A 57671-nucleotide genomic window follows, 5' to 3' on the forward strand; every position below is an offset into this window, starting at 1 on the left:
CAACGCATTTTGTTTTTGCTGCAGAGGCAAGGATAGCTTCCTCATCCAACGGCTTAATGGTGTGGATATTGATTACTTCCGCGCTAATGCCCGCTTTTTCCAATTCCTCACCCGCTTGAATGGCTTCCCATACCAAGTGGCCTGTAGCAATAATCGTAACATCTGTACCTTCGTTTAACATTACAGCCTTGCCGATCTCGAATTTCTGATCTGCAGGCGTAAAGTTAGGAACAACAGGACGGCCAAAGCGTAAGTAAGCCGGTCCTTCATGGTCTACTAACGCAATAGTAGCAGCTTTTGTTTGGTTGAAGTCACATGGATTGATTACCGTCATGCCCGGAAGCATTTTCATCAAACCGATATCTTCAAGAATTTGGTGGGTAGCACCATCTTCTCCTAAGGTTAAGCCAGCGTGTGAAGCACAGATCTTTACATTCTTGCCCGAGTAGGCAATCGATTGGCGGATCTGGTCATATACACGGCCGGTAGAGAAGTTCGCAAACGTTCCGGTAAACGGAATCTTACCACCGATAGTTAATCCTGCAGCAATACCCATCATATTCGCTTCTGCGATTCCAATTTGGAAGAAACGCTCTGGGTAAGCTTTTATAAAGTCGTTCATTTTTAATGAACCGATCAAGTCAGCACATAGCGCAACAACATTCTCGTTTTGTTTCCCTGCTTCTAATAAGCCGGCACCAAATCCTGAGCGCGTATCTTTTGATTCTGTAAATGTATATTTTTTCATGTTGTGAAGTCTAAGCAGGTTGGGGATTGCTCCCGGTTCCTCAGCCAAGGTCTTTAATTCTTAATAATCGCCTATTGTTCTTGGAATTTGGTTCAAGGCACTTTCCAATTGCTCATCGTTTGGAGCAACACCATGCCATTTATGCGATCCCATCATGAAGTCTACACCATTACCCATTTCGGTATGCAATAGAATCATAACAGGTTTTCCTTTGCCCGTACGCGATTTAGCTTCATCTAAACCAGCAACTACAGAAGCCATATCGTTTCCTTTAGCTACTTCCAACACGTCCCAACCAAACGCTTCCCATTTAGCACGTAAATTGCCTAAAGAAAGCACATCCTCGGTTGAACCATCAATCTGCGCATTGTTATAATCCACTGCAGCGATAATGTTGTCCATTTTGTTATGAGGGGCATACATAGCAGCTTCCCATACCTGTCCTTCTTGCAATTCTCCGTCACCCATAAGCACATAAACCAGGTTGTTATCCTTGTTTAATTTTTTTGCTTGGGCCGCACCAATCGCTACCGATAAGCCCTGGCCTAAAGATCCAGAAGCTACACGAATGCCTGGAAGGCCTTCATGGGTCGTAGGGTGCCCTTGTAGGCGGGAGTCAATTTTACGGAAGGTCGCTAATTCGCTTACTGGAAAATAACCAGCTCTTGCCAAGGTGCTGTAAAATACAGGAGAAATGTGTCCATTTGATAAGAAGAATAAATCTTCACCCTCCCCATTCATATTGAATGAAGGATCGTGTTTCATCGCGTGGAAGTACAATGCTACAAAGTAATCTGTACAACCCAAAGAGCCCCCTGGGTGTCCCGATTGACAAGCATGCACCATACGAACAATGTCTCTTCTTACTTGCGAAGCAACGTGTTCAAGTTTGTTTATGTCTGCACTCATCTTAAAGTATAATGTTTCGATTATTTTGCCGATAAAGTTAATGATTTTTAATGTACTAAGGCCTAAAAGATGCAATTATTTGCGGATTAATAGCCGGATCCTAGCCCTTCTTATTGCGAATTTGGGAATTCAACAAAATGCAACACTAAATTAGGTTAGTTCTACAGTGAAATTTACCTTTGCGCCCAAAGCTTCAAATACTTTTAAGATGGTATCAAGCCTTGCATTTTTTAAACTATTCTCGATTTTTGAAATTTGAGATTTCTTTACCCCAACAAGCTCTCCTAACTGTTCCTGCGTTAGCTTTCGTTCTTCTCTTGCTTGTTTTATAGCTTGCCCTAATAAGTCAATTCGTAGCTCGTTTTCAAACCTCTCACGATTTTTTGTGCCTCGTTTTCCAATATGTTTGTCCAGCATGGTTTCAAGCGATACGGTTTTGATTTTTTCTGCCATCTTGTTGAATTGTTTTAACAATTTTTAAAATACTTTTTCCTTAATTTTTCTGCTTTTTTAATTTCTTTGGAAGGTGTTTTTTGCGTCTTTTTCAAAATACCGTGGGTTGCAATTACACATGTTATTCCAATATCTGTATTGCTCCAAAAAGAAAAAAGTCTATAATCCTTTTTGTTGTAAACTGTCCGAAATTCCCAAATATTGTCATTTAATTTTTTAAAGAGTTCTGGGTCATTTGAGCATTGTGATTTTATAATATTGTAGAAGATTTTCTCTCTGGTTTTTTTATCCAGTTGTTCTAAAAACTCTATGGCTTCATCTAAAAATTCGACGTTAAATTTCGGATTCATTGCAAATAATATTTAAAGGTAAGAATTTCCTTATTGGGAAACTAATGATTTCAAAATTACACAATGGAAAGCTACGGAAATCAAGCGTCACAGCATAAAGAAGCAATAGGAAAAACTCAGTATTTTTGCATAACCTATCAGGAAAACTTATTTTTAACAATGACCTTACAAGATTTTAAAAGCAGCTTAACACAAAACCATCCATCGCCATCTTGGTCTGTACAATTGCAGGCATTATGGTATGACGGGAAAGACCAATGGAAGCAAGCTCATGATTTAGTCGATCAGCTAGACGATTTGGCATCCGCCCATGTGCATGCCTATTTACATCGGGTCGAAGAAGATTTATGGAATGCACGCTATTGGTACAATCGGGCAAAGCAACCTGAATTTAAGGGAAGTTTGGAAGACGAATGGGAAACCCTTGTTGTATTGTTTTTACCGAAAGCTCATTAGTGCTTACTGCTATCGGGCTCAACGATAGGTTTTACCGGAAGGTCTATTCTTTTTCCATTCCAGTTCCATAATTTCCGCCAGAACTCACCCAGGGTGTTGAATTCCTGACGATATACCAAACCCACCGCATTGATGTAATCATCAGTAGGTGTAAACAGAATATTCCGGGTGTTGAGACGGTTATAAGCCCTAAACATTAAATTACCATCCCTTCTTAGCTTGAAGGTCATTTCCGCATCCGTGGCAATCTTATTCGAGAAGAAGGTCAAATCTGTAGACACAATATTCCGTCGATCCACAATACCTCCGGTCAATACCAAACGATCGTTAAAGAAACGCACAGAAGCAGAAGCATCATTCAATGAACGGATGTTGAAATCCAGGAAATCTATATTTAAGGATTGTGCTAGAATATTATTCAACTGATTGAAGGCAATTTCCGTCCCTGCAGATAAGAGGGTATTGTTAACCTCGCGACCTATTTCATTGTTCGAGCTTGCGGTAAAGCTGCGGCGAACAATTAAACTCAAAGCTTGCTGGTTCACGTTATTGGCATCACTGAGGTAAGCTTGCAGCTCATCCTTCACATAAGGGGTTTGCGGGAAGTTTAAGTCGAAAGAAACATCCGGCTGGCTCAAAGTACCCTTAATATTCATATCCGCCTGAGCCATCACGCGCTCATCCTGACCGGCCCGACCGGCAGCATCATATAAAGGACGAATGGAGGTACGCTGTTGATAAATAGCCGTCATATTTACGGTTGCTCCTGAAGGTGATCCGGTCCAGCGGATGGTACCACCCTGTTTGATATCAAAAAACTTGTTGAAAAAGTCTTGCGCTGTAAAGTGGAATTTACCAGAGTTTACCACATAATCGCCAAACATCTCAAAATCACCTAAGCTCGATACTTTTAACGTTATCTCCCCGGCGCCATTTCCTTTTAAGGATCCCAGGTCGGTTTGCAAGTTTACTTCAGCATCGGGAGTAAGCTCCAGGTCCATATTCATGGTCATCCCTTTCAGGAAGTACTTAGATTCCTGTTGTTTGTTTTTGCTGGAATCAGGACTAACGAAGTAGATAAAGTCACTATCGGTAACCGTCATTGCCGAGTTAAAAGGAATGGTGATGGAGGTATTATCTTCCGAACGAGCCTTGATGTTAATGTCTATCGCCGAGGTAAGTCCTTTAAAGGCAAAGGAGCCTGTCGCATAGGCTGTCCCGAAATACAGGTTATTATCCTTATACGTGGTGTTTAAGATCATGGTGTTGTTGGTCAATACATCCACATCGATATAAGGATTGCTCAGCTTATTGAGGTTTACAATGCCATTGCCTACGGCTTGATGCCCTTGCTTATCCTGAAAAGTCAGGTTGCTCAGCATAATATTGTTCTTGTCCAATAGCACAGACTGGTTGTTCAGCACATACGGTGTTTTCAGGTAGTTCACCACAAAGGAAGCCTGTTGTATGCGGGCTATACCATTGAATAAGGGATGTCTTAGAGTTCCCCCAATTTGAATGTCTGCATTCATTTTACCCTGCAATTGTGAGGTTAAATTGCGCACGAAGGGCTGAAACAAAATAAGCTCCAGTTCATTCAGCTTGCCCGATAAATTTAACTCCTGATCCGTCTGTCCAATCTGATAGGTTCCCTTCAAGGTTAATCCTTTATTGAGCTCATCCAATAACTGAATATCCAGGTTCGCCTGCTTGCTCGCCGGGTCGAAATCTGCCAATAATTTTAATTGCCCAATGGGAATCTGGTTATACACCAAAGGGGTAGTTTGCACATTCGCCGAAAGGTATGGCTTTTTGAAAACCGAGTGCACCTCAATATCACCATTTAACTCACCGTCTAGCCGAATGCCGATGGGCCGCAGGATCGCCGCCAAGGAATGCAGGTTGAATCGGCTGAAGTTCACATTTAATTGATCATCCTCATTAGAAAGCACACCATTGAAAACGACCTTCTGCTGGCCTTGGCTGGCAATTAAATTGTTCAAGTAAAACTTCCCTTTAGATACCCGCATCTCTGCATCGGTATTTAACGACCAGGCTTCTTGGTTGATAATAATGGCCGATTTATTGAAATGGATATAGGCAGGCTTATTATGGGCAAAATGGATGTCGCCATTTAGGCGCAAATAATTTAAGTCCGCTTCATTGGCTCCTCGAATGCTGAACAGCAAGCTGTCGTTGGAAAGCATATTGTTGATTTCAATATCACGCACAAAAATGCTGTCGCTTAAAAAGAGCTTGTCGGCGGTGAGGTCTAAAGAGAAGGCCTTTTGATCGGCATTTTCAGTAATGGTCAAGTTTTCCAGGTTAAAGCCCTGATATTTTAATAGGGGGCTAAAAGCCTTGAACTGCGCCGTATATTCTTCCGAAGAGAAATGGGCTTCTAGGCTGGCACCATCCTCCAGTGTTAAGGTCGGGTCTAGGAAGGCAGAAACCGGTTCGAAAGATTTTACATTCACCTTTATGTCGAATATCTGCGGATTATAGGGTTCTGTACTCAAGCCAATCGCCGGCGCATAGCGCATAGCCAAGGCTTTAAAATAGGGGATAAGGGTATTCAAATCGATAACCCCTTTCATTTCAGCGTCCATAACATTAGAACGCAAGGTGAGTAGCCTGTCGGTTTGATTTCCCTCTGCCGAGAAAAATAGATCATTCACCGTAAAATCGCCTTTGCTCGTACGCATGTTAATCTCTTGTGCCAGGAGATCACCGTTCAGGTTGTTGAGGTTATTTCCACTCAGATTCGTTAAAATATGCGAGTTGAAAATTACGATACTGTCCTTTTCCACCAAGCCCATCCGCTTGAGGTTGAGGTATTCGATTTCAGAATCCACCACATAAATGGTTTCCTCATGCTGTAGGTCTATATTCGACTGGTAATTCAATTGCAGGTTGCGGTCCTGAATAAAACCCATTAGCTCAATTCGCTTTTTGTCAAGCAGGGCATTCACTTGCAGGCTGTCGTAGCGGTAATCGCCAAATTCAAAATGCCTTAAATAGCCGTCCAATTGCAGATTCATCTGGCTAAAGGCTAGCCCTTGCCCGTCGAAGTGCATGTCGAAGCCGGTTTTCTTGATGCTCTTACTCTGCAGCAATTCACCGATATTGAATTCTGGCGAAGCCATCTGTCCTTCGTATTGAATCTCACCTTGCAGGTTTACTTTTCCATCGGTCTTTAAATTTCCTAATGCGGTTTTAAAATCACCCTTAACACTAAACAAGTTATAAAGACCTTCAAAGGTTCCGTTAAAGCTCAATTGTCCGAAGCGATGCAATTGTTCCGGCAGCTGAAAGCTGCTACGGTTGGCCAGTTGCGGAATCAGGAGCTCTAGGTCTTTGGCCGAAGTCTGCAGTTCTTCCGCTTGAAAATCGAATATCGTTTTATTGATGTCCGGAAGTCCTTTAATCGAAAAGTCGCCCCGTAATAAGGTTTCCTTTCCGGTTTTAATGTATGCGTTTTTCGCTTTTAAGAAGGCTACGGTGCCATCAACAGTGGCCTGCGGAACGCTTGCTTTAAACTGCACGAACTTCAGATCCGGAGCAAAATATTCAATATCCCGCGAATCTACATACACATCATCCATGGTCGCTGCAATATGCACCTTCTTGATGAAGTCGCCAAAGGCTCCAAAATCAGCGTAGGAAAACTTTAAGTAGCGTCCCACTTGCGAGCGATTTGTTTGCAGATCTAAATCATCAAACTCCATAAAAGTATTGCTGATTGCTGCCTGTGCCACTAATTTCTTAATCTCAAAGCCTGATTTCTCCCGAAGGGAAAGTTTCTTGATCTGTGTTTTAAAGGATGAGGAATCTTGTTCGATATGCGCCAATTGGAGCTGCAGATCTTGCAATTCTATATCCGAGAAATCAACACCACGCTGATGATGGCGCTGTGTGTGATTTTTTATTTTTATGTGATTGTCTACCAAGTTGAGGTTATGCAATTTCAATTGCATAGGTTTCTTTTTTTTGCCCTCCTCTTTTTTCTTCGGGTTGAAGTAGTCGATTAAAAACTTGAAGTTGCTACTGTCTTTATACACCTGAAAATCAACATAAGCTTTTTGTAAGGTGATTTCTTCCAGCACAATTTTGTTCTCCAAAATATGACGCAGCATTAGGTTTGCTTGTACCGCTTCCGCAGAAACAATCGTTTGGCCTTTCGGGTCGGCTAAGGAAAAACCTTCCAAGCGTAAATCAGAAAAGGGACGGAAATAGACATGCTCAATCGAAACGCTGGCTTTAAGCTCTTTGGAAAGATAATTGGCCACTTTTTTTGTGACAAAGGTTTGTACCGTAGCAAACTGTAGGGCAAATACCAGCAGGCATAGCATGGCTATGAAGCCAAGCAAGCTATACAACGTTATTTTAAGTATTTTTTTGATACTTTTGTGCTTTATTAATACATCCCTCTACAATGGCTATTATACTAGGTATAGAATCATCCTGCGATGAAACTTCCGCATCTATATGTATAGACGGCGAAATTAAATCAAATATTATCGCGAGTCAAGCAATCCATGCAAAATATGGGGGTGTCGTTCCGGAGCTTGCCTCCCGTGCGCACCAACAGAATATTATTCCTACCGTGGATCAAGCCATTGCTGAAGCAAAAATAAGCAAAAAAGACATAGATGCAGTCGCCTTTACCCGCGGCCCTGGACTTTTAGGCTCCTTATTGGTAGGAACTTCCTTCTCAAAGTCCTTCGCCCTGGCCATGGGAATCCCGCTGATTGAGGTCAACCATATGCAGGCACACATCCTTGCCCATTTTATTGAAGAGCCCAAACCTCAGTTCCCTTTTCTGTGTTTAACCGTATCTGGAGGGCATACCCAAATCGTTTTGGTGAAGAACTATTTCGAAATGGAACTCCTCGGTGAAACCCTGGACGATGCCGCCGGTGAAGCCTTCGACAAAACAGCGAAAATATTAAACCTCCCTTATCCCGGAGGACCCCTGATCGATAAACACGCCAAATTAGGCAATCCTAAAGCATTTAAATTGCCGGAGCCTCAAATTCCGGAACTTAACTTTAGCTTTTCAGGCCTCAAAACAGCCATTCTTTATTTAGTGCGTGATGAGCTGAAGGAAAACCCGAACTTCTTGCAAGAACGCATGGACGACCTCTGTGCCTCCGTGCAAGACCGCATTGTAACCATCCTGCTGAATAAACTGAAGAAAGCCGCCAAACAAACCGGCGTCAAAGATATCGCCATCGCCGGCGGTGTGTCTGCAAACTCCGGCCTGCGAAGCAGCCTCCTCGCCATGGGCGAAAAGTACAATTGGAACGTGTTTATCCCCAAATTCGAATTCTGCACCGACAACGCCGCCATGATCGCCATCGCCGGCTATCATAAGTTCTTAGCAAAAGATTTCGTAGGCCAAGATGTAACGCCAATGGCTAGGATGGAGATGTGAGATATGAGATGTGAGATTTGAGAAGTTTGTCATCGCTTTGTTTTACGTTGTGGCAAGTGTTGTCATCGTGTTGTCATCGTGAGAAGGTAAAATGTTTACAAATTTTATTGGAAGGTGATGACATGAAGTGGCATTGCTTGTTAAGCTTTGCTAGTAAACTGCGGCCCGCTTTATATTACGTGCCGGCAAGTATTGTCATCGTGAGCGGAGTCGAACGACTGGTACGTCAATGCAATCTATAATGCCTTAAGCCCTCATTAACAATATCTTAGAAGCATATCATTGGTAGCTGCCATGGTGAGCTAACCAGCTTAAACACTTGTGTAAGGTGCTGTTATTAAGGTAGGTATGCATTGCTAATTGCACTGACGTACCAATCGTTCGACTCCGCTCACGATGACAAATTGCCCGGAAAGTCTAAATACTAACTACTCCCTACTAACTACTTAAAAAAACTCTAAAACCTAATCTTCACCTCAATCAACTTACCATCATTGCCTTTTTTCCAATCTGGTCCGTTTTTAATAATTTGAATGGCTTGCTGATCTAGCGCGCTGTTTACCGATTTGATAACACGAATATCAATCGGTCTGCCGAAATTGGAGATATCGAAAACTAGGGTCACATCGCCGCGGCCATAGAGGGTTTCCTTGGCGCTGTCGTTAATGTATTTTTTATAGGCGCGCCAGCCAATAAGGGGTTCAGATTTGATGCTGTTTCGTGTGGAACCTTGGCCGGCTATAACCACCTCATCGAGCATATTCTCGGCAGGTTTCAACTTAATCTTCTGGTTGTTCTTGGCTATTAACTGGGTGGCATTGTAGCCAATGGATAAAATCTCAAGCTCTGTGCTACCTAAGGAGACTGGCAGAATAAAGCTCCCCGACGAGTCCGTTACAACCACCTGATTCGTTTTTAAGTTTCTTACGGTGGCTTGTGGTATTGGGCGACCGGAGTACAAATCAAGCACTTCGCCAGTGATAATCTTCTTTAAGTCTTGTGGGCTTGCCATCCGACTGACCGATTCCTGAGCCGGAGATTCTTTTTTCATGGCTCCCCGAATCATAATCACGGAGGAGTTGTCCGCAGCAATCCCTTCCGCCTGCACCTGGTTAAGGCTTGCTATTCTATTGTTCTTCGCTATCAAATTATCGGGTAATTTCATAGCCGAGGTGTCGAGAAATACATCCGGACGAATCTGTAGGTTATTGTTTTTCGAATCGACAATCTGTTTATTATTTTGGCGAGGTGCGCGCAAAGCAGTGGCGTTGCGTTGTTCCTCTTGAATCGGTGCGGCAGCAATTAATTGTTCTAAACTATCTAATGGATCATCAATGCTATCCAATATGATGCTGTTTAAGGTCGTGTCTGTTGGGGCGTCTAAGGGGGCGGAAGCCGTTTCCATGCTTAATTCCTGCGTTTCTTTCGGCTGATTTAGCCACCAAATGGTGCCAATGCCTAAAACCAAAAGCAGGGAGGCCGCAATACCTAGGGCTTTGTAAGGCAGAAGGCGCCGAACGGGCGTAGGGTGGGTTCTTTCGTAGATTAAGGCATCTAGGCTTCCTTGATCTAAAGACTGTTTTAGGGCTTTCTCTTCCTCCAAGCCCATAATGATATCCATAAGCATTTCATCCTCATGAGAAGCTTTCTCAATAGCATACATTTCGGCGCTACTAAGTTCGCCGTTTACATATTTGCGTAAATAAGGGATGTCAAATAAATTACTCATGTCTTGCCCTTTCCATACAGTTTTTGAGGTTGCGTTTGCCATTTTGAATAAAGCTCTTCACCTCGTTCATACTGTAACCTGTAATTTCAGAAACCTCCATATAGCATTTCTGCTCGATGTAAAACAGCTGAATACTCTGTTTTTGTTTCTCGACCAATTGTGCAATACAGGCTTCCAGTTGCAACAGCTGATCCTCACGATCCTGATAACTCTCCTCCTGATGCAGGTTTACACCAAATTCCACAAAATTATCTGTAACAATTTCTGTTTTATTTTTCTGGCGCCGAAGTTCCATTAAACAATGGTTCTTACTCACTACATATAACCAACGTGGAAAATCCTGGATTTCTTGCTTCTTCACCTTCTCGATAAGCTCCTCGAAAATATGCATCACCGCGTCTTTACTGCGCTCGGACTCCTTAAAATAACGAAGACATACATAGTAAACCATTTCACTATGGCGCTGAAATAAATCACCCAGATAGGACAGCTCGCCTTCCCGAAGGTAAGCGCTCAACAGTTCTTGGTCGGAAAGTGTTAATCGCGTTGACAAGATAATAGGTGTTTCAAGGCGTAAAATAATTTTTTTTTCTCGTTTATGGAAATCTCGATTTTCCTGCATCCCTAGGGAAAATCAACACACGATGAAAAAATTGATCCTATTATGCAGCCTGATTTTTGTACAGCTTACAATCGCGCAGGCTACCGAACGAAAAATTACCGGACAGGTTACTGATAACCATACAAAACAACCCATTGCCGGTGTAACCGTCTCCGTATTAAAGACATCCAAGGCCGTAAGTACCGATCAACAAGGGAATTATTCCCTGATGGTTGACGATAAAGACGTACTGCAATTTGCCATGATAGGCTATGAAACCAAAACTATGAAAGTAGGAAAACGGAAGCTGATCAATGTTTCCTTAGTTGTCGCGAATCAGGTACTGGAAGAATTTGTTGTAACAGACAAGGCGGGTATGCTCGCCAAAGTGTCGCAACCAGCGGTTCAAAATAGCGTAATGATTCGTGGTGGTATTATAGCGCCGCGACAAAGCAATACAGAAAGCTATCAAGATATTGAGGAAAACGGCTTTAAATCGCCAGTAAAGGATCCTTTGTCTACCTTTGCAGCCGATGTGGATGCCGCTTCCTATAGTAATGTTCGCCGCATGATTAATGCTGGTCAATTACCGGTTAAAGATGCGGTTCGTGTCGAAGAATTGATTAATTATTTTCAATATAACCTGAAAGCGCCAACCAATGGCGATCCGGTAAATATGCTCACTGAATTGGCCACCGCCCCTTGGAACAAGGAGCACCAACTGTTGCGCATTGCCCTGAAAGCAAAAGATATTCCTTCAGCAAAGCTGCCAGCTTCCAACTTTGTCTTTTTGATTGATGTTTCCGGCTCTATGTATGGCCCGAATCGCTTACCCTTGGTGAAATCATCCTTAAAAATGCTGGTCGATCAATTGCGCGATCAGGATCAGGTCGCTATTGTCACCTATGCAGGTTCCGCAGGTGTTAAATTGAAAAGCACCGCAGGAAGTCAGAAGATGACGATTAAACAAGCAATTGACGAATTGGAGGCCGGCGGAAGTACAGCCGGTGGTGCTGGTTTGAAAATGGCGTACCAAATTGCCCGCGAACAGTATAAAAAAGAAGGAAACAACCGCATTATCCTAGCCTCTGACGGCGACTTTAATGTGGGGGCATCTAGCGATAAAGACATGGAAGACTTAATCAGTAAGGAACGTGAAAGTGGGGTGCACCTCACAGTATTAGGTTTCGGAATGGGGAATTTAAAGGATAGCAAAATGGAATTGCTCGCCAATAAAGGACATGGTAATTATGCCTATATCGATAATATTTCCGAAGCCCGAAAAGCCATGGTTACCGAATTTGGCGCTACCCTTTTTACGGTGGCCAAAGATGTTAAAATTCAGGTGGAGTTTAATCCGGCGTATGTGCAAGCATACCGCTTGGTGGGCTATGAAAACCGACTACTAGCCGCCGAAGACTTTAATAACGATGCCAAGCTTGGTGGTGATATGGGCGTAGGACATAGCGTAACTGCTATTTATGAAATTGTACCTGTCGGTGTGAAAAGTAGCATCATCGGTACGGTCGATCCCTTAAAATACCAGGAAAACAAAACCTCAACTAAAGGATCCTTAAATAAGGAACTAGCTACCGTGAAATTCCGCTATAAAGATCCCGATAGCGACAAAAGCAAACTGCAACAAGTGGTCGTAAGCAACCAAAGTAAATCCATGGAAGCCGCAAGCGCCGATTTTCAATTTGCATCCGCCGTTGCTGAATTCGGAATGCTGCTGCGTAACTCCGACTATAAACAGGGATCGAGCTTTAACGCTTTAATTGCACGCGCTAAAGCCGCCAAAGGAAAAGATGATGAAGGCTACAGAGCAGAGTTTATCCGTATGGCGGAAAACGCGAGGGATTTGGATTAGATATGAGATTTGAGATATGAGATATGAGAGCAGGGTGGGAGTTTTTGCTTATTGTATTGCTGTCATCGTATTGTCATCGTGAGCGGAGTCGAACGACTGGTACGTCAATGCAATCAAACATGGTTAAAACCTATGTAAACAGCATGTTGTGCAAGTGTGCTATTGGTTGCAGAAACCTCCGATCGGTACGTCAATGCAATCAATCATAGATAAAACCTTTATTTAACAAAAACATATACGGGCCAGCAACTGCTGGCCCGTTGTTGATATTACGCTTATTTCTCTTTTCCTTCTCCCTTTTCACACTTAATTCTCACCCCTTGCAAAAGGGGTTTAATACGGGTGAGAAAGGGGAGTGAAAGGGATTTAGAATGGTTGAAAATAAAACAATACTGAAAGCTGAGTATGAAAATGCAGGAACAAACACTACTTATCTATTATTTAATAATTAACAAACAGTATTTCATAGTTAAATCGCTATATTTACTATTGTTACTTGAACATGGTTGCTCAGTCGTTGTTATGGAAAAAAAGGATATACATAAGCTCGAAATAATCAATTTGTTAGCCTATCGGCCGCCAAACGCGACTTCTTTTTCAGGAGAAGCAGCAGGGGAGGATTTGCGTCGGATATTAAACTTAGATCGCTTAGACGATGCATATCATAACATTCGTTTTATTATACCTGCTGGTACCACCTCCTTTAATCCTTCCTTTTATTTAGGTTTATTATTTAATAGCTTCCTTAAGCTGGGGATAACACAATATAGTAAGAAGTACAAATTTATTATTGAGGATAAAGATGAAGTGTTTCGATCCAACTTGCGTGATAACCTTTCAGATGGATTATGCCAATCCATTAATAGAATGCGGGTAATTGAATCCCAAAATGCGCTTTGTTGGAAAAACGGAAGGATGAGTTTATGGTTCAAGAGGTTATTGGAAATTCAATAGAAACGCTGCACGAAATAACAGCATCGGATTATCTGTTAAGGTGGGCACCCGTACTTTCTCCAGCTATTGTTTTATTCTTATTTTTCATCAACCAGCTGATTGATGAAAACAAAAGGCGAAAAGAAGCTAAGCGCATACTCTATTATAAAATCCATTTAGAACCTTCCTTAAAAGAATTAAATGCATATTTCAAACATATTGACCAACTCTTGCTAAAAGGGAATATTGGAATCAGGAAGGACACACAAAAATCAAGTCGAACTTTAGTCCGAATAAAACAAAAAATTGCTGTAGAGGACCGCATGTTTGTCGATTTTTGTTTATTAATCCTTCAGCCCAGTTATCCGCATATTTATAAAGATGCCATTGAACTTTTAAATTTATTTAAGGATGAAATATACCAAATTTTAGAATTCGGAGATCATGGAGAAGCTTCTACTTATGAAGCCTTTAGAAGTGTGGTCAGGAGTGATTTAATAGCGTTATTATCTAGCCCCGTCATCGCGGGGCCTTCATTATTTCGTAAAAGGCCTAGAAGGTATGCCTACCACTCATTGATCAAACAATAACAAAACCCGCCTTCAACCCACATTCCCTATACCCCCCCTTAATAGCATTGTCGAAAACTTCCTCCTCCATAGCTTGTCGGCTAAGTTTCAGGAATACCCAAGCTAGCGAACATACATGGTAACTTAACTATTTTTCTTCCGCTCCTTATACTGTTGAGAGAAGGATTTATCGGCCAGTTTAGGGAGCTCCCGTTGTTCGCCCCAAGCTTTCTTGAAGAAATTACGGATAAAGAAATTCTTGGTTTTACCACCGAAGAAATCGATGATTCGTCTTTTTTGAATCGCCCAGGTAAACATGCCCCAGGCTTTCTTCTCCATCTTTGGGCTTAAGTTTTCTTGTACGGCATCGCGTCTGTTCAATAACAGCATTTTTTGGATGTCTATGCCTACCGGGCATACTTCGGTACATTTTCCACAGAGGGAAGAGGCATAGCTTAAGTGCTTAAATTCCTTCATGCCGTTGAGGTGCGGCGATATCAGCGAACCTATGGGGCCTTGGTAGGTAGTTTCATAGGTGTGACCACCAATATTTTGGTAAATAGGGCATACGTTTAAGCAAGCACCGCAGCGGATGCAATACAAGCCTTGGCGTTGATCTTTTTGTTCCAATACATTGCTGCGCCCATTATCTAAGAGAATCACGTACATTTCTTCGGGGCCATCGGCTTCCGCAGCTTTGCGTGGTCCGCTAATTAAGCTGTTGTATACGGTTAGGTTTTGTCCGGTTCCATGGCTCGCCAAGAGGGGCCAGAACAAATCTAAGTCGTTCATACTCGGAATAACCTTCTCGATACCCACCACGGCAATATGTACCTTGGGGAAGGCCGTCGTTAAACGGGCATTGCCTTCGTTTTCGGTAATCGCGATGCTTCCAGAATCGGCAACCAGAAAATTGGCACCCGTGATGCCGATATCGGCGGCGGCATACTTTTCACGTAAGATTTCACGAGCCTTCATCGTCAGCTCCTCGGCCGTTGCTTCCAGGGGCGTTTCGAAACGCTCATGAAACAGCTTGGCAATATCTTCTAGGCTGAGGTGCATGGCAGGGGTAACGAAATGATAGGGCTTCTGGTCTAAGAGTTGGATAATAAATTCGCCAAGATCACTTTCAATGGTTTCAATATTTTTCTTCTCCAAGAAATGATTGAGCTCTATCTCCTCCGTGGCCATCGATTTGGACTTTACCACTGATTTGGCCTGATGCATCTCCATAATCTTGGCAATCTCCTGACGGGCTTCTTCCGCATCATTGGCCCAGATGACCTGGCCGCCATTGCGCGTAAAATTAGCCTCAAAGTCTAATAAGTAGCGATCCAAGTTCTCAATGGTTTTCCATTTGATGAGGTTGGCCTTCTTCTTGGAGTTTTCCAGGTCTTGAAATTTTGATATACCACGCTCGAAGGCCAGGTTGTACTTGTCAATATTCGTATTGATAATCTGGCGATGGCGTAGATCAAAAGATTTCGATTTACTGTCTTCAAGGAATTTATCTGCTACCGATTGTGCCATAGGGTGATGTGAAGGATGTATGCAAAAATAAAAGTTGACCGGGTAACGGTCAACTTTTAAATATAATAATTTAATATTTACTTAACTACGATGCGCACTTTTATTTACTAACAGGGCTTAAGCTAATGCTTAATTCATCCAGTTGTTCTTTCGCAATAATAGCTGGTGCATCGATCATGACATCTCTTCCGGAGTTGTTTTTCGGGAAAGCGATAAAGTCACGGATGGTTTCTTGGCCGCCTAAAATGGCTGTTAAGCGGTCTAATCCGAAGGCTAAGCCGCCATGAGGTGGCGCCCCGTATTGGAAGGCATTCATTAAGAAGCCAAACTGATCTTGTGCTTGTTCTGTGCTAAAGCCCAAATGCTTGAACATTAACGCTTGCATATCTTTATCGTGGATACGGATGGAACCTCCACCAATTTCATTACCATTCAATACCAAGTCGTAGGCATTTGCGCGAACCTTGCCAGGGTCGGTATCTAATAAAGGCATATCTTCGATTTTTGGCGAGGTGAAAGGGTGGTGCATCGCATGGAAACGACCGGTTTCTTCATCCCATTCTAATAATGGGAAATCGATAACCCATAGCGGAGCAAACTCATCTGGCTTACGAAGGCCCATGCGATTGCCTAATTCCATACGTAAGGCACTTAATTGCGCGCGGGTTTTATGGGCTGGTCCAGATAATACCAAGATCAAATCCCCAGGCTGTGCGCCGGTTACTTCTGCCCATTTCAATAAATCGGCTTGGTCGTAGAATTTATCTACCGAAGATTTAAGGCTGCCATCGGCTTCGTATTTGGCATATACCATACCCGAAGCACCTACTTGCGGGCGTTTTACCCACTCAATTAGTTCATCAATTTGTTTACGGGTATAGCCTGCAGCGCCTGGTACGGCAATACCAACCACCAGTTCTGCATTGTTGAAAATAGCAAATTCCTTATGTTGAGCTACCGCATTTAACTCGCCGAACTTCATGCCGAAACGGATGTCCGGTTTGTCATTACCATAGGTACGCATCGCTTCATCAAAGGTCATCCGTGGGAATTGATCGATTTCAATGCCGTGGATGTTCTTTAATAAATGGCGGGTCATGCCTTCAAAAATATTCAGGATGTCTTCCTGTTCTACGAAAGACATTTCACAGTCAATCTGGGTGAACTCCGGTTGTCTATCGGCACGTAAATCTTCATCACGGAAACACTTCACAATCTGGAAGTATTTGTCCATACCGCCTACCATTAATAATTGCTTAAAAGTTTGCGGCGATTGCGGTAGTGCATAGAACTGACCTGGGTTCATGCGCGAAGGCACGATAAAGTCGCGTGCTCCTTCTGGGGTCGACTTAATTAAATAAGGCGTTTCCACTTCACAGAAATCCAGGTTCGATAAGTAGTTTCTTACTTCCTGAGTAACTTTATGACGGAACAATAAGCTGTTCTTTACCGGATTACGACGGATGTCTAGGTACCGATATTTCATACGGATATCATCACCGCCGTCGGTTTCATCTTCAATGGTGAATGGGGGAAGCTTGGATTCGTTTAAGACCTCCAATTGGCTTACTTTAATCTCGATCTCTCCCGTCGGGATCTTGCTGTTCTTGCTAGAGCGCTCGATAACCGTACCGGTTGCTTTAATCACATATTCGCGGCCTAATTCACGAGCAGCAGCGCGTAGGCTTTCATCATCATCGCTGTTAAAGGTCAACTGAGTGATGCCATAACGATCTCGAACATCGATGAAGGTCATTCCTCCTAAATCGCGTGATTTCTGTACCCAACCACTAAGGGTTACGGTTTTTCCAATATCTGCTAATCTTAATTCGCCACAAGTATGTGTTCTGTGCATGGTAATCTCTGTTTTTATAGAAGCACAAAATTATTGGAATTAATCGAGAATTAAAATAGTAATACATAATAGATGCCGAAACCGAAGCACATGATAGCGATACCTTATATATAGCTAAGCTAAAATGAATCAGAAATTACTGAAAATAGAGGGTAAATGGCTGATGAAAAGGCGAGAAATTTAGCTGATTTTATTTTCTCCCACTTTCCACCACTTGCCTTGTGAATCAGGCTTTGCTGCGGTTGAGTTCGGGTGTTTTTTCGATGATTACTGGTGTTTTTCCGAGTTTTTGATACAATTTTTAATTTATTGTAATTCAATATTATGCTGTGTTTTTGCCTATGTGAGGGTAGATTTTGTGGCTGTATCTTGATGTGGAAAACTTTTTTGTGGGGGATAGTGGGAGATTGTGGGGGAAAGTGTATACTTTTACATTAAAATTAGTGTAGACATATACTGAATGCTAAAACTTATCGGAGAATTTGAATGTAAGCTGGACGCCAAAGGAAGAATGGTGGTCCCTGCTTCGCTGAAACGGCAGCTGCCGGAAGCGGAACAGGAAGGGCTTGTCGTTAACCGAGGGTTTGAGAAGAATTTGGTGATTTACACGAAAGACGAATGGAACAAAAAAATGATGCAGCTCTCGAAGTTGAATCAGTACAATGCGAAAAACAGAAACTTCATTCGTCAGTTTATGCGTGGGGCGACCGAGCTATCCTTGGATTCTGCAGGTCGGGTATTGTTGCCGAAGGGATTGTTGGAGTATGCAGGCATTCAATCAGACGTAGTGTTGGCTTGTCAGTTTGATAAGATTGAAGTGTGGGCAAAAGCTGAGTACGATGCCTTGATGGGTGCTGACATGGATGATGATTTTGCAACACTAGCCGAGGAAGTAATGGGTGGTTTTGATTTTGGAGGATTGGAAAATGAGTAAAGAAATTGGATACCACGTACCAGTAATGTTAAAACAGTGCATCGATGCACTAGCTATAAAACCAAACGGGATTTATGTTGATGTGACATTTGGGGGTGGAGGCCATTCAAAAGAGATTTTGAAACACTTGGGTCCGGAAGGTCGATTAATCGCTTTCGATCAGGATCCGGATGCGGTGAAAAATGCCTTGCAGGATGATCGCTTTACCTTGATCCATCAAAACTTTAGGTTCTTAAAAAATTACTTACGCCTGGAAGGTATTCGCAACGTCGATGGGATATTGGCTGACCTAGGGGTTTCCTCGCATCAGTTTGATGCTGCAGATCGCGGGTTCTCCATTCGTTTCGATGCGGATTTGGATATGCGGATGGATCAGGTTTCAGATCTGGATGCACGTAAGGTATTGGCGACTTATTCAGAGGAGGAGTTGCATCGCATCTTCGGTATGTATGGTGAGATTATCAATGCGAAGACCTTAGCGAAGACCGTGGTGACAGCGCGCTTGAACCAGGAGATTAATACCGTTGCAGAATTGAAAGAGGCCATCAAGAAATTGGTGCCGAAAGGAAAAGAACATAAATACCATGCGCAGGTTTTTCAGGCTTTGCGTATTGAAGTAAATAAAGAATTAGAAGCCTTGCAAGAGTTCTTGGAACAGACGGTAGGGGTGTTGAAGGAGTCGGGAAGATTAGTGGTGATGTCTTATCATTCCTTGGAAGATCGCTTAGTGAAGAACTTCATGGCGAAAGGAAAGTTTAAAGGCGAGGTGGAGAAAGATTTCTTCGGTAATGAAATAAAGCCTTTTCGGGTAATCAGTAGAAAAGCCGTCGTGGCTAGCGAAGAAGAGGTTCAAGAGAATAACAGGGCGCGCAGCGCGAAGTTGCGAATCGCGGAAAAGGTATCACAAGCATAAGGAGAATCTATGGCGAGGAATACCATTAAAAATAAGGAGCTCAGCGAGGAAGTACAAGAGGAGATGTCGGATGCCTTGGAGGAAAAGGTTGAAGAGACGGAGAATTTTCTGAAGTCTATTTTCTCTCAAAATAAAATCTCGACTTACCTCGTCGCGAAGAACCTGCCATTTGTGGCTTTTTTGGCCTTATTAGGTTTGCTGTATATATCGAACAGACACCTAGCAGAAAATACCGTTCGCCGCATCGACAGGCTGGGCAAGGAAGTGAAAGAGTTGAGCTGGGATTATAAATCGCTGAACGCCGAGTTGATGAAGCTGACCACACAAACTGAAATAGCAAAACGCGCGGATACCCTGGGCTTAAAAGAAAGAACAGAACCGCCAATCAAAATACAAGTAGTAAAAGAAGTCAAATAGTTTAAACACAAAACCAACACATGAATATTAGGAAGTCCATATTAATTCGGGTGTACCTGGCGTTCGGCCTGATGGTTTTTGGTGCTTTATTGGTTTTCGGAAAACTATTGCATTTACAGTATGTAGATGGTGATCGTTGGCGAGAAATTGCCGACAGCTTAACCATTCGTGAAAGAGTGGTGGAAGCAGCGCGTGGAAACATCTACTCTAACGATGGGAGCCTCTTGGCCACCTCCGTTCCGGAGTATGATATCCGCTTTGATGCGATGGCGATTCCTTCCGAGGAAAATGATGTATTCAATGCGCGGGTAGACTCCTTGGCGGCTAAGCTTTCGAAGTTCTTCGGTGATAAATCGGCTCGCCAGTATTTAACGCAGTTGAAGGAAGCACGGGCAAAGAAACATCGCTATGTGTTGTTGAAACGAGCGGTAAGCCATCAACAATTAAAAGTGTTAAAGACCTTTCCCTTGTTGACAGGTTTTAAAGAAAATAAAAAACGCTACTCCAGTAGCCTGATTGCGGTGCGCGAAAACAAGCGCATTTTGCCGTTTACAAATCTGGCAGCCCGGACCATCGGTTATAAGAATACCAAAGGTGATACCGTGCGCGTGGGATTGGAAGGAGCCTATGGCGATTATATCGAGGGACGCAGCGGCGTGCAGTTGATGCAACGTATCGCCGGTGGGGTTTGGATTCCGGTAAATCGTGAAATGGAAGTAGCACCAACCGATGGAGCAGATATTATTGCTACCATCGATGTGAATATGCAGGATATGGCACAACGTGCCTTGGAAAAACAACTGATCCAAAGCAATGCGGATAACGGTTGTGTGATATTAATGGAAGTAAATACCGGTGAAGTACGGGCGATAGCCAACTTTACCCGGGATGCTGAAGGCGTGTACCGCGAGAAGTTTAACTATGCCATTGCGCAAGGTGCCGATCCGGGATCTACCTTCAAGATTGCTTCTTACTTAGTGGCCTTGGATGATGGGCTTATTGACACCAACACGATTGTTGATATCGGCAATGGTACCTATAAAGTTCCTGGCCACACCATTCGGGATTCACATCCGCCGAAGAAATCTAGAGTAACCGCGAAAGAGGCGTTTATGGAGTCTTCAAACGTGGGGATTGCGAAGTTGATTCATCAAAGTTATGGCAATGCGCCAGAAAAATATACCGGTAAACTGCATAAATGGGGGTTGAATGATCCGCTAGGGTTGCAGATTCCGGGTGAGGGAAAACCTTGGGTTAAAATGCCGGATAGCCGCTCATGGAGCAAGCTTTCCTTGGTGCAAATGGCTTACGGCTACGAGCTGAAGCTAACACCTATGCAAACCCTTTCCTTGGTAAATGCAGTTGCAAACCACGGAAAATTGGTGGCGCCCTTATTTGTAAAAGAAATTCAGCATTTAGGAAATACGGTTCAAAAGTTTGAAGCACGTGTCATCAACAAGCAAATTGCTTCAGAAGATGCCGTACGGAAAATGCAGAAAATGATGGAAGGGGTGATGACTGAGGGTACTGGTAAAAGGCTGCGTAGCCCGCTTTATACTTCGGCAGGTAAGACGGGTACTGCGCAGATGGCCGATGGCTCACGGGGCTACGGCGCAAGAAGATATCAATCTTCTTTCGTGGGCTATTTTCCGGCTGAAAATCCAAAGTACTCCATGATTGTGGTAATCCGTAATCCACGGAATGGCTACTATGGTGGTTCGGTGGCAGGACCAGTGTTCCGCGAGTTGGCGGATATGGTGTATGCCAATGACCTTTCCTTACATAGCACGTTGGATAAACGCCAGGTGAATTTCAGTGGCTCGAAAGTGCCTTATACACTACGGGGTTCTAAAGATGCGACAGCCAAGGTGTATGAATTATTAGGTATTAAATCGGTGAACTGGAACGCGATCGTAAAATCGGATACCGGCTCATCCAGCAATAACGCTGTGGCGTTTACTGCAAATGAATATAAAGAAGGTATTGTTCCGAATGTGAAGGGTATGGGGTTGGTGGATGCGATTTTCGCGATGGAGAATGCTGGATTTAAAACCACCGTACGTGGTAAAGGAAAAGTGTTTAATCAATCCCTTGCTGCCGGTCAGCGTTTAAAGCCCGGAACGGCAGTACTTATAGAATTGAATTAATATGTTATTAAAAGAGTTGTTACACGCTATCCCGGTAAAAGATTACCAAGGTTCTTTGGAAACAGAGGTGACCTCGGTATGCTTGGATTCCAGAAAGGCCGAGCCCGGAAGTGCTTTTGTAGCAGTTCGCGGACATCAAACCGATGGCCATTTATTTGTAGAAAAAGCAGTGGCGCTAGGAGCGACCGTGGTGATGTTGGAAGAATATCCGGCAGAGATTGCGGAAGGCGTGACTTACATCCTCGTGGATGATTCAGCTTATGCGTTGGGTGTATTTGCGGCCAACTTCTACGATAATCCTGCTAAGAAATTAAAGCTGGTAGGTGTGACAGGAACCAACGGCAAGACCACCGTGGCGACCTTATTGTTCAATTTGTTTACCCGTTTGGGGTATCATGTTGGATTATTGTCAACCGTTCAGAATCAAATTGGCGATCGTGTTATTCCTTCCACGCATACCACACCGGATCCAATCTCTTTGAATGCCTTGCTGAAGGAGATGTTGGAGGATGGTTGCGACTATTGCTTTATGGAAGTAAGCTCGCATGCCGTGGTGCAACAGCGTATCGCTGGCTTGCGCTTCGCAGGCGGTATTTTCACCAATATTACCCATGATCACTTGGATTTTCATGGCACCTTCGCGAATTACATCAAAGCGAAGAAAAAGTTCTTTGACGACTTAGATCGTTATGCTTTTGCATTGACGAATATCGATGATAAAAATGGAGCGGTGATGCTTCAAAACACCTTCGCACATCGCAAGACTTACGGCTTACATCAATTAGCCGATTTCAAAGCAAAGATTCTGGAAAGCCATTTCGACGGCATGTTGCTGCAAATGGACAACCAAGAGCTATGGGTGAAGTTGGTAGGTCATTTCAATGCCTACAACATCCTTGCCGTATATGGTACTGCCATTTTATTGGAGCAGGAAACCATGAAGGTGCTGACAGCCCTTAGCGAAATAACCGGAGCGGAAGGTCGCTTTGAGACCGTTCGTGCAAAGAATGGTGTAATCGCTATTGTGGACTATGCACATACACCAGATGCGGTAGAGAATGTGTTGGAAACTATTTTGGACTTGAGAAAGCCAGGTCAGCAAGTGTTGACGGTGTTAGGCTGTGGTGGTGATCGGGATAAAACAAAACGTCCAGAAATGGCCGAAGTAGCCGTTCGCTTAAGCGATAAGGTGATCTTGACCTCGGATAACCCGCGCTCTGAAGACCCTGCGCAGATTATTAAGGATATGGAGGCAGGCGTTGCGACAGATAAACGCAAGAATGTATTCTCCATTACTGACCGTCGCGAGGCTATCCGTGCTGCAGTGCATCTGGCGCAAGAAGGCGATGTTATTCTGGTGGCAGGTAAGGGCCATGAGAAATATCAGGAAATCAATGGGGTAAAAAACCACTTTGACGATAAAGAGGAATTGGAACTAATTTTTAACGAAATCAATTAGATTGGATGTTATATTATTTATTTACTTGGCTTAATGAACATGTTCATATTCCGGGAGCTGGATTGTTCCAGTTTATCTCCTTCCGGACGGCCATGGCTGTTATTGTTTCGTTAATTATAACCACGGTATTTGGTAGTCGGTTAATCCGTTTGTTGCATCAAAAACAAGTGGGTGAAACGATTCGTGATTTAGGCTTAGAAGGGGAGAAAAAGAAACAAGGAACACCGACCATGGGGGGATTGATCATTATCGCCGGTATCCTGATTCCTACCTTATTGTTTGCCAAGTTAGATAACATCTACATCATCCTGATGATCATTACGACCGTTTGGATGGGGGCAATTGGTTTCCTAGATGACTACATCAAAGTATTTCGTAAGAATAAAGAAGGATTGGCCGGACGCTTTAAAGTAATCGGTCAAATTGGTTTAGGGGTGTTAATTGCCGTGACGATGTATTTCCATCCGGATATCGTGGTGCGCCAGCAAGTAACAAATCCTACCTCCTCAAAACCGGTAGAGGTGGTGATCAACCCTTCGACAGGAGAGAAAATCTATGCAGAGAATGTGAAGTCTTCCAAGACCAACATTCCCTTTTATAAGAATAACGAGTTTGATTACGCCAAAGTGTTGGATTTCTTTGGACTGACCAGCCCTTGGGTAACCTTTATGATCTTTTTAGTTGTGGTGGTATTTATTGTTACTGCCGTGTCTAATGGAGCAAATATTACCGATGGTATCGATGGCCTGGCCACGGGTACCTCGGCAATTATGGGGATTACTTTGGCAATTCTAGCCTACGTATCGGGTAACATCATCTTCTCGGATTACTTGAATATCATGTATATCCCGAACTCCGGAGAGCTGGTGATCTTTGCGGGTGCCTTTGTAGGAGCCTGTACAGGATTCTTATGGTACAATGCCTATCCTGCGCAGGTGTTTATGGGAGATACGGGCAGTTTGGCTATCGGTGGTATTATCGCTGCCTTCGCTATCCTGATTCGTAAAGAGTTATTGATCCCGGTATTATGCGGTATTTTCTTGATCGAGAACCTGTCTGTAATCTTGCAGGTGTCTTATTTCAAGTATACCAAGAAGAAATTTGGTGAAGGGCGACGCATCTTCTTGATGTCGCCATTGCATCACCATTATCAGAAAAAAGGATACCATGAATCCAAGATCGTGACCCGCTTTGTGATTGTCTCGATTATGCTGGCCATCCTGACTATAGTGACTTTGAAAGTAAGATAAATTAATACGATGTCAAATATTGCACATAACTACTACCCTCAAGCTGGACGCCTGGTTATTCTTGGCGCAGGGGAGAGTGGTGTGGGTGCTGCTATCCTGGGTAAGGATAAAGGTTTCGACGTATTTGTATCCGATATGGGACAAATTGCCGATACCTATAAAAAGCAACTGGAGCAGGAGCAGATTGCCTTTGAAGAAGGGAAGCATAGCGTTGAGCTTATTTTAAATGCAGATCTGTTGGTGAAGAGCCCGGGGATTCCGGAGAAAGCGCCATTAATTAAAGAGCTGAGAAGCTTAGGCAAACCCTTGATCTCGGAAATAGAATTTGCAGCGCAGTATACCGATGCGAAGCTGTATTGCATCACGGGATCCAATGGGAAGACGACCACCACCATGCTGACCTATACGCTGTTGAAAAACGCTGGCCTAGATGTTGGTTTAGCTGGGAATATCGGAAACAGCTTTGCATTGCAGGTGGCCCGCGAACCGCATGCCTGTTATGTTTTAGAGATCTCCAGCTTTATGTTGGATGATATGTACCACTTCCGTGCAGATGTTGCTGTGATCTTAAATATCACGCCAGATCATTTGGATCGCTACGAATATAAAATGGAAAACTATGTAGCCTCCAAATTCCGGATGGTACAGAACCAAAGGGACACGGATTACTTCATCTATTGTTTAGATGATCCCGAGACGGTAGCTGCTCTGGATAAGCATCCGACAAAGGCGATGCATCTTCCGTTTTCCGCAGAACAAGAAGTAGAACAAGGCGCATTCGTAGATGCCCACAACAAATTGAATATAATAGTACCACATAGAGAAGCTTTTACCATGAATATTGAAGAATTATCGTTACAAGGCAAGCACAATGTATACAATAACAGTGCGGCAGGATTGATTGCAAAAGTACAGGAACTTCGCAACCAATCGATGAAGGAGAGTATGGGATCCTTTGTAAACATTGAACATCGCTTAGAGCATGTGGCTTGTATTGGCGGGGTGAATTACATCAATGATTCCAAAGCAACGAATGTCAATTCCGTATGGTATGCCCTGGAAAGTTTCTCTACCGAGATCGTTTTGATCATGGGTGGTGTGGACAAAGGCAATGATTACGATATGTTGAAAGACTTAGTGCAGGCCAAAGTGAAAGCTATTATCTGTATTGGTAAAGATACAGGACGTATTCATGAAGCCTTTGAGGATGATACCGAAGTGATCGTGAATTCAGCGTCTATGAGTGATGCTGTGCAAATTGCCTCCCACTTAGCGAAAAAAGGAGATACGGTTTTATTGTCTCCGGCGTGCGCAAGCTTCGATTGGTTCAAGAACTACGAAGAGCGTGGCGATAAGTTCAAAGAAGCAGTAATGACTTTATAATAAAAAGGAGTACCGATGGAATACATTTTTTCTAAACTAAAAGGCGATAAGTGGATCTGGATCATTGTGATCTTGTTATCCATTTGGTCACTATTGGCTGTATACAGCTCGGTAGGAACATTAGCCTATAAAGAGGGAAAGGGTACAGAATTGTACCTCTTTAAGCACCTTTTTATTGTGGTCGCTGGTTTAGCTTTGATGTACCTGTCGCATAAATTGGATTACCGCTATTATGCGGGCATCTCCAAATTATTGATGTTAATCACCATTCCATTGCTGTTGTATACCCTATTGTTTGGTAGCAAGGTGAATGAGGCGAGTCGCTGGTTGACTATCCCGATTATCAATCAAACTTTTCAAACTTCCGATTTAGCGAAGTTAGCCTTGATCACTTTCCTGGCGCGGATGTTATCCCGCAAGCAGGAAGAGATCAAAGATGTGAAGAAATCCTTTATCCCAATTATGGGGGCTGTATGTGCGGTATTCGTGCTTATCGCTTTAGCGAACTTATCCACAGCCTTGATGCTGTTCGGGGTAAGCGTGCTCTTGTTGATGATCGGTCGGATTGATTTCAAACAGATTGCCGTGGTCTGTCTAGGTGGAGCGGTACTATTAACCCTGGTGATGTTGTTAGGACCACGTCGTGGTACTTACATCAGCCGTATCCAGGGATTCTTCCAGACAGAAGAAGTGCATGAAGGAAAATCATCTTTCCAAGAAGATAAGAACTTCCAGGCCAACAATGCGAAGATCGCTATTGCGACTGGTCAGATGTTCGGAAAAGGCGTTGGGAACTCGGTACAGCGGAACGTGCTGCCGCACCCGTATTCCGACTTTATCTTCGCCATTATTATTGAAGAGTATGGAACAATAGGCGGAGCCGTGTTGCTTTTCCTGTATATCGCATTGATGTATCGATGTATTCGGATTGTAACCTTGAGTCCACGGGCCTTCGGCGCCTTTCTGGCGGCAGGCTTGGGCTTCAGTCTAACTATTCAGGCCTTGGCCAATATGGCGGTAGCCGTAGGCTTAGGTCCGGTAACCGGGGTGCCATTGCCTTTGGTAAGTATGGGAGGAACTTCCATTCTATTTACCAGTGTGGCCTTAGGCATCATCCTGAGTGTAAGCCGCAATATTGAGGAGTTAAAACATAAAGAAGAAGATTTAGAAGTTGTGAAGAAGCCGCGCAAGGTGGTGGTAGGCACAATTTAAGATACGATGGCGCATAAAGTAATCATAAGTGGTGGCGGAACGGGAGGACATATCTTCCCCGCAATTGCAATTGCAAATGCCTTGAAACAACTGGCGCCAGATACCGAGATCTTATTTGTCGGGGCAGAGGGAAAGATGGAGATGGAGCGTGTGCCAGCTGCCGGCTATGAAATTGTCGGGTTGGACATTGTCGGTATCAATCGGCAGTCCTTATTGAAAAACATTGCACTTCCATTCAAGATGCTGAAAAGCCTGTGGAAGGCAAGAAAAGTTCTTAAAGATTTTAAAGCAGAAGTAGCTATTGGGGTAGGTGGCTATGCATCAGGGCCTCTTTTAATGATGGCCAATATGATGGGCCTGCCAACCATTATCCAAGAGCAGAATTCCTACGCCGGTGTAACCAACAAGAAATTGGGCGCGAAGGCCAAGAAAATCTGCGTAGCCTATGAAGGGATGGATCGGTTTTTTCCGGCAGATCGCATTTTATTGACGGGGAATCCTATTCGTAAATCTTCCGTAGCTATTGAAAACAAAAGAGAAGAGGCCATCAACGCTTTCGCCTTAGATCAGGATAAGAAAACCATCCTGTTTACTGGAGGTAGCTTAGGCGCATTAACACTGAACGATTGTGTAAAAGCGGGTATCCCTCAGTTTGTAGAAGCAGGCGTACAGGTGATCTGGCAATGTGGAAGCTACTACTATGAAAAGCTGAAAGCGGAATTGGGTGATAGCTTACCGGATTCCATTAAGCTGATGCCTTTCCTAGAACGGATGGATTATGCTTATGCCGCTGCCGATGTTATTGTAGGTCGCGCAGGTGCGGGCACCATTTCCGAGCTATGCGTCATTGGGAAGCCGGTGGTTTTAGTGCCTTCGCCAAATGTGTCGGATGACCATCAAACGAAGAACGCCTTAGCCTTGGTGTCAAAAGATGCCGCCTTGATGGTGACTGATGGAGCAGCACGCGTTGAACTGCTGCCGCAACTCTTGAGCTTAATTGCCGATGAGGCAAAGATGCAAGAACTGGGCGATCATATTTTAACACTGGCTTTGCCGGATGCTGATGTGGTTATCGCGCAGGAAGTTTTGGATTTAATAAAGAAATAAAGATGAATATCGACAAAATTAAACGAGTTTATTTATTGGGTATCGGTGGTATCGGTATGAGCGGACTGGCTCGTTATTTTAGTCGTTTGGGCTGTGAGGTGGCCGGGTATGATCGTACGTCGACAGAATTGACGCAGACCCTGGAAGCAGAAGGAATGCCTATTATCTATACGGATGATGTGGCTGCTATTCCGGCAGCATTCGAGCAAGCAGGTGAGGAAACACTGGTTATTTTTACGCCGGCTATCCCTGCTGACTTAGCCTTGAAAGCACATTTTATTAAGCATGGCCACGAGTTGTATAAACGCTCGCAGGTATTGGGTTTCATTTCGGCTAGCCGCTTTACCATTGCGGTTGCCGGTACACATGGCAAAACAACCACTTCTACCATGGTAGCTCATATCTTGAAAGATAGTGGGCATGATTGTTCGGCCTTCTTAGGCGGTATCAGTACCAATTACAAGAATAACGTCTTGTTTGGTGAGAATAATGTCGTGGTGGTGGAAGCCGATGAATACGACCGCTCTTTCTTGACCTTACATCCGAATATCGCTATCGTGACTTCAGCAGATGCCGACCATTTGGACATCTATGGTGAGGCCAGCAAATTGCAGGAGTCTTTCCAATTGTTCTTGGATCGCGTGGTTGAAGATGGTCAGAAAATCGTGAAAAAAGGATTGCCATTTGCCGCAGATATCAGCTATGCTCGTGAAGAGGTGGCGGATGCCTATGCAGAAAATGTGCATGTGCGCGATGGCGAGTTCTATTTCGATTATCACTCCGAAGATCTGACGATTAAGGATATCCATTTAGGAATCCCGGGATTACATAATGTGGAGAATGCCGTGGCAGCAATTACGGTTGCCAAATTACTAGGCATTGCAGCGCCGAAAATTACCCAAGCTTTATCTTCCTTCGCGGGCGTAAAGCGCCGGTTCGAGTATATTGTTAAATCGCCGAAGCATATTTACATCGACGATTATGCGCATCACCCGGAAGAGCTACGTGCTTTCCTGGCTTCCATGAAGAAACTTTACCCGAACAAGAAATTAACGGTGGTTTTCCAACCGCATTTATTCACCCGGACGAGAGACTTCGTCGATGGCTTTGCCGAAGTATTGGCCTTTGCTGATGAGCTCTTGTTGATGGAAATCTATCCGGCGCGTGAATTACCGATTCCAGGGGTAGACTCTACTTGGTTATTGGAGAAAATACGCATGGAAAATAAACGTCTGGTAAGTCCGGCTGAGGTGTTAGAAATCGTCCGCAGTGAAAGCCCGGAATTGGTCGTGACTGTAGGAGCAGGCGATATTGATAAATTGGTGAAACCATTAAAAGAATTATTGATCAATGCTGAATAAGATCAGAAACATACAATGGCGTCAGGTAGGCTATTTTTTCCTCGGAGTTGCGGCTCTGGTAGGGGTAGGTATGCTGATGAGTTTAGTGTCGAAGAAAGATCAGGTTCAGGTTTGCAGTTCTTTAAAAGTATTGGTTGAAGGAAAAGAAACCTTCATCGATCAGCAGGATATCTCTTCCATGATACAGGATAAGTTCGGTAGAGTAGTAGGGCGTCATTTAAACGAGATCCCTTTGCATAAGATCGAAATGGAGTTGAAGAAATCGCCTTATGTTTCTGAAGCCGATGTGCATATGGATATGGATGGCACGATGCAGGTGCAGGTGCAGCAACGCGAGGTGGTGCTCCGCATCATCAACCAGGCTGGCCAGGAATACTATGTAGATTCCAAAAACCAGAAAATACCTGTCACGCTAAAATATGTGCCCCATGTCATGGTAGCCAATGGGCAAATTAAGGAAGGCTATAAAAAAGCATTAGAGCCGGTGCAGTCTACTGTAGTAAAAGACTTAGTAGCGGTGGTAGAACATACCAGAAACGATGAACTCTGGGGAAACCAGATCGTACAGCTTTATGTGAATGGCGATCGTGATATCGAATTAGTACCCCGGGTTGGCGAGCAGCAACTGATTATCGGTAATGCCGACTCCTTAGCTTACAAGCTCGATAGGCTTACCACCTTCTACAAGCATATTATGCCGAAGGTAGGAACCGGCGCCTATGGGAAGGTCAATGTTAAGTATGGCGGACAAATTATCTGCGAGCGCAATGGCGATTGGTTTATCGACAGCTTGCAAATGAAAATGAATAAGAAATAACAGAAAGAAAATATTATATACAGCATCAAACACAGCATATGAAACCTAGAATTGTAGAAAATGAAAAAGAAAATCCAATTATCGTTGGATTGGACATCGGTACAACAAAGATTTGTGTAACCGTTGGTCGTCGTAGTGGGGTCAATAAGGTGGAGCTTTTAGGTGTCGGTAAAGCAGAGTCAGCAGGCGTTAACCGTGGGGTAGTAGCCAATATCCAAAAAACGGTAACCAGTATTCGCGAAGCTGTAGCCGTGGCCGAAGGCCAGTCGAATGTTGACATTAAAGTAGTGAATGTAGGTATTGCTGGGCAGCACATCAAAAGTATTCAGCACCGTGGTATTTTAACCAAGAATGACGATGATGAAATCGGACGTTTGGATATCGAGCGTTTGATCTCCGACATGTACAAATTGGTATTGCCTCCCGGAGAAGAAATTATCCATGTGTTACCGCAGGAGTTTACCATTGATAACGAACCAGGCATTAAAGAGCCTATCGGTATGGCGGGCCGTCGTGTGGAAGCAAACTTCCATATCATCTCCGGTCGTGTAACGGATATTAAAAACATCAAACGTTGTGTTGATAATTCAGATCTTGAAGTTTCTGAATTGATCTTAGAACCTCTTGCATCATCCGAAGCTGTGTTGGATGAAGAGGAAAAAACAGCAGGTGTTGTATTGGTAGATATTGGTGGTGGTACTACGGATGTGGCCATCTTCCACGAAGGCATTATCCGTCATACGGCTGTTATTCCATTGGGCGGAAATATCGTTACAGAAGATATCCGTCAAGGATGCTCTGTATTACGCAATCAAGCCGAGCAATTGAAGGTGCGTTACGGTTCAGCTTTAGCTGATGAAAACAAGGATAACGAGGTGATCTGTGTACCTGGTATCCGCGGTCGTGAGCCTAAGGAAATCTCGGTTAAAAATTTAGCCTATATCATTCAGGCTAGAATGGAAGAAATTATCGAGCACGTATATTACGAGATTAAGTCTTCCGGATACGAGGATAAATTAATAGCCGGTATTGTTATCACTGGTGGAGGTGCCCAATTGAAACACTTGGTACAATTGGTTGAATACATTACAGGAATTGACTGTCGTATCGGTTATCCTAACGAGTACCTTGCCAAAACAGATATGTTGAATAAACAAGCTTTTGACGAGTTAAAAAGCCCATTATATGCTACTGGTATCGGTTTATTGATTAAAGGTATCCAGGCGATTGAAGAAGAGGAAATGCGTAATGAAGAAAAAACCTCGAAAAAAGCAACGCCAACAAAAGAAAAAGCCAAAGAAGGCGTTAAAGAAATAGCGGAGGGCCAAAGCAAAAAGGAGGGTTGGTTGACGCGTTTTTTAGGCGATTGGATCAAAGATGGAGCCGATATCGATGACGATACATTTATCGGTAAAAAATAATTATCAACATCCCTGTCTTTTTTCCACATTTTAACAAATGTGGAAAACTGTTGTTAAGATTTTGGTAATATTACATTAGAATTGTTGAGTCAAATTGCGATAACGTAATTGATTGAGGAAGAATTAAATAGGATAAAATATATGTCGATACAATTTGAAATGTTAAAGGAGAATTCATCAATTATCAAGGTAATTGGTGTAGGTGGTGGCGGTGGGAATGCCGTAAATCACATGTATAAGCAAGGGATTTCGGGTGTAGATTTCATCGTGTGCAATACGGATGCGCAAGCATTAGAGTTAAGCCCTATCCCTAACAAGGTGCAATTAGGCGTAAGCTTAACCGAAGGTATGGGTGCCGGTGCAGACCCTGATGTAGGTGAAAACTCAGCCATCGAAAGTATTGAGGATATCAAACGCATGTTAGGTACCAATACCAAGATGTTGTTTATCACAGCAGGAATGGGTGGTGGAACGGGTACTGGGGCTAGCCCGGTATTAGCGAAAGCAGCCAAAGAACTTGGAATATTAACGGTTGCGATCGTTACGACTCCCTTTACATTCGAAGGTAAAAGACGTCGTATGCAAGCTGAGGAAGGTCTTGGCGAGCTACGTAAATATGTAGATTCTTATTTAGTGATTTCTAATGATCGCCTTCGGGAGATTTTTGGAAACTTAACCATGACAGCAGCCTTTGCGAAAGCGGACGATATACTGACCACCGCTGCAAAAGGTATAGCCGAAATCATTACCATCCCGGGCTATGTGAACGTCGATTTTAAAGATGTGCGCACCGTGATGAACGATAGTGGCGTTGCAATCATGGGGAATGCTGTTGCTACAGGTGAGCAACGTGCATTAGATGCGGTAACAGGTGCTTTAGCATCACCGTTATTAAAAGACAATGAAATTGAAGGCGCTCGTTATATCCTATTGAACATTACTTCCGGTACACGTGAAGTAACGATGGATGAAGTAGCCATTGTAACGGATTACATCCAAGAGAAAGCGGGTCTTTCTGCCGACTTGATCTGGGGTAACTGTATCGATGAGAACTACGACGAAGAGCTTTCTGTAACTATTATAGCTACGGGCTTTCAAACCGCTGAAGAGCGTGTTAAAGAAAAGGAAAAAGAGAAAATCGCTATTCCTTTAACGCCGGAGGTTTCTACCTCGGCCTTTGTAAAACCGGTTTCTCAAAACCAGTTTATCGAGCGCCCGGCAGTAGATCAAAATGCTTTTGTGAAAACTAGCCAGCCGGTTGAAACGCCAGCAGCACCACAACCGCCGCAAGATCTATTCTCTAACAAAGTAACCAGCAATACGAATGCGACTGCTGCTGTTGCCGAGAATAACGATAAAATTATTCGTCATACCCTAGAGTTTGACAATACTTCAGATATGGATGAGGTAGAAGAGGATGCAAATCCACACGGCTTCGAGCTGAAAACTTCACCTTCTTTATTCGAGTTCAAGTTGCCGACTGTTTTTGATGCTTACAAACCGGCCGCTGAACAAGAAGAACCAGCTGAAGAAATCCAAAATGAAATCGAGGAACAATTCCCTGTTGCCGAAGTTGAATTGGAAGAAGCAAAAAAAGAAGAGATCAACTTCGAAGATCAATTGTTGAAAACGAAAGAGCGCATCTTACGTTTGAAAGAGTTGAGCATGAAACTGAAATCTTCCAATGGTCTGCAAGAATTAGAAAATGAACCTGCCTACAAAAGAAAGCAGAAGACCTTAGAGGATGTGCCTCATTCTTCGCAATCGCAGGTGTCTCGTTTCACCCTATCTTTCGACGATGGCGAAACAGAGATCAGACCAAACAACTCGTTTTTACACGACAATGTTGATTAATCTTATCCTATTTAATAAGAAAGGGTGGCCTGAGAAGGTCACCTTTTTTTTATGCTGCTGTTTTGATATTTCAAAAAAGATGTTAATTTTAAGGTAGTTACTAATTTTAAATTCATAAAACTAACAGTTATGGCAAGTATTGATAAATTTAAAGAACTAAAATCACTTATCGACGGATTAGAGGGTGATGCTGAAAAATTCTATGCTAAAGGCAACAGTGCAGCGGGTACCCGAGTAAGAAAAGGACTGCAAGACATTAAAACCTTATCGCAGTCTTTGCGTCTGGGAATTCAGGAATTAAAGAACAAAAAATAAGCTGTTCTCTCGTTCTTGTTACATTCTAAGCCCGTCAGGGCTTTTTTTATGCAATAATTTTTGATAATTTCAAGGCTATGAAAGCGATACAAAACCCCATATGGTTGATGAGTTCAGCCTACGATAAATTAGACCAAGCCGAACTGTTAGACGTGGCCGTGGCCAACAAGGTGCAAGGCATCGACCTCTGTGTGTTCCGCGAAGACGGAACCCGGGAAGATCATACGGCAACCCATTTGAATTATGAAGGCTTTAATCCGGATGCCGCCAAAGAAACGATAGACCGCTTCAATGCCAAAGGTTTGGGCCTATCCTTAGGGGCCTTTGAAAATATGATCGGTGGTGATGAAGCGGAACGCGTAAAGAACCAGAACCACCTCCTCAAGCTTATTCGTATTGCCTACCTGCTTGGAGGCGATGAAAATGATGTGAAGGTAGGAACCTTTGTAGGCTATAACCATCAGTTGGGCAATGAGATCGATGGCTTCCAGAAAAACCTGGAAGAATACCAACGTATCTTTACGCCTATTATTAAGTATGCCGAAGACCTGGGCGTAACGGTAGTGTATGAGAACTGCCCGATGGAAGGCTGGCGCTCGTCTCGTTACAGCAGTACCTTTAATAACCTGCCGGGGGTATTGGCAGCCCGCAAGCTGATGTATGCCCTCATCCCTAGCCAGGCACACGGCGAAATATACGATCCTTCGCACGATATCTGGCAAAACATAGATCCGGTAGAGGTGATCAAAGCAATGGATATAAACCGCTTAAAACGCGTCCACGTAAAAACTACCAAGATGAACCATAATGCAGCCCGTATCGAGTGGGGCGGTATGTATCCGATGCAACAGGTAGACCCTGCCTTGGCGGCAAAAGCCGGTGTCAGTACCCCGCAGCACGATTGGGATCGCCATCATTATACCGCTATGTTGCCCGGCTTTGGCGGTACTGACGATATGGATTGGAATGCCTTCGTCAACATCATTCACGAGCGCGGCTTTAGCGGCCCGTTTGAAATCGAAAACGAAGCGAAAAACTCCAAGGATACCCAAAATATGGCGGCCATCAACCAGGGCGCACAGGCCTGCGTCAATTTCTTAGCCCCTTTATTATGGGATCTTCATAGCGATGGGTACCATTACAGCAATCCAGCGCCTTTAAAACAGGTGCAGCGGAAGGATATACCCGTGGTCGATATGGCGCATCTCAGTAAATAAAGGCAGGTTTAGGCCAAAAGCATAAAAAAAGAGTAGGGGAACCTACTCTTTTTCTGCATGTATCTTAAATAAAGCAATCAAATCTGGAATGTTGTGCACGCCAAGTTTCTCGAATATACGGCTCTTGTAGGTGCTGACGGTCGAGGAGCTTAGGTTTAAGCGGCTCGATACCTCAATAATGCCCAAGCCTTCAATCAAGTGGCGGGCCACATCCATCTCCCGGTTAGAGAGCTTATATAAAGGGTTCAAGCTATCGATTTTCGATTTGCTTGTCGTTAACTTTTGTACATATAAGTCTTTTATGGCGTCCGACATGTACTTACCCCGCTCAAAAATACTGTTGATGGCGTTGGTAAATTCCGTCATGCTGGTTGTTTTGTTTACATAACCTGCTGCACCCGCTTCAATATAGCGCAGGGCGTAAAGGCTTTCATCATAAGAAGAGAAGACCAAAATCTTCAAATCCGGTTGGATCCCGAGTAATTCCTTGATGACCTTGATGTTATTTCCGCCCGGCATGTTGATGTCCAACAAGAGCAAATCAAAGTTTCCGTTTGATAATTTGGCATAAACTTCATCATAGGTTTCAGCATGTACAATCTCCGTGTTCTTTAATGTCTCTTTAATGGCTGTCGATACGCCCAAACGAACAATGATATGGTCATCAGCTATTAGTATTTTTTTCATGTATCTGCTGTTACTTTCTGGTCTTGAATATATTGTTTTTTAATAAACTTTTCGCTACTGTAAGCAACTTGTTGCAAAAAGAAGTACCAGTTAAATTATTAATTCAAATATAATTAATTTAAATAGACTTCCTTGTTATTCTCGCTGTTATAGTATATAAATATAATAGTTTATTCGTTTTCGTCCATGATAATATTAAACATTTTTCGCGAACAACCACTTTTAGGTATATTTTGATAGGTATATTTCGTAAATTATTTTAATATATGGCAATAAACCGCTTTTTTTGTGCTTTGCACTAATGTATTTTAAAGCAACAACAAAGTTTTTTCACTTAACAGCTTAATTAAAATTATGGGTTTTTTTAAAGAGTTTAAAGAGTTTGCCATGCGTGGCAGCGTCATCGACCTTGCTGTCGGTGTGGTTATCGGTGGTGCCTTTGGCAAAATTGTTACCGCTTTGGTTGACAATATCATTATGCCACCAATCGGTTACCTCACTGGAGGAATTGATTTCTCCAGCATGAAGTATGTGTTAAAAGAAGGAAATGAAGCTGCCGGTGTTGCCGAAGTAGCCATTGGGTATGGTACATTTATTAATGTATTGATCCAATTTATCATTATCGCTTTCTGTATTTTCTTGGTCATTAAAGGGATCAACTCGTTGAAGCGCGAGAAACCTGCAGAGCCGGAAGCAGCGCCTGCGCCTAGTAAGGAAGAAGCCTTGTTGGCGGAAATCCGCGATATCCTAAAGAATAAATAAGGACATTTTACCATTTAAAAAGCAAATTATCGGGGTTCTATGCCTCAATAGTTTGCTTTTTTTATTATTTATGATTTCACTGTTGCGGAATTGTGAAATAAACTTTATTTTTGCATTCCTCTTCGGAGGGAGAAATTGATTAAAAGTATTAAAACAAGCATAAGAGCGTCATGAAGAGAACATTCCAACCTTCACAAAGAAAAAGAAGAAATAAACACGGTTTCAGAGAGCGTATGAGCTCTGCAAATGGTAGAAGAGTATTAGCTTCTCGTAGAGCTAAAGGTAGAAAACGTCTTTCGGTTTCTGACGAAGGCCGCCACAAAGGGTAATCTATTCGGTCTCCGGTGAACAGTGGGCCGAGCTTAAATGTGCCGGATCTATTCATGGAGATGAAAAAATATACATTTACTAAAGAAGAACGATTATGCAGCAAAAGGTTGATAGACGACCTTTTCCATAATGGTTCTTCTTTTGTTGTGTATCCGTTCCGGGTCATCTATAGCGTAGCTACCGACGCTTTGCCCCAACCTGCACAAGTTATTGTTTCTGTTTCCAAACGTCGTTTTAAGCGGGCCGTTATGCGCAATCGCTTGAAGCGCTTGTTGCGTGAATGTTATCGCTACGAAAAACAGGAACTCTATACGTTTTTGAACGAACATTCCCTACATTTGCTGTTGGCCATACAGTATGTTGCTAAGGAGGAAATCCCCTTTGCCGAACTGCAGGTCAAGATGAAACAGCTAATGCTAAAATTAACTCATGAACTTGCTGCGCTTCCTATGGGAAAAGATCATTAAGAAACCTTTACAGGTTCTCTTTTTGTTGATTATCCGCTTCTATCAGCTATTTATCTCACCCTTCCTGGGTGCCAATTGCCGATATACGCCCACCTGTTCCCAATATGGTAAAGAAGCCATTCAAAAATACGGCCCTTTTAAGGGCGGCTGGCTTACCATCAAACGCATCGTCAGTTGTAATCCCTGGGGTGGTCATGGCCACGATCCTGTACCTTAATACATCATGTCAGCTATCTATATCCTATCCATTGAAACCGCCACACCATTGTGTTCGGTGTCCCTTGCTAAAAACGGAGAAACTATCCATAGCCTATTAGGCCCCGAGCCCAATATGCATGCCAGCTCCTTAACCTGCTTTATCGAGCAGTTGTTAAGCGAGGCGCAGGTTAGTATGCAGCAATTGCATGCCGTAGCGGTAAGTAAAGGACCGGGTTCTTATACGGGTTTGCGCATCGGCGTGTCAGTTGCCAAAGGCTTATGCTACGCCCTGGATATCCCCTTGATTGCCATCAATACCTTAGATGCCATGTTTATGGGCTTCCGACAACAGTATTCCCAAACGGAAGGAAAACAGTTGTTTTTACCGATGATCGATGCCCGTCGGCAGGAGGTTTATACTAAATTGCTGCAAGCTAATGGCGAGCTGTTGGAAGAAACCAAAGCTTTGATTGTCGATCGGCAGAGTTTTGATACTTATTTGGCAGAAGGGTATACACTGATCTTGTTTGGTTCGGGTGCTGATAAGTTTGAAGCGTTATTTCAAGGCGAGGAGCGCATTCAGGTTGTTCCGGCATTTGATAGTGTAGCAGGTTTTCAAGATGCGGAAGCCTATGCCAAGTATCAGCAGGGTCAATTTGAAGATGTGGCTTATTTTGAGCCTTATTACCTGAAAGAATTTATGCTGAGCACGCCGAAGAAGTTGCCATTCTTATAGCCATTTTTTTCGCTTAAACCAGATGTAAATAATCAGGGAAAGCACAAACATGGCCCCGATAACCATCGGGTAGCCATAATACCATTCCAGTTCAGGCATGAATTTGAAGTTCATGCCGTAAACCCCCACGATAAACGTTAAAGGCATAAAGAATACCGAGATGATGGTCAGTGTCCGCATGATCTCATTGGTATGGTTGGATTCGATATTGAAATAGATCGATAAGAGCTGGGCAGTATTCTCGCCAATATTCCGATACAGGGTGCTGGTCCTTGAGTACAGGTCGCGCAAATCTTGCGTATAGATGTTCTGGTATTCCGGCATATGGAAATAATCGACAATATCCTTGTAGAAGGTCAGGATAATCCGAATCAGGTCAATCTGTCGCTTCAGGTAATACAAGCGCTTCAGGAAGGGCTTACGACGATTGTGCAGGAAAACCACCTCCTCGTACTCATCTAGCTTAACCGATAGGTTGTTCATCACCTTGTTTTCGAAAGTCTTTAGCGAAGAGGATACCAAGGTGTTGATTAAGCTCTTGCTCGATTTAAACTTCTTATTGCTTTTATCCAAGGCTACTAATTCCTCCAACATCGGGATTTCATTGCGATGGGCGGTGATGAGGAAGTCTGCATCGTAAAAAATAGAAATCCGATTGGTGATTTCCACCATTTGATCCGAGCTCTCCGGGAAGTCCTCGGCAATGAATCGGATAATCAGAAAATGGTAATGGTCAAATTCCTCAATCTTAGGCAGGTGTCCCGTTTCCAGGCAGTCCTTAATCGAAGCGTCGTTGAGGTTATAGCGAGGTTTTAAGGTCTCGAAATCAGCCATAATCGGGTTCACGATGTCAAACCAATCGAAGCCATGTTGCTCTTTGTATAAAATTTGTCTTACCATAGTACAATGCAGCTTGAAATTAATCAGTTTTTAGGGAAAATCAAAGGGAAAATGTTAAGGCTTGCTATGGTTTTTGATTAAGACAGCTTTTGTGTTGAAGCATTTTAGATCCCTTTCACTCCCCTTTCACAGCCGTATTAATCCCCTTTGCAATGGGGTAGGAAATGGGGGAGGTTGGGGTGGTATTAGCTTTTCTTCTTGCTGTCATCGTGCTGTCATCGTGAGCGGAGTCGAACGACTGGTACGTCAATGCAATCAGCAATACCGACTCCATTTCATTACCGTCCAATAAATTTTGCAAACATTTTGCCCTCTCACGATGACAGTACCTAGTACAGCACGTAATAACGCGCTCTAGAAGCGAGTGACAGTACGTAAAAAAGCGTCATAGCAGGGCGATGATAGCAAGTAATAAAACGCCATGGCAACGCGATGGCAAATTGATGGCAAGGTGATCGTACTGACGTACCAGTCGTTCGACTCCGCTCACGATGACAGCACGATGACAGCACGATGAAAAAGTGATTAGAACAAAACAAAAACAGGCCAATGGAAATCTCCATTGGCCTGCCTTTTCGCAAGTAGTATTACCTGCTTATTTTTTCTCTGCGGCTTGCGTAGCTTTGTATTCTTTGTTCAGTTCGCCGATTACAGATTTTGTGATATCTGCGTTTGGATCTGCGTAAAGCACAGCAGGGTTTGTTTTAGAGTAAGTTAACACGAATTTATACCCGTTTTCTTCGGCGTGTTTTTTCAAGTAATCGGTGATGCTGGTATACACTTTATTGAATTCGGTGTTTTCATCTTGCGCGATGGACTGGCTCGCGTTTTGGTCTAGGCGTTGCAATTCTTGCTGACGTCTTACCAAACGCTCTTCTGTTGCTTGGCGATCTGTTGCACTCATGGTACCGGCTTTTTGTTGGTAGTCGGCAACTTCACGTTGGTAAGCTTGGCTTTTAGACTGTAGGTCGGTTTGTGCTTTCTTCACTTTAGCTTCCAGCTTCGCACGGATATCTTTGAAATATTGGTATTGCTCTGAAAGAGAGTCAGAATTTACATAAACAATTTTCTCTTGTTTTACTTCGGTGCTGCTTGTTGCGGCAGGTGCTGCCGGGTTTGTTGCTTTGGTTTCGCCTTGTTGATTACATGCAACAACCGCTGCTGTCGCTAACACCCCTAGTGTTAATTTTACTATTTTATTCATTCTGCTGTGTTTTTCAATTTTATAAACGACAAACCTAAGATAAAAAAATTAAATTTTATAGTGGCTGGCGGAAAAGGCTGAAAAAAAAGGATGTGGATATGTGCAAAAAAACTCCCGGAATATAGCCTTCGTTTTAGGGGGATAAGGTTTGATAATTAGCTTAATTTTTCGTATTTTTGAAAGTTAAACAATGTAATTCTAAGGTATTTTCATGAGCGAAGAAAATAAAAATCCATCAACGTATTCAGCAGACAATATTCAGGTATTGGAAGGTTTGGAAGCTGTGCGTAAGCGCCCTTCCATGTATATTGGTGATACCGGTGTGAAAGGCCTCCACCACTTGGTGTATGAGGTAGTGGACAACTCGATTGACGAGGCAGTAGCTGGCTATTGTGATAATATCGTTGTCACCATTACCAAAGAGAATGCTATTTCTGTACGCGATAATGGTCGTGGAATTCCAACAGGAATCAATAAAAAAGAAAATAAATCAGCCCTAGAGCTTGTAATGACTGTATTACACGCGGGGGGTAAATTTGATAAAGATACCTACAAGGTGTCTGGCGGTTTGCACGGGGTAGGTGTATCCTGTGTGAATGCCCTATCTACCTTGTTACGTGCGGAAGTACACCGCGAGGGCAAGATCTTTGTCCAAGAATATCAAAAAGGAAAACCGCAGTTTGATGTTAAAGAAATCGGAACATCGGATGTGACAGGTACGATTGTGACCTTCTTCCCGGATCCGGAAATCTTTACCACCACCACGGTTTTCAATTACGATACCCTGGCGAATCGTCTTCGCGAGTTAGCTTTCTTGAACAAAGGAATCCGCTTAACCTTGATTGACGAACGCGAGACCATGGACGATGGCAGCGTTAAGCAAGACGTGTTCTTCTCGGAAGGTGGTTTGCAAGAATTTGTAAACTTCTTAGACGGAACACGTTCATCCATCATCAGCCACCCGATTTATGTGGAAGGTATCAAGCAAGGTGTGCCAGTTGAATTGGCCTTCCAATACAACGATACCTATTCTGAAAACGTGCATTCCTACGTGAACAATATCAATACCATTGAAGGAGGATCTCACGTTGCGGGTTTCCGTCGTGGATTGACACGTACCTTGAAAAAATATGCGGATGACTCCGGCCTATTGAAGAACTTAAAAGTCGATATCGTAGGGGATGACTTCCGAGAAGGATTGACGGCGGTAATCTCCGTTAAAGTTGCCGAGCCACAATTTGAAGGGCAAACCAAAACCAAACTTGGAAACTCCGAGGTGATGGGCGCCGTAGATATGGCGGTAGGTGAGATTTTAAGTTCCTACTTAGAGGAGAACCCGAAAGAAGCGAAGCTTATTGTGCAGAAGGTGATTGTTGCCGCACAGGCACGTGCCGCAGCACGGAAGGCAAGGGAGTTGGTGCAACGGAAAACGGTAATGGGGGGATCAGGTCTACCCGGTAAATTGGCCGACTGTTCCAATAACGACCCGGCAAAATGTGAGCTATTCTTAGTCGAGGGAGACTCGGCGGGTGGTACCGCAAAACAAGGCCGCGACCGGATGTACCAAGCGATTATGCCGTTGCGTGGTAAGATCTTGAACGTGGAAAAAGCCATGGAGCATAAGATCTATGAAAACGAAGAGATCAAGAACATGTTTACCGCATTAGGCGTAAGCATCGGAACAGCGGAAGATTCCAAAGCTTTAAATACCGATAAACTTCGCTACCATAAGGTGATTATTATGACGGATGCCGACGTGGATGGTTCGCACATTGCAACCCTCTTGTTGACTTTCTATTTCCGTTATATGAAGGAATTGGTAGAGCGTGGCTTCGTTTATATTGCTACCCCGCCATTATATATGGTGAAGAAAGGGAAGGAATTTGAATATGCCTGGACAGAAGATCAGCGCTTAGCAGCGATTCAACGCTTAAAAGGTGCCGGTAAAGAGGACTCTGTACACGTGCAACGTTATAAAGGTCTTGGTGAGATGAACGCGGAACAATTGTGGGAAACGACGATGGATCCGGAAAGACGTACCTTACGCCAAGTAACGATTGAAAATGCCGCAGAATGTGATCGTATTTTCTCGATGTTGATGGGTGATGAAGTTGCACCACGTCGTGAGTTTATCGAGCGCAATGCAAAATATGCGAAAATTGATATTTAAGCCTTAGGCTTTCGAAAATACCCTGAAACAGAACAGACCAATCCGCAAGATTGGTCTGTTCTGTTTTTTTTATGGCAGATTTATTTGGTGTTGGACATAAAAGCGATATCCTTGGTTTCCAAGATGTGCTTTGCATAACCGTGAATGCTGACATTAATCATGGCTTTACCCACCTCTTCGAGGGTGAGGAAATAGCTGCGGTTAAAGGGGCGTAAAATAGGGTATAAGCCCGTGATCACTTTTAATATTCCTTTTACATTCTTCGCATTTTTGAAAGGCTTCATAAAAGCCGGTCGGAAATTATAAACCTGTAGGGGCAGCTTTAGCAGGTCGTTTTCTGTTTTTCCTTTTACCCGAGCCCACATGCTGTTTCCTTGTTCGCTACTGTCGGTGCCAGCTCCGGAGACGTAGCAGAATATCCCTTGGGGTTTTGCTTGGGCATAGGCTTGCGCAAAATTGAGGGTAAGGTCGTAGGTCGTTTTCTTATAGTCTTCCTCCTTCATACCTAGGGAAGAAATACCCAAACAAAAGAAGCAGGCATCGTAGTCTCTTAGTTCTTCCTGCAAACCATTCAGGTTAAAGAAATCGGGCAGCAAGTGCTCTTTTATTTTGGGATGCTGATAGCCGATAGGCTTCCTATTGATCAGGAGAATCTGTTCTACCTGCGGGTTTTGAAGGCATTCCTGTAGTACCCCTTCGCCCACCATGCCTGTTGCACCGGTGATGATTACCTTTATTTTCATGTCGATACGGTTTGAATGCGAAAAACTTATGCTGTACCTGAAAACCCTGCTCATTATTCGCTCCTCTAATTTGTGTGATCTAAAATAAAACAGGTACAATTTTTCTTTATCAAATCTTGTACTAGAAAATGGAAATGGGAACGCAGTTTTGAAAAAAAATAAAAAGAGCCTTCAAAACCTTCTGTTTTGTAGTTGTTAAGTGGCAATTATCACTAGGTTGCCAGCTAGAGATGCCGAGTGCAAACGATTTAAGGGGCTGTTATGAATCGGTTAATCTTTGCTCCTGCGATGATTTTTAGGCTAGGGATGCCTTAAATTATGGGTGAATTAGCTCTGTTTCTATGCGTGTCTTGTGCTATACCCTATTGACCCTGCTTGCCTATAGTTGCGTTTGGCAAGCTGTTTCACAGGAAACATCGGAAGAGTTGACCGAACTGCAGCAGCAAAATCTTCCCGATGAGGAACTTGCAGATGGCTATTCCGTAGAAGATTGGGAGGCCATAGCGGTCTATTTAAAGCGGCCATTAGACCTCAATACTGCGAGCCGCAGCGAGCTTGAAGCTTTATTTTTTCTGCAAGCTTATCAAATTAACCAGTTGCTTAGCCATCGGGAAGCCCTCGGGCCATTTTCATCCATGCTGGAACTGCAAGGTATACCTTCTTTTGATGCGCAGACTATCCAAATGCTATTGCCTTATGTGCGCATAGGGCAGGGGAATGCGCTAAAACAGGTAAGGGCCCGGACGGGGCTTGTAAAGGGCTATATGATGCTGAGCTATCAGCGGCAGTTGGAGCTTGCCCGTGGCTACCAGATCAGCGATCCGAAGCGGCTGAAGTATTTGGGAAGCCCCGACCGCGTGGCTATCCGTTTAAGGCAGCAGCTATTGCCCCATGTGCAATTCAGTTTGCAAGCCAAGAAGGATGCCGGGGAGCCCTTCGCCCGCTATGGATTAAAAGGCTTCGATCATTACAGTGCTTCTGTTTTTGGTAAGGATATAGGCCCCTTTAAAAAGTTGGTAATCGGGGATTATCATATGCAGATTGGGCAAGGGTTAAGTCTATGGACAGGTGCTTCCTACCATGGCGCAGGAGTGCTAGGGCGCGCCATTCGCGTGGGTGCAGGCCTGCGCCCACATTCGGGTTTAATGGAGTCGCGGTTTTTACGTGGAGCAGCCTTTACTTGGCAGCAGGGCAATTTTTCTGTTAGCCCTTTTGTTTCGTACCATCACCTTACCGCAAGGGTAGATGCAGCGGGCGATGCACCTATCGTTCGCAGTATTCAGTACAGTGGTTTGCATCGTACAGCCACGGAGCTTCGAAACAGGAAGGCTCTGAGGCAAGGTTTGTGGGGAGCCTTAGGGCAGTGGGAATCCCAGGGCTTCCGCCTCGGCCTTACCTATATGGGAACTAGGTTGCAATATCCGCTTGTGCCCCAGGATCGACCTTATCTTGCCGGGCGGTTCCGTGGAAAGCAGCTGCATCAAGTGGGTTTGCATAGTCACTTTTCCTGGAAGAATCTCTTTTTCTTTGGGGAAGCGGCACATGCCCTAGGTGCAGGAACGGCCTGGCAGCTGGGGCTGTTGGCGGCCTTGGGACCTTCCTGGTCGGCCAGCTGGAGCTATCGCAGCTATGATCCGGACTATCAGCATTTCTATGCGCAGGGCTATGGACAGCAGGCCAGCTTAGGGAATGAGCAGGGCTTGCAGCTATCCCTATCGTTTCATCCTTCGCGAAAATGGGAGTGGCATAGTTCCTTGGATATGCAGGACTATCCTGCGCCACGCTTTCGAGCGCGCTTCCCCAGCCGGGGTTGGCAGGCCTATAGCCAAGTCCGGTACATCTGGTACAAAAAGGGCTATCTATCCCTGCGGGCACAGTGGCGCAAGGGCGAGGAGAATTTTGCAGCGATCCTAAAGCGGGAGGAAGAGCTGGCTGTTATGCAAAAGCGGCAGCTGCGGTTTCATGCGCAATATCAGTTGAGCCCAGCTTGGGAGTTTTTGCAACGCCTGGAAGTGCTTCACTTTCAGAAGGACGGCGAAGCGCAGCAATGGGGTCGTTTGATTTACCAGGAATGGCAATGGACCAGTCTTAGCAAGCGCTGGCGTACCGGTTTTCGATTGGCCTATTTCTATGCCGATAGCTATCAAGCCCGCTTATTTGCCTATGAACGCGATGTATTGTATGCTTTTTCTTTTCCATTCTTTTATCAGGAAGGTTTTCGTTTTTACCTCAACCAGCGTTGGGTATGGAATAAGCGGCTTAGCATTTGGTTTAAATATGGCTTAAGCCATTATGTGGGTTTAACGGAAGTGGGAACGGGATTAGATGCCACCTATGGCAATCAGCGCAATACCCTGAAACTTCAAATCCGTTATCAATGGTAAGCCCCCTTGTTTCCCTATCCTTTAAAAGCCTGGCTTTTGTGCGTCTATTGGTGCCTTTTATGCTTGGCATTGCGCTGTCTTATTGGGGGATTTTGAGCGATACTTCCTTAGTGTTCTTGCTGGCCATGCTTGCGGTTGTCCTTTTGCTTTTACAGACCATCGGGAAAAGGCTGCCAAGGGAGCTTGTTTATTTTCTGCTGATTTTTCTGCTGGGGGCTTGGCATGGCTTAGCACAGCTTCGTCCTTCGGTTTTAGGCCAAGTGGAAGGCCGTGCATCTTGGATAAGCCTGATTGAAAGCATGCCTATAGAAAGGAGAAACACTTGGCAATTACAGGTGCGTATCTTGGGTTATTACCAAAACGATAGCCTTCATGTTTTTAGGAGGACGCCAAAGCTGCTGGCACATTATCATAAAAACAAAAGCATGGAACTGGAAGCGCCCTGCCAATGGCAAATGGCTGATACCTTAATCATCTGGGGGAAGCCTCAAGCTTTAAGTCCAGCTAAAAACCCGAAGGCGTTTAACTATGCGGCCTATTTAAAACGGCAGGGGATAAGTGCGCAGCTATGGTTTGGGCCGGGCTCCTTTCAGCATAAAAAAGGAACAGCGAATTGGCCCTTCACTGCTTTTCGTGCAACACAACAGCAGCAGTTGTTTCAGAAGTTGCAAAGGTATTTGAAAGAACCTAAGCATGCCGCTATTGCTGCGGCCTTCAGCATTGGTTATCGTTCGGATTTAGATCCTGCTACCTTGCAAACCTTTATCAGCACGGGAACTATTCATATCCTCAGTGTGTCTGGCATGCATGTCGCCCTTTTGTGTTTGTTTATCAATTTCTTGTTGAAACCCTTGGACCTTCTTCCGGCGGGGAAAAGCTATCGCTATGTGCTATCCATGGCTTTGGTTTGGCTCTTTGCCTGGCTTTGCGGCTTGGCCGCGCCGGTACTTCGGGCTAGTTTGATGTATAGCTTTTGGCTGTTGGGCCGCTGGCTGTGCAAAGATCAACAGGGCTTGAACATCCTGGCTTGTACTGCTTTTTTACTCCTGCTTTTCGATCCTTTGCTGCTGTTCGATATTGGCTTTCAGCTTTCCTATCTGGCTGTCCTGGGAATTATGCTAGGCTACCCCTTGGCCAAGCAACTTTACTTTCCTAAGACCTATGTCCTGCAGCAAGTCGTAGCCATTGCCTCCATCAGTATGTCTGCGCAGTTGAGCACCTGCCTGCTGCTGCTCTATTATTTTCAACAGTTTCCAACCTATTTCCTATTGGGGAATTTATGGATGAACCTGCCGGCGAGTATAATCCTGATTGTTGCCTTATTGTTGATGGGCAGCCCTTTCGAAGGACTCAATACATGGCTAGGTTTGGTATTGGATAAAAGTATAGCCTACAGCCTGCAGGGGCTCCGTTGGCTGGAAGGGCTGCCTATGGCCAATGTGCAGGGGATTTATGTGAATGCCGGACAATTGCTGCTGGGCTATTGCCTGTTGTTCTTGATTTTGATGGCCATTCGCTTTCGTTCGGCTAGGCTTTGGAATGGCAGCATGCTACTTGCGCTAGGTCTTCTAGTTTGGATGCAGGTAAGCCATTTGGAGAGAAAGCAAACTGTAGCCTGCAAGGTTTACCAGGTAGGCAAGGAGCTTGCTGTTTCCTGGATAGACCAGGGTAGGGTTCAGCTTTTTAGCAGCTATGATTCTTTGCAGCAGGTAAACCTTCGGTTTTCAACCTGGGCGGATTTGGGGCAATATGCACAGGTTAGGGATATTCATTTTACCCAAGTACCGAAGGAGCGAAATGTGATCCTGCAGCTGGGTTCTCAAAAAAGGATGTTGATTTGTAATGAACGTTGCAGCTATTCTCAACCTGTAGATTGGGTGTTGCTGCGGCATAATGCACGTTGGAAGGAGCAGGATTTGCCCAGGGCTTGCATCCTATTGGATGGGAGCAATTCAAACCTCTATATTCAGGAGTCTATACAGAAATTAACCCGTCTAAACCGCTCGTACTACCTATTGAAGGATAATTTTGCGTATGTTTGGAAGAGATAAACGCATGGAACAAACGAGTCTTTCGATCTTAAAGCAATACTGGGGTTTTGATAAATTCCGACCCTTACAGGAGGAAATTATCCATGAAGTATTGCTAGGTAAGGACACCTTGGGCTTAATGCCTACAGGTGGGGGCAAGTCTATTTGTTTTCAAGTGCCTGCCCTGTTAAAAGAAGGGATATGCATTGTCATCAGTCCCTTGATTGCCTTAATGAAAGATCAGGTAGAAAACCTGCGCAAGAAACAGATTCCAGCGATTGCCATCTTCTCGGGGATGTCGAAGCGGGAGATCGATATCGCCCTGGATAATTGTATTTTCGGCAATATTAAATTCCTATACCTCTCTCCAGAACGTTTATATTCAGATTTAGTGCAGGAGCGTATTCGCCATATGAAGGTGAACCTCTGGGCGATTGATGAAGCCCACTGTATTTCGGAATGGGGCTATGATTTTCGTCCGGCCTACTTGGAGTTGAGTAAGCTTCGGGAATTGCACCCCAAGGTGCCTATGCTTGCCTTAACCGCAACTGCCACACCCGTTGTGGTGGATGATATTCAGGAAAAGCTGGGCTTCCCCGAGCCCAATGTGTTTAAAAAGAGCTTCAGACGGGAGAACCTGGGCTACATGCTTTTTAATGAGGAAAATAAAATGGGGCGCATGCTCAAGGTCATTAAAAAGATGGGGGGAACGGGGATTGTGTATGTTCGGAATCGAAGGGAGACCCAGGAGGTTGCCCGCTACTTGCTGAACCATGGGGTACCCGCCGATTATTACCATGCCGGTATGGAAATGGCCGATCGGATGCAAAAGCAGGAGGCCTGGACGAAGAACAAGATTCGGGTTATTGTGGCCACCAATGCCTTTGGCATGGGGATCGATAAACCGGATGTACGTTTTGTGATCCATTTAGATATTCCCGATTCCTTAGAAGCCTATTACCAGGAAGCTGGCCGTGCCGGTCGGGATGGGAAGAAAGCCTATCCGGTTTTACTGTATCAGCAGGCCGATCGGGACGAATTGTGGGAGCATGTCGAACTCAGCTTTCCGGACTTTAAATTTATTCAACAAGTTTACCATTACCTAGCGAATTATTTCCAGATTGCCTTGGGTGCAGGGCAGGGGATGACCTTTGACTTCGATGTGGTGGAGTTTGCTAAAAAGTATAAATTGGAACTGCTGAAATGCATGAGTGCGCTGAAGTTTTTGGAACGCGATAAATGGCTGTCACTCACCGAGGCGGTGTATATTCCGGCGCGTATAAAATTTGAAGTAGACTTTCAGGAGCTCTATAAATTTCAGGTGCGGAGTGCCAACTACGATAACTTGATAAAGGCGATCCTGCGTATATATGGTGGTGTCTTCGATTATTATGTGCCGATCAATGAGTTTGAATTGGCCAAGAAGATTGGAAAGTCTATCGATGAGGTGCGACATATGTTTCAAATGATGCAGCAGTATGAGATTGCCAGTTATTTGGCCAAGACCGACAAGCCTCAACTGACCTTCTTACAAGCGCGCGTTGACTATAAAAACCTCCATATCGATATGGGTTTTATTGCCCAACGGAAGGAGTTTAAGAAGGAGCAAGTCAAGGCCATTTACCATTACTTGGATACGAAGGACTGCCGAAGTTTGGCCTTGCAGCATTATTTTGGCGAGGTCAGTGAGGAGCCTTGCGGGGTGTGCGACTTATGTGTAACCCGCAACTTTAAAACGGAACAGGCCGAGAAAATAAGATTGCAAATTCAACAACGCTTATTGGAGAAGCCCATGACCTTACATGAGCTGATTGATTCCTTGGAAATAGGGAAAGAAGACATGCGCCTGCAGGTGCTTCGGAACCTCCTAGACGCGAAAGAAGTCGTCCTCCACGAGAACCTTTATTCCTGGCCTGTATTCTAAGGTCAGCATATACGCTATTCCCTTAGTTTTTAGATTTGTACCATTAAAAAATGTTCCCCAGCATGCATTTTTTGATGTAAAAATTTGATACCTTTAAAGATAAACCAAATAAACTTTCTATGGAACAATTTATTATCTATTTACCCGCAGCTCTAGCCGTACTGGGTTTACTCTTTATGATGAGCAAAGCCAGTTGGGTTGGTAAGCAAGATGCTGGAGAAAGCAGGATGCAGTTTATTTCCAAAAGTATTCAAGAAGGCGCCATGGCCTTCCTGAAAGCGGAATATCGTATTCTGTTGGTGTTTGTGGTTATTGCTTCTATTGCGCTGTTTGTGGTATCGACTTTAGTGGAAACCACCCACTGGATTATTGTGGTCGCCTTTATTTTTGGGGCCTTCTTTTCGGCATTGGCCGGAAATATAGGCATGCGCATTGCCACCAAGGCGAATGTGCGCACCACGCAAGCTGCCCGCAGCAGCCTGCCGCAAGCCTTAAAAGTATCCTTCTCCGGTGGAACCGTAATGGGTCTGGGCGTTGCAGGATTGGCGGTGTTAGGCCTAAGCATTTTCTTTTTATTGTTCCTTAAAATGTTTGTCACCCAAACCGGATCGTTCTATGCAGAGATGACCCTGGTATTGGAAGCCTTAGCAGGGTTCTCCCTGGGGGCTGAATCTATTGCCTTATTTGCCCGTGTTGGCGGTGGTATTTATACCAAAGCCGCGGATGTGGGTGCCGATTTAGTGGGGAAAGTGGAAGCCGGTATTCCGGAAGATGACCCTCGAAATCCAGCCACCATTGCCGATAACGTAGGTGATAATGTGGGCGACGTAGCAGGCATGGGCGCCGACTTATTCGGCTCGTATGTAGCCACCGTGTTGGCCTCGATGGTGTTGGGAAATTACATCATCAAAGACATGGCCGAAGCAACCGGTGGAACCTATACAGATGCCTTCAATGGCATGGGCCCCATCCTCTTACCGATTGTTATTGCCGGGGTGGGAATTTTAGCCTCTATTATCGGAACTTTCTTCGTAAAAGTGACGAATAACGATGCGAAAGAAGCCCAAGTGCAAAAAGCATTAAACATAGGAAACTGGGTTTCTATTCTGTTAACCGTTGTGGCCTGTTTCTTCTTAATACAATACATGTTGCCGGAAATTATTCATATGAAATTCTTCGGTGAAGGGATTAAAGAGATTTCCAGGATGAATATCTTTTACTCTACCATTGTAGGCTTGGCCGTGGGTGGTTTGATTTCATCGTTTACTGAATACTATACGGGCTTAGGTAAAAAGCCGGTTTTGAATATTGTACAGAATTCCTCTACCGGTGCTGCCACCAATATTATTGCGGGATTGGCAACGGGTATGAAATCTACCTTCTCTTCGGTGTTGTTGTTCGCCTTCGCCATCTGGGGATCCTATTCCTTAGCAGGCTTCTACGGAGTGGCCATTGCCGCCTCGGCCATGATGGCAACAACGGCTATGCAATTAGCGATTGATGCGTTCGGACCTATTGCCGATAATGCCGGAGGTATTGCTGAAATGAGCGAATTGCCAAAAGAAGTAAGACAGCGTACCGATGTGTTAGACTCGGTAGGGAATACAACCGCCGCGGTTGGTAAAGGATTTGCCATCGCTTCGGCGGCCTTGACTGCCCTGGCCTTATTTGCGGCCTATGTAACTTTTACAGGCATTGATGGTATTAATATCTTTAAAGCCGATGTATTAGCAGCCTTGTTTATCGGTGGTATGATTCCGGTGGTATTCTCGGCATTGGCCATGCAATCTGTAGGAAAGGCAGCCATGGATATGGTGAACGAAGTAAGACGTCAGTTCCGTGAGATTCCAGGGATTCTGGAAGGAACCGGGCAACCGGAGTACGGGAAATGTGTGGATATCTCGACCAAAGCAGCCTTACGTGAAATGATGCTGCCAGGTGCTATTACCATCATTACGCCAATTTTGGTGGGCTTTATTATGGGGCCTGAGGCTCTTGGTGCCTATATGGCTGGTGTTGCGGTGTCTGGCGTACTATGGGCTATTTTCCAAAATAATGCCGGTGGTGCTTGGGATAATGCGAAGAAATCGTTTGAAGCTGGTGTTATGATTAATGGCGAGATGACTTTCAAAGGATCGGATGCGCATAAAGCTGCCGTAACTGGGGATACCGTTGGGGATCCGTTCAAAGATACTTCCGGGCCTTCTATGAATATCCTGATTAAATTGACCTGTTTGGTAGGCCTGGTGATTGCACCGATATTAGGTGGCCATCATTTAGCCGAACAGGCAAAGAAACAAAAAGTAGAAACTAAGGAAAAGGTAATCGTATTGAATACCGATCCTTCCCTCAAGAAATAAGCAATAAAAAACCCGGTGGAAACACCGGGTTTTTTATTATTCTACAATTTCAAGCTGCACATTTATTCTATTATTTCGAGTTTCACATTGCTTGCTCGGGAATTTACCGTTGGATCGTACATACATTCCACTTGGCTAATTCCGGAGTTAAACAGTCCGATGTTGTTGGCTGTAACCTCGTATTCTAAGGTTCGCTTACCTTTCGGTAAGAAATCGAAGAAGTAATTGGTTGAAGCGTCTTTCAGCGTGAAATAATAACCCATATACCATTTGTAGCCTGAAGGCTGATAGATCGGTTCTACGCCGGATGGGCGACTATCTTTAACATGCACATATTGCAAAGGCTTGTCGTTGATTAAAGTAATTCTCACCTTAATACGTTCGCCAAGTTTTGCTTGTTTTGCTACTACCCACTTGCCTTGGCGCTCGACTAGGTATTCCTTACTGATGCGTAGTTCATGCACGGAACCTTGTACCTGTTCTACAGGAAGGAAGTACTGATGGTAGAGCCTGCCATAAATCCGGCGATCATTCTCATTCTTAACCTTCAAGGTTTTATTGCTGGCCAGTTCTTCTGCGCTGAACTGCTTGGAAACTTGGCCTAAGAATGCCTCATTCAACTGTATTGCTTGCTGATCTACCAAAACCTGCACACTGTTGCTGAGTACAAAGTCTTGTGGATTATTTGCTAATAAGAGCGCATAGATGGCATCGACCGTCATCCAAGTGCTGCGCCAGTAATTTGCTTCTTTCTTATAGTATAACCATTGGGTGATTTCCATCAATTTGGATGGGTCTACCAATTTGTAAGCCTCAACCAGGTAGCTTTGTAAACTGATGCTGTTGTATTGGCGATCGTTGGAAGGCCAGTATGTTCCGCGGTCTTTATCGAAGATAGCTTCCTGCTGGATACGGTTTTTAAGCTCCTGAGACTCTTTTCCGGCGCCAAACAGTTGGTTTACCACCCAGGCGCGTGCGGCGTTTCCTGCCGGGCTATTTGCCGTAATTAATGGTGCTTGCGCAATTTTCGCTTTCAGCTTTTGTGCTTGTTCCGCAGATAGTGGCGTTAAGCCGTTCCAGTAATGGCGCGCATACAAGTAGTTTAAGGCGGTTTCGCTGGAAGCTTTAGGTTTGAAAATAACCGTATCGGCATCTAAGTAAGTCAGCAAGCGTTGCATACGTTGCTGCATGCCTGCATTGACTAAGCTTTTATCCAACCGTAAGACTTTACCTGTTACTTCCAAAATGCGAACGGAGATATCTGTGTTTGCTTTTCCGCCTTGGAACCAAGGGAATGCACCATTCTCCAGTTGGCTTTGGAACAGTTTAGATTCCAGGTCGCGGAGTTGGCTTTGCAGATTGCTGTTGAATAGGTCGGCTAAGGCTTGCAGCTTTTTCTCATCGCCTTGAACATCACGCAACCAAGGCATCTCTTGTAAGGTTAAGCTCGCAAGGCTGCTGTTAGCTTCCAATCGGCCTTGGGTATCGCGGGCTTTGATTTCTTTGAAATAGGTGGCAATTGCTGGATAATGCTTGCTGATGTATTCTACCATTTTTATTCCAAACCATTTACTGCTGGTCTGTTCGGTGCATTCATACGGGTAGTTATTCAAGTAATCCAGGGCTGAAATAATCTCTAAAATTGGATTACTCTGCAATTGGATTTTTGCTTGTAGATTCTCTTTGCCTTGTCCGGAAAGGGTATAATCTTTCGTTTCTTTTCCATTGAGGATGATCTTTTCCGTATCGGTGATCAATACCTTATTAGGTAAAATAGCTAACTCCAAGATTTCACCATCAGAAAAGGCCTGTGAAGCAGCGACCATTTTAACCTGAATGATTGGGTAACCCGCAGGAATTTTGACCTTCCAGTTCAGGATTTGATTGTTCTCTGCGCTTACCTGAAACGCTTGATCGGCCGGATCAACCAAGAACAGCTCAGAAATAACCTGATTGTTTACAGGGTTGATGAATTCTAAACGGGCGGAACCTTGTTGTGGATCCTTGCTCAGGTTTTGCACCTGTGCTTTTAGGGTAATTTCATCGCCTTCCCGGAAGTAGCGCGGCAAGTTCGGACGCAGCATGAGCTCTTTTTGAGTAAGGCTATAGAAACTGGCGGTACCTGCATGCAAATCTTTTTGATGCGCAAAGAGCATGAGCTTCCACTGGGTGAGCGCTTCAGGGCTGTCGAATTCGAAAGACACCTGGCCATCCTGATCGCTGTAAAGGGTCGGGAAGAAAAAGGCCGTTTCCTGGAGATTGCTACGAGCTTGGACCTGACTGAGGTCGGGAGCCTTTTTAGGCTGCGTATCCAGTTTGTCTTGAGCAACTGTTTCTTCAGTTACATTCCTATTAAACGATGCGTCCGCTGATATACCATTCACCACGACCTCATCTAAGGTGAGGCCAGCCGTTTTTCCCGCCAAGCCCTGGGGAGACATTTCATGGAATTCCACTTGCGAATCTGAGCGCTGCATAACAGCTCCTCGCAGTTGTAAGTGCGGTGAACCCCAGAAATTATAATTATTTAGACCTGGTAAATAACCACCCATATAATCTAATTGCGGTTGAAGGCCGAATTGTTGGTAAGAATTGACCTGCTGTTGAAACTGCGATAGCAGGTTATAAAAATGAACGGTTTGAAAGCGATGCGCAAGTTCAAAGCTATCATCGTAGTATAATTCCTGGAATTTATTTAGGGAAGCATCGTACATGCTGGCTAACACCTCTGCCGACTGATCTTTGGATTTCGATAGGATGTTAAAGCTCCATTTCTCTTTTTGTCCAGGGGTTATTTTATCCCGGAAAGTGCTGGTCTTAATCGTTATTTTCTTGTCCTCCCGGCTCAGTGGTACTTGGAATGCTTGGTATTCTGCCTGGTTATTGACCATCATGAAGACCGTCCAATCTATGGCAGGATAAGTATCGTCGAGTGTTATTTTACTGCTATAGGAGGCTTTTCCATCTTTTAACGGCAGGTAAGCAACTATTTCTTTTTTATTGTTTTTTACCCGTAATAAGTAGGCTCCCTTAGCCTCCGGAACATCGGATTGAATATTCACCGTGAATGCCTCGCCTATGGTATATTTTTCCTTATCCAAGGATACATTGAGAAACGTTTGCTTATTATATTTCTTCGTAGCTACATCAAAAACATGCGTAATGGCCTGCGCCTTGATACTGTCTTTTCCTTGGATGCTTTCTGCTTCAATGCTGTAGCTTCCTGGCGTAAATAGATTACTATCAATTTTTACCAAACTCGTGTCTTTGCTGTCAAAGGAATAGGTAGCGATTAGGATCTTTTTAGGGTCCTTTTGTTGCTTTTTATCGTAGGCTGTGGGGAAGTACTTTTCGTATTCCGACGGACTCAGTAAGTGATATTCCGCTTGGGTGAAGTAATTTCTAGCTTCATTGGAAATAGCCTTGTCGCCAGTATCCAATCTATAAATATGTACAGTTCCCTGCATCGGTAATTTTTCGCCATTCGGATTGCTGGTATGCACCTGGATTTCCTTCCATTTGCCAGATCCAATGAGGGGAGGCGATTGGATATAGAGATTCCAAGGTTTGCTGCGGAAGCTGTAGTAGGCTGAGGAGCTTTGCATCTCGCCAGTTTGATTAATCACATCGGCTTGGATGTTAATCTGGAAATCTTCTAACTTTTGAAGTGCAGTGTCCGATAATGGGATGCGAATTTCGAATTGTCCCTTCGGACCGCTTAGCAGACTGCTGTCTATTAAGGTGAAGTTTTTATATTGCCGACCATAGCTGCTGATCTTCACGCTGTATTTAACCGTGGCATTGATTAAAGGTGCGCCGGAAAGCATCATCGCTTTCCCCTTGAAGATGGCGGTGTCCTCATGCTTATAGGTTGCCGTGTTTCGCTCGAATTCAACTTTAAACGTTGGCCGCTTATATTCCTCGACCATAATGGAACTGCTTGAAATTCGTTCCTTGTTTATAAAAACCTGTAAAAACGCACGTCCATTTAAAATTTCTGTAGGGATGTTAAATTGTCCATGACCTGAACCGTATGCATTACTCTTTAATTCCACCGAATCTATTTGTTGGCCATTGGCACCAAAAAGCTTCAAGGTAAATTTTTGCTCGGGAAGAACTTTTCCCTTTTTGGGATCGTTGTTATAGAGGATTACCTTATAGTGTAGCGTTTGACCAGGCCGGTAAATGGCGCGATCGGTCAGAATCATCGCATTTGTTCCCGCTTCATCTTCATCCATGTTTCGGTAATACGATTCGCCTAATTCATCTAATTCAAGGAGTTGCTTTTCCTCTGGAATATAGACACTATAATCGGCTAAAGCATTCCATATTTTCGGCGTATTAGCGGTAAACAGGGCTAGGCCATTTTTGTCGGATCGAATGGAAGCTATTTTTTCAGGCTTCTCGTTAGTAATACTGTAGAGGTCCAGTTTTTTATTGGCATAAGGCAAGCCTGTTTTTCGGTTTAACAACAGGAAACTCTGCTGTTGTTTTTTGTCTTCTTCAGCGCTGTTGTCAAATGGGGTCATGTAAACATCAGAGATAGCGATATTGGATTCAGAAACCCTGTTGAAAAGACCATCGTCTTTGAATTCTTTGTTGTTGGAGAATAGGATCACATAACTGCCATAGGGCAATGGATTCAGTTTGTAAATCGTTTGATGACGTTTGTAATCGCTGAATGGCTTAAGTTTTAGGTTTTCCTCATAGGATAAGTCCGCATTTACGGATACTAATTGACTGATGGAGTCGCGTTGGACTTTCCCTTCCTTATAGGATTTTAATCCATTTGGTGTTTTATAGACCCGGATATAGAGCTGCTCCATATTTTTATGGTCAACATGAATGGGGGTATAGCTTTCGGCCGGTTCAATGTTTTTATGGCGAATGTGTAAGTCCGGTCTTTTAATTTCATTTTCCAGATTAATTACATTATTGAGCCATTTGCTTTTCGGATAAGCATCACGAGCTAGGCTAGTAATGCGTAAAGCATCTACTAATTTATCTTCTTGCTGATAGCGGATAGCTATTTCATAATACAAATAAGCATTATAATCACTTTTGTTTTCTGCAATGATTTTTTCATAGGCCAGTTCGAATGCTTTTGTACTTAGTTCATTTCTGTTTATTTTTTCTGCCAATAAGTAGGATAGGGCATCTGCATATTTACCTTGCTTGGAGACCGCAATGAGGTCGTCTAATAAGGTGGTTCGTAGCTTTTTATTAGCTGGGGAGCTGCTTAAGAATTCCAGGTATTGACTCGCCACATAATGATAAAGGGTCGGGGTTAGCGACATGTTTTCCTTTTGCACAAAGAGGGTATCCCAAGTCGCGATCTTTTGTTTTAATAAGGCGGGTTTCGCGGTTAAGGATTTCTGGTATAGGGAGTCTATCCATTCTCGGCGTTTATCCTGGGACAGTTTCAAAAAGCTATTTTTGCTGTCGCTTAAATGTATGTATATATTCGCCTCCAAAAACTGTGCGTAGAAATTGGTTAACAGACTTTGGAGAACCGGATCTTTGCTTTGA

Annotated in this window: 44 protein-coding genes (2 of these 44 cut by a window edge); 30 read left to right on the forward strand and 14 right to left on the reverse strand. The window is 44.0% G+C overall.

Annotation, left to right across the window (positions count from 1 at the left end; genetic code table 11):
* The 4 genes from GQF63_RS04455 to GQF63_RS04470 all read right to left on the reverse strand — a co-directional run.
* On the reverse strand, nt 1–748 hold the 5' portion of the coding sequence (locus GQF63_RS04455; RefSeq protein WP_160367914.1) for a transketolase family protein. It extends 206 nt beyond the left edge of the window; only the first 748 of its 954 coding nucleotides appear in the window; its start codon is at nt 746–748; its stop codon lies beyond the left edge, outside the window.
* A gap of 60 nt (nt 749–808) precedes the next feature.
* Complete coding sequence (locus GQF63_RS04460) at nt 809–1657, reverse strand: transketolase (protein ID WP_160367915.1); 849 nt, start codon at nt 1655–1657, stop codon at nt 809–811.
* A 150-nt stretch (nt 1658–1807) separates the two neighbouring features.
* Nucleotides 1808–2110 carry a helix-turn-helix domain-containing protein gene (locus tag GQF63_RS04465; RefSeq protein ID WP_212592467.1) on the reverse strand — a complete coding sequence of 101 codons (303 nt, stop codon included), beginning with the start codon at nt 2108–2110 and terminating at the stop codon, nt 1808–1810.
* A 14-nt stretch (nt 2111–2124) separates the two neighbouring features.
* Nucleotides 2125–2460 carry a type II toxin-antitoxin system RelE/ParE family toxin gene (locus GQF63_RS04470; RefSeq protein WP_160367916.1) on the reverse strand — a complete coding sequence of 112 codons (336 nt, stop codon included), beginning with the start codon at nt 2458–2460 and terminating at the stop codon, nt 2125–2127.
* Between the two features lie 159 nt (nt 2461–2619).
* On the opposite strand from GQF63_RS04470, the gene GQF63_RS04475 reads away from it, so the two are divergent.
* On the forward strand, nt 2620–2916 hold the full coding sequence (locus GQF63_RS04475; protein WP_160367917.1) for a hypothetical protein: 297 nt from the start codon (nt 2620–2622) through the stop codon (nt 2914–2916).
* Here GQF63_RS04475 and GQF63_RS04480 read toward each other — a convergent pair.
* Nucleotides 2913–7286, reverse strand: coding sequence for a translocation/assembly module TamB domain-containing protein (locus GQF63_RS04480; protein ID WP_246163304.1), 4374 nt, complete (start codon nt 7284–7286; stop codon nt 2913–2915). The two genes, GQF63_RS04475 and GQF63_RS04480, sit on opposite strands and share 4 nt — an antisense overlap.
* 65 nt (nt 7287–7351) lie before the next feature.
* Between GQF63_RS04480 and tsaD the strand changes: the two genes are divergently transcribed.
* The gene (gene tsaD / locus GQF63_RS04485; RefSeq protein WP_160367918.1) at nt 7352–8353 is read left to right on the forward strand and encodes a tRNA (adenosine(37)-N6)-threonylcarbamoyltransferase complex transferase subunit TsaD; all 1002 of its coding nucleotides are present in this window, start codon (nt 7352–7354) and stop codon (nt 8351–8353) included.
* A 457-nt stretch (nt 8354–8810) separates the two neighbouring features.
* On the opposite strand, the gene GQF63_RS04490 is transcribed toward tsaD, so the two are convergent.
* Together GQF63_RS04490 and GQF63_RS04495 are read right to left on the reverse strand one after the other, a co-directional pair.
* Nucleotides 8811–10082 carry a carboxypeptidase-like regulatory domain-containing protein gene (locus GQF63_RS04490; protein ID WP_160367919.1) on the reverse strand — a complete coding sequence of 424 codons (1272 nt, stop codon included), beginning with the start codon at nt 10080–10082 and terminating at the stop codon, nt 8811–8813.
* The gene (locus GQF63_RS04495; RefSeq protein WP_246163307.1) at nt 10075–10635 is read right to left on the reverse strand and encodes an RNA polymerase sigma factor; all 561 of its coding nucleotides are present in this window, start codon (nt 10633–10635) and stop codon (nt 10075–10077) included. Before GQF63_RS04495 ends, GQF63_RS04490 begins: the two co-directional genes overlap by 8 nt.
* Before the next feature lie 91 nt (nt 10636–10726).
* On the opposite strand from GQF63_RS04495, the gene GQF63_RS04500 reads away from it, so the two are divergent.
* From GQF63_RS04500 to GQF63_RS04510, 3 genes are all read left to right on the forward strand, one after another.
* Nucleotides 10727–12553: a vWA domain-containing protein gene (locus GQF63_RS04500; protein ID WP_160367921.1), complete on the forward strand. Its 1827-nt coding sequence runs from the start codon at nt 10727–10729 to the stop codon at nt 12551–12553.
* Between the two features lie 405 nt (nt 12554–12958).
* Nucleotides 12959–13507 carry a hypothetical protein gene (locus GQF63_RS04505; protein WP_160367922.1) on the forward strand — a complete coding sequence of 183 codons (549 nt, stop codon included), beginning with the start codon at nt 12959–12961 and terminating at the stop codon, nt 13505–13507.
* Nucleotides 13477–14076 (forward strand): hypothetical protein, encoded by a 600-nt coding sequence (locus GQF63_RS04510; RefSeq protein WP_160367923.1) that lies wholly within the window; start codon nt 13477–13479, stop codon nt 14074–14076. The genes GQF63_RS04505 and GQF63_RS04510 overlap by 31 nt, the downstream gene beginning before the upstream one ends.
* A 123-nt stretch (nt 14077–14199) precedes the next feature.
* On the opposite strand, the gene GQF63_RS04515 is transcribed toward GQF63_RS04510, so the two are convergent.
* Both GQF63_RS04515 and aspS read right to left on the reverse strand, forming a co-directional pair.
* Nucleotides 14200–15585, reverse strand: coding sequence for a LutB/LldF family L-lactate oxidation iron-sulfur protein (locus tag GQF63_RS04515; RefSeq protein WP_160367924.1), 1386 nt, complete (start codon nt 15583–15585; stop codon nt 14200–14202).
* A 100-nt stretch (nt 15586–15685) separates the two neighbouring features.
* Complete coding sequence (gene aspS, locus GQF63_RS04520) at nt 15686–17440, reverse strand: aspartate--tRNA ligase (protein WP_160367925.1); 1755 nt, start codon at nt 17438–17440, stop codon at nt 15686–15688.
* 460 nt (nt 17441–17900) lie between these two features.
* Between aspS and mraZ the strand changes: the two genes are divergently transcribed.
* The 15 genes from mraZ (at nt 17901) to GQF63_RS04595 (ending at nt 35247) form a co-directional block, all read left to right on the forward strand.
* The gene (mraZ, locus tag GQF63_RS04525; protein ID WP_160367926.1) at nt 17901–18374 is read left to right on the forward strand and encodes a division/cell wall cluster transcriptional repressor MraZ; all 474 of its coding nucleotides are present in this window, start codon (nt 17901–17903) and stop codon (nt 18372–18374) included.
* Nucleotides 18367–19287 carry a 16S rRNA (cytosine(1402)-N(4))-methyltransferase RsmH gene (gene rsmH / locus GQF63_RS04530; RefSeq protein WP_160367927.1) on the forward strand — a complete coding sequence of 307 codons (921 nt, stop codon included), beginning with the start codon at nt 18367–18369 and terminating at the stop codon, nt 19285–19287. Before mraZ ends, rsmH begins: the two co-directional genes overlap by 8 nt.
* A gap of 9 nt (nt 19288–19296) precedes the next feature.
* Complete coding sequence (locus tag GQF63_RS04535) at nt 19297–19704, forward strand: FtsL-like putative cell division protein (protein WP_160367928.1); 408 nt, start codon at nt 19297–19299, stop codon at nt 19702–19704.
* Nucleotides 19705–19724: 20 nt separating this feature from the next.
* Complete coding sequence (locus GQF63_RS04540; protein WP_160367929.1) at nt 19725–21851, forward strand: penicillin-binding protein; 2127 nt, start codon at nt 19725–19727, stop codon at nt 21849–21851.
* A gap of 1 nt (nt 21852) precedes the next feature.
* Complete coding sequence (locus GQF63_RS04545; RefSeq protein WP_160367930.1) at nt 21853–23310, forward strand: UDP-N-acetylmuramoyl-L-alanyl-D-glutamate--2,6-diaminopimelate ligase; 1458 nt, start codon at nt 21853–21855, stop codon at nt 23308–23310.
* A 5-nt stretch (nt 23311–23315) separates the two neighbouring features.
* Nucleotides 23316–24560 (forward strand): phospho-N-acetylmuramoyl-pentapeptide-transferase, encoded by a 1245-nt coding sequence (gene mraY / locus GQF63_RS04550; RefSeq protein ID WP_160367931.1) that lies wholly within the window; start codon nt 23316–23318, stop codon nt 24558–24560.
* Between the two features lie 9 nt (nt 24561–24569).
* Entirely contained in the window at nt 24570–25943 is a 1374-nt protein-coding gene (gene murD, locus GQF63_RS04555; RefSeq protein WP_160367932.1) for a UDP-N-acetylmuramoyl-L-alanine--D-glutamate ligase, read from the forward strand.
* Between the two features lie 15 nt (nt 25944–25958).
* Nucleotides 25959–27155: an FtsW/RodA/SpoVE family cell cycle protein gene (locus GQF63_RS04560; protein WP_160367933.1), complete on the forward strand. Its 1197-nt coding sequence runs from the start codon at nt 25959–25961 to the stop codon at nt 27153–27155.
* 6 nt (nt 27156–27161) lie between these two features.
* Entirely contained in the window at nt 27162–28262 is a 1101-nt protein-coding gene (gene murG, locus GQF63_RS04565) for an undecaprenyldiphospho-muramoylpentapeptide beta-N-acetylglucosaminyltransferase (RefSeq protein WP_160367934.1), read from the forward strand.
* 2 nt (nt 28263–28264) lie between these two features.
* Nucleotides 28265–29623 carry a UDP-N-acetylmuramate--L-alanine ligase gene (gene murC / locus GQF63_RS04570; RefSeq protein ID WP_160367935.1) on the forward strand — a complete coding sequence of 453 codons (1359 nt, stop codon included), beginning with the start codon at nt 28265–28267 and terminating at the stop codon, nt 29621–29623.
* Nucleotides 29613–30440 (forward strand): cell division protein FtsQ/DivIB, encoded by an 828-nt coding sequence (locus GQF63_RS04575; RefSeq protein ID WP_160367936.1) that lies wholly within the window; start codon nt 29613–29615, stop codon nt 30438–30440. The genes murC and GQF63_RS04575 overlap by 11 nt, the downstream gene beginning before the upstream one ends.
* A 38-nt stretch (nt 30441–30478) precedes the next feature.
* Nucleotides 30479–31861, forward strand: a complete 1383-nt coding sequence (gene ftsA / locus GQF63_RS04580) for a cell division protein FtsA (protein WP_160367937.1) — start codon at nt 30479–30481, stop codon at nt 31859–31861.
* A 141-nt stretch (nt 31862–32002) separates the two neighbouring features.
* A complete protein-coding gene (gene ftsZ, locus GQF63_RS04585) occupies nt 32003–33715 on the forward strand; it encodes a cell division protein FtsZ (protein ID WP_160367938.1) in 1713 nt (570 codons plus the stop codon).
* 129 nt (nt 33716–33844) lie between these two features.
* Complete coding sequence (locus tag GQF63_RS04590) at nt 33845–34030, forward strand: histone H1 (protein WP_160367939.1); 186 nt, start codon at nt 33845–33847, stop codon at nt 34028–34030.
* A gap of 77 nt (nt 34031–34107) precedes the next feature.
* On the forward strand, nt 34108–35247 hold the full coding sequence (locus GQF63_RS04595) for a sugar phosphate isomerase/epimerase family protein (RefSeq protein WP_160367940.1): 1140 nt from the start codon (nt 34108–34110) through the stop codon (nt 35245–35247).
* Between the two features lie 42 nt (nt 35248–35289).
* Here the strand turns inward: GQF63_RS04595 and GQF63_RS04600 are convergent, their stop codons facing one another.
* On the reverse strand, nt 35290–35934 hold the full coding sequence (locus GQF63_RS04600; RefSeq protein ID WP_160367941.1) for a response regulator transcription factor: 645 nt from the start codon (nt 35932–35934) through the stop codon (nt 35290–35292).
* Nucleotides 35935–36288: 354 nt separating this feature from the next.
* On the opposite strand from GQF63_RS04600, the gene mscL reads away from it, so the two are divergent.
* The 5 genes from mscL to tsaB all read left to right on the forward strand — a co-directional run bounded on the left by mscL (nt 36289) and on the right by tsaB (nt 38427).
* Nucleotides 36289–36696, forward strand: a complete 408-nt coding sequence (gene mscL / locus GQF63_RS04605) for a large-conductance mechanosensitive channel protein MscL (protein ID WP_160367942.1) — start codon at nt 36289–36291, stop codon at nt 36694–36696.
* Between the two features lie 170 nt (nt 36697–36866).
* Nucleotides 36867–37025 carry a 50S ribosomal protein L34 gene (rpmH, locus tag GQF63_RS04610; RefSeq protein WP_160367943.1) on the forward strand — a complete coding sequence of 53 codons (159 nt, stop codon included), beginning with the start codon at nt 36867–36869 and terminating at the stop codon, nt 37023–37025.
* A gap of 60 nt (nt 37026–37085) precedes the next feature.
* Nucleotides 37086–37493: a ribonuclease P protein component gene (locus tag GQF63_RS04615; RefSeq protein WP_160367944.1), complete on the forward strand. Its 408-nt coding sequence runs from the start codon at nt 37086–37088 to the stop codon at nt 37491–37493.
* The gene (yidD, locus tag GQF63_RS04620; RefSeq protein ID WP_160367945.1) at nt 37456–37710 is read left to right on the forward strand and encodes a membrane protein insertion efficiency factor YidD; all 255 of its coding nucleotides are present in this window, start codon (nt 37456–37458) and stop codon (nt 37708–37710) included. Before GQF63_RS04615 ends, yidD begins: the two co-directional genes overlap by 38 nt.
* A 6-nt stretch (nt 37711–37716) precedes the next feature.
* Nucleotides 37717–38427, forward strand: a complete 711-nt coding sequence (gene tsaB / locus GQF63_RS04625; protein ID WP_160367946.1) for a tRNA (adenosine(37)-N6)-threonylcarbamoyltransferase complex dimerization subunit type 1 TsaB — start codon at nt 37717–37719, stop codon at nt 38425–38427.
* On the opposite strand, the gene GQF63_RS04630 is transcribed toward tsaB, so the two are convergent.
* Nucleotides 38422–39327 (reverse strand): CorA family divalent cation transporter, encoded by a 906-nt coding sequence (locus GQF63_RS04630; RefSeq protein WP_160367947.1) that lies wholly within the window; start codon nt 39325–39327, stop codon nt 38422–38424. The two genes, tsaB and GQF63_RS04630, sit on opposite strands and share 6 nt — an antisense overlap.
* A gap of 595 nt (nt 39328–39922) precedes the next feature.
* Nucleotides 39923–40531, reverse strand: a complete 609-nt coding sequence (locus GQF63_RS04635) for an OmpH/Skp family outer membrane protein (RefSeq protein ID WP_160367948.1) — start codon at nt 40529–40531, stop codon at nt 39923–39925.
* A gap of 211 nt (nt 40532–40742) precedes the next feature.
* Here GQF63_RS04635 and gyrB point away from each other — a divergent pair, with 211 nt between their 5' ends.
* Nucleotides 40743–42701, forward strand: a complete 1959-nt coding sequence (gene gyrB, locus GQF63_RS04640; protein ID WP_160367949.1) for a DNA topoisomerase (ATP-hydrolyzing) subunit B — start codon at nt 40743–40745, stop codon at nt 42699–42701.
* Between the two features lie 80 nt (nt 42702–42781).
* On the opposite strand, the gene GQF63_RS04645 is transcribed toward gyrB, so the two are convergent.
* The gene (locus GQF63_RS04645) at nt 42782–43444 is read right to left on the reverse strand and encodes a Rossmann-fold NAD(P)-binding domain-containing protein (RefSeq protein WP_160367950.1); all 663 of its coding nucleotides are present in this window, start codon (nt 43442–43444) and stop codon (nt 42782–42784) included.
* Nucleotides 43445–43785: 341 nt separating this feature from the next.
* Here GQF63_RS04645 and GQF63_RS04650 point away from each other — a divergent pair, with 341 nt between their 5' ends.
* The 4 genes from GQF63_RS04650 to GQF63_RS04665 all read left to right on the forward strand — a co-directional run bounded on the left by GQF63_RS04650 (nt 43786) and on the right by GQF63_RS04665 (nt 52142).
* Nucleotides 43786–45828 (forward strand): helix-hairpin-helix domain-containing protein, encoded by a 2043-nt coding sequence (locus GQF63_RS04650; RefSeq protein WP_160367951.1) that lies wholly within the window; start codon nt 43786–43788, stop codon nt 45826–45828.
* Entirely contained in the window at nt 45822–47879 is a 2058-nt protein-coding gene (locus GQF63_RS04655; RefSeq protein WP_160367952.1) for a ComEC/Rec2 family competence protein, read from the forward strand. The genes GQF63_RS04650 and GQF63_RS04655 overlap by 7 nt, the downstream gene beginning before the upstream one ends.
* The gene (locus GQF63_RS04660) at nt 47863–49782 is read left to right on the forward strand and encodes a RecQ family ATP-dependent DNA helicase (RefSeq protein ID WP_246163310.1); all 1920 of its coding nucleotides are present in this window, start codon (nt 47863–47865) and stop codon (nt 49780–49782) included. Before GQF63_RS04655 ends, GQF63_RS04660 begins: the two co-directional genes overlap by 17 nt.
* Before the next feature lie 119 nt (nt 49783–49901).
* Complete coding sequence (locus GQF63_RS04665; protein ID WP_160367954.1) at nt 49902–52142, forward strand: sodium-translocating pyrophosphatase; 2241 nt, start codon at nt 49902–49904, stop codon at nt 52140–52142.
* 62 nt (nt 52143–52204) lie between these two features.
* On the opposite strand, the gene GQF63_RS04670 is transcribed toward GQF63_RS04665, so the two are convergent.
* A protein-coding gene (locus tag GQF63_RS04670; protein ID WP_160367955.1) for an alpha-2-macroglobulin family protein crosses the window boundary here: on the reverse strand, nt 52205–57671 show its 3' portion. 215 nt of this gene lie beyond the right edge of the window; 5467 of the gene's 5682 nt are visible here — the last part of the coding sequence; its start codon lies off the right edge, out of view — the gene reads right to left on this strand; it ends in the stop codon at nt 52205–52207.

Origin of the sequence: Sphingobacterium humi, assembly GCF_009768885.1 — a bacterium.
Lineage (GTDB): Bacteria > Bacteroidota > Bacteroidia > Sphingobacteriales > Sphingobacteriaceae > Sphingobacterium > Sphingobacterium humi.

Coding starts and splice junctions, on each gene's coding strand:
- GQF63_RS04460 (WP_160367915.1), bottom strand. CDS start 1,657: ATGAGTGCAGACATAAACAAACTTGAACACGTTGCTTCGCAAGTAAGA.
- GQF63_RS04465 (WP_212592467.1), bottom strand. CDS start 2,110: ATGGCAGAAAAAATCAAAACCGTATCGCTTGAAACCATGCTGGACAAA.
- GQF63_RS04470 (WP_160367916.1), bottom strand. CDS start 2,460: ATGAATCCGAAATTTAACGTCGAATTTTTAGATGAAGCCATAGAGTTT.
- GQF63_RS04475 (WP_160367917.1), top strand. CDS start 2,620: ATGACCTTACAAGATTTTAAAAGCAGCTTAACACAAAACCATCCATCG.
- tsaD (WP_160367918.1), top strand. CDS start 7,352: ATGGCTATTATACTAGGTATAGAATCATCCTGCGATGAAACTTCCGCA.
- GQF63_RS04490 (WP_160367919.1), bottom strand. CDS start 10,082: ATGAGTAATTTATTTGACATCCCTTATTTACGCAAATATGTAAACGGC.
- GQF63_RS04500 (WP_160367921.1), top strand. CDS start 10,727: ATGAAAAAATTGATCCTATTATGCAGCCTGATTTTTGTACAGCTTACA.
- GQF63_RS04505 (WP_160367922.1), top strand. CDS start 12,959: ATGAAAATGCAGGAACAAACACTACTTATCTATTATTTAATAATTAAC.
- GQF63_RS04510 (WP_160367923.1), top strand. CDS start 13,477: ATGGTTCAAGAGGTTATTGGAAATTCAATAGAAACGCTGCACGAAATA.
- GQF63_RS04515 (WP_160367924.1), bottom strand. CDS start 15,585: ATGGCACAATCGGTAGCAGATAAATTCCTTGAAGACAGTAAATCGAAA.
- aspS (WP_160367925.1), bottom strand. CDS start 17,440: ATGCACAGAACACATACTTGTGGCGAATTAAGATTAGCAGATATTGGA.
- mraZ (WP_160367926.1), top strand. CDS start 17,901: ATGCTAAAACTTATCGGAGAATTTGAATGTAAGCTGGACGCCAAAGGA.
- rsmH (WP_160367927.1), top strand. CDS start 18,367: ATGAGTAAAGAAATTGGATACCACGTACCAGTAATGTTAAAACAGTGC.
- GQF63_RS04535 (WP_160367928.1), top strand. CDS start 19,297: ATGGCGAGGAATACCATTAAAAATAAGGAGCTCAGCGAGGAAGTACAA.
- GQF63_RS04540 (WP_160367929.1), top strand. CDS start 19,725: ATGAATATTAGGAAGTCCATATTAATTCGGGTGTACCTGGCGTTCGGC.
- GQF63_RS04545 (WP_160367930.1), top strand. CDS start 21,853: ATGTTATTAAAAGAGTTGTTACACGCTATCCCGGTAAAAGATTACCAA.
- mraY (WP_160367931.1), top strand. CDS start 23,316: ATGTTATATTATTTATTTACTTGGCTTAATGAACATGTTCATATTCCG.
- murD (WP_160367932.1), top strand. CDS start 24,570: ATGTCAAATATTGCACATAACTACTACCCTCAAGCTGGACGCCTGGTT.
- GQF63_RS04560 (WP_160367933.1), top strand. CDS start 25,959: ATGGAATACATTTTTTCTAAACTAAAAGGCGATAAGTGGATCTGGATC.
- murG (WP_160367934.1), top strand. CDS start 27,162: ATGGCGCATAAAGTAATCATAAGTGGTGGCGGAACGGGAGGACATATC.
- murC (WP_160367935.1), top strand. CDS start 28,265: ATGAATATCGACAAAATTAAACGAGTTTATTTATTGGGTATCGGTGGT.
- GQF63_RS04575 (WP_160367936.1), top strand. CDS start 29,613: ATGCTGAATAAGATCAGAAACATACAATGGCGTCAGGTAGGCTATTTT.
- ftsA (WP_160367937.1), top strand. CDS start 30,479: ATGAAACCTAGAATTGTAGAAAATGAAAAAGAAAATCCAATTATCGTT.
- ftsZ (WP_160367938.1), top strand. CDS start 32,003: ATGTCGATACAATTTGAAATGTTAAAGGAGAATTCATCAATTATCAAG.
- GQF63_RS04590 (WP_160367939.1), top strand. CDS start 33,845: ATGGCAAGTATTGATAAATTTAAAGAACTAAAATCACTTATCGACGGA.
- GQF63_RS04595 (WP_160367940.1), top strand. CDS start 34,108: ATGAAAGCGATACAAAACCCCATATGGTTGATGAGTTCAGCCTACGAT.
- GQF63_RS04600 (WP_160367941.1), bottom strand. CDS start 35,934: ATGAAAAAAATACTAATAGCTGATGACCATATCATTGTTCGTTTGGGC.
- mscL (WP_160367942.1), top strand. CDS start 36,289: ATGGGTTTTTTTAAAGAGTTTAAAGAGTTTGCCATGCGTGGCAGCGTC.
- rpmH (WP_160367943.1), top strand. CDS start 36,867: ATGAAGAGAACATTCCAACCTTCACAAAGAAAAAGAAGAAATAAACAC.
- GQF63_RS04615 (WP_160367944.1), top strand. CDS start 37,086: ATGAAAAAATATACATTTACTAAAGAAGAACGATTATGCAGCAAAAGG.
- yidD (WP_160367945.1), top strand. CDS start 37,456: ATGAACTTGCTGCGCTTCCTATGGGAAAAGATCATTAAGAAACCTTTA.
- tsaB (WP_160367946.1), top strand. CDS start 37,717: ATGTCAGCTATCTATATCCTATCCATTGAAACCGCCACACCATTGTGT.
- GQF63_RS04630 (WP_160367947.1), bottom strand. CDS start 39,327: ATGGTAAGACAAATTTTATACAAAGAGCAACATGGCTTCGATTGGTTT.
- GQF63_RS04635 (WP_160367948.1), bottom strand. CDS start 40,531: ATGAATAAAATAGTAAAATTAACACTAGGGGTGTTAGCGACAGCAGCG.
- gyrB (WP_160367949.1), top strand. CDS start 40,743: ATGAGCGAAGAAAATAAAAATCCATCAACGTATTCAGCAGACAATATT.
- GQF63_RS04645 (WP_160367950.1), bottom strand. CDS start 43,444: ATGAAAATAAAGGTAATCATCACCGGTGCAACAGGCATGGTGGGCGAA.
- GQF63_RS04650 (WP_160367951.1), top strand. CDS start 43,786: ATGCGTGTCTTGTGCTATACCCTATTGACCCTGCTTGCCTATAGTTGC.
- GQF63_RS04655 (WP_160367952.1), top strand. CDS start 45,822: ATGGTAAGCCCCCTTGTTTCCCTATCCTTTAAAAGCCTGGCTTTTGTG.
- GQF63_RS04660 (WP_246163310.1), top strand. CDS start 47,863: ATGTTTGGAAGAGATAAACGCATGGAACAAACGAGTCTTTCGATCTTA.
- GQF63_RS04665 (WP_160367954.1), top strand. CDS start 49,902: ATGGAACAATTTATTATCTATTTACCCGCAGCTCTAGCCGTACTGGGT.